At 71.0% G+C, this 55690-nt stretch carries 57 protein-coding genes, 1 tRNA gene and 1 pseudogene (2 of these 59 running past the window's edge); 34 read left to right on the top strand and 25 right to left on the bottom strand.

Annotated features, from left to right (window positions below; translation table 11 throughout):
• On the top strand, window positions 1–141 hold the final stretch of the coding sequence (locus FB391_RS12405; protein WP_141894654.1) for an ABC-F family ATP-binding cassette domain-containing protein. Its footprint begins 1458 nt before the window's first position; 141 of the gene's 1599 nt are visible here — the last part of the coding sequence; its start codon lies beyond the left edge, outside the window; it ends in the stop codon at window positions 139–141.
• 19 nt (window positions 142–160) lie between these two features.
• Here the strand turns inward: FB391_RS12405 and FB391_RS12400 are convergent, their stop codons facing one another.
• From FB391_RS12400 to FB391_RS12385, 4 genes are all read right to left on the bottom strand, one after another.
• Window positions 161–1042, bottom strand: coding sequence for an SURF1 family cytochrome oxidase biogenesis protein (locus FB391_RS12400; RefSeq protein WP_141894754.1), 882 nt, complete (start codon window positions 1040–1042; stop codon window positions 161–163).
• 14 nt (window positions 1043–1056) lie between these two features.
• Window positions 1057–1272, bottom strand: coding sequence for a hypothetical protein (locus tag FB391_RS12395; RefSeq protein ID WP_141894653.1), 216 nt, complete (start codon window positions 1270–1272; stop codon window positions 1057–1059).
• Window positions 1269–1730, bottom strand: a complete 462-nt coding sequence (locus FB391_RS12390; RefSeq protein WP_246093478.1) for a DUF3099 domain-containing protein — start codon at window positions 1728–1730, stop codon at window positions 1269–1271. The genes FB391_RS12395 and FB391_RS12390 overlap by 4 nt, the downstream gene beginning before the upstream one ends.
• 75 nt (window positions 1731–1805) lie before the next feature.
• On the bottom strand, window positions 1806–2375 hold the full coding sequence (locus tag FB391_RS12385; RefSeq protein WP_141894652.1) for a DUF4190 domain-containing protein: 570 nt from the start codon (window positions 2373–2375) through the stop codon (window positions 1806–1808).
• 129 nt (window positions 2376–2504) lie between these two features.
• On the opposite strand from FB391_RS12385, the gene fabG reads away from it, so the two are divergent.
• Window positions 2505–3215 carry a 3-oxoacyl-ACP reductase FabG gene (gene fabG / locus FB391_RS12380; RefSeq protein WP_141894651.1) on the top strand — a complete coding sequence of 237 codons (711 nt, stop codon included), beginning with the start codon at window positions 2505–2507 and terminating at the stop codon, window positions 3213–3215.
• Between the two features lie 12 nt (window positions 3216–3227).
• Here fabG and FB391_RS12375 read toward each other — a convergent pair whose 3' ends face one another.
• From FB391_RS12375 to FB391_RS12365, 3 genes are read right to left on the bottom strand one after another with little or no spacing between them, the layout of a single operon-like run.
• A complete protein-coding gene (locus FB391_RS12375; RefSeq protein ID WP_141894650.1) occupies window positions 3228–3935 on the bottom strand; it encodes an alpha/beta fold hydrolase in 708 nt (235 codons plus the stop codon).
• 42 nt (window positions 3936–3977) lie between these two features.
• Window positions 3978–4619, bottom strand: coding sequence for a phosphoserine phosphatase SerB (gene serB, locus FB391_RS12370; protein ID WP_141894649.1), 642 nt, complete (start codon window positions 4617–4619; stop codon window positions 3978–3980).
• Between the two features lie 51 nt (window positions 4620–4670).
• Entirely contained in the window at window positions 4671–5915 is a 1245-nt protein-coding gene (locus tag FB391_RS12365; RefSeq protein WP_141894648.1) for a glucose-1-phosphate adenylyltransferase, read from the bottom strand.
• A gap of 47 nt (window positions 5916–5962) precedes the next feature.
• Here FB391_RS12365 and glgA point away from each other — a divergent pair, with 47 nt between their 5' ends.
• The 3 genes from glgA to FB391_RS12350 all read left to right on the top strand — a co-directional run bounded on the left by glgA (window position 5963) and on the right by FB391_RS12350 (window position 8309).
• Entirely contained in the window at window positions 5963–7156 is a 1194-nt protein-coding gene (glgA, locus tag FB391_RS12360; protein WP_141894647.1) for a glycogen synthase, read from the top strand.
• A gap of 9 nt (window positions 7157–7165) precedes the next feature.
• Window positions 7166–7951: an ABC transporter ATP-binding protein gene (locus FB391_RS12355; protein ID WP_141894646.1), complete on the top strand. Its 786-nt coding sequence runs from the start codon at window positions 7166–7168 to the stop codon at window positions 7949–7951.
• A 100-nt stretch (window positions 7952–8051) separates the two neighbouring features.
• On the top strand, window positions 8052–8309 hold the full coding sequence (locus tag FB391_RS12350; RefSeq protein ID WP_018170680.1) for a type B 50S ribosomal protein L31: 258 nt from the start codon (window positions 8052–8054) through the stop codon (window positions 8307–8309).
• 65 nt (window positions 8310–8374) lie between these two features.
• Here the strand turns inward: FB391_RS12350 and FB391_RS12345 are convergent, their stop codons facing one another.
• Window positions 8375–9106: a 3'-5' exonuclease gene (locus FB391_RS12345; protein ID WP_246093477.1), complete on the bottom strand. Its 732-nt coding sequence runs from the start codon at window positions 9104–9106 to the stop codon at window positions 8375–8377.
• Window positions 9107–9208: 102 nt separating this feature from the next.
• On the opposite strand from FB391_RS12345, the gene FB391_RS12340 reads away from it, so the two are divergent.
• The gene (locus tag FB391_RS12340; protein ID WP_141894644.1) at window positions 9209–10108 is read left to right on the top strand and encodes an alpha/beta fold hydrolase; all 900 of its coding nucleotides are present in this window, start codon (window positions 9209–9211) and stop codon (window positions 10106–10108) included.
• Here FB391_RS12340 and FB391_RS12335 read toward each other — a convergent pair.
• Complete coding sequence (locus FB391_RS12335) at window positions 10068–10622, bottom strand: CGNR zinc finger domain-containing protein (protein ID WP_141894643.1); 555 nt, start codon at window positions 10620–10622, stop codon at window positions 10068–10070. The genes FB391_RS12340 and FB391_RS12335 overlap by 41 nt on opposite strands.
• Before the next feature lie 74 nt (window positions 10623–10696).
• Between FB391_RS12335 and FB391_RS12330 the strand changes: the two genes are divergently transcribed.
• Window positions 10697–11707 carry an EamA family transporter gene (locus FB391_RS12330; protein ID WP_141894642.1) on the top strand — a complete coding sequence of 337 codons (1011 nt, stop codon included), beginning with the start codon at window positions 10697–10699 and terminating at the stop codon, window positions 11705–11707.
• On the opposite strand, the gene FB391_RS12325 is transcribed toward FB391_RS12330, so the two are convergent.
• Window positions 11679–12152 (bottom strand): Lrp/AsnC family transcriptional regulator, encoded by a 474-nt coding sequence (locus FB391_RS12325; RefSeq protein ID WP_141894641.1) that lies wholly within the window; start codon window positions 12150–12152, stop codon window positions 11679–11681. The genes FB391_RS12330 and FB391_RS12325 overlap by 29 nt on opposite strands.
• A gap of 166 nt (window positions 12153–12318) precedes the next feature.
• Here FB391_RS12325 and pdhA point away from each other — a divergent pair, with 166 nt between their 5' ends.
• From pdhA to FB391_RS12310, 3 genes are read left to right on the top strand one after another with little or no spacing between them, the layout of a single operon-like run.
• Entirely contained in the window at window positions 12319–13446 is a 1128-nt protein-coding gene (gene pdhA, locus FB391_RS12320; protein ID WP_141894640.1) for a pyruvate dehydrogenase (acetyl-transferring) E1 component subunit alpha, read from the top strand.
• 1 nt (window position 13447) lies between these two features.
• A complete protein-coding gene (locus tag FB391_RS12315) occupies window positions 13448–14461 on the top strand; it encodes an alpha-ketoacid dehydrogenase subunit beta (RefSeq protein ID WP_141894639.1) in 1014 nt (337 codons plus the stop codon).
• Entirely contained in the window at window positions 14458–15885 is a 1428-nt protein-coding gene (locus FB391_RS12310) for a dihydrolipoamide acetyltransferase family protein (protein ID WP_141894638.1), read from the top strand. The genes FB391_RS12315 and FB391_RS12310 overlap by 4 nt, the downstream gene beginning before the upstream one ends.
• Window positions 15886–15940: 55 nt before the next feature.
• Here FB391_RS12310 and FB391_RS12305 read toward each other — a convergent pair whose 3' ends face one another.
• The gene (locus FB391_RS12305; RefSeq protein WP_141894637.1) at window positions 15941–17758 is read right to left on the bottom strand and encodes an alkaline phosphatase family protein; all 1818 of its coding nucleotides are present in this window, start codon (window positions 17756–17758) and stop codon (window positions 15941–15943) included.
• A gap of 36 nt (window positions 17759–17794) precedes the next feature.
• The gene (locus FB391_RS12300) at window positions 17795–18391 is read right to left on the bottom strand and encodes an SACE_7040 family transcriptional regulator (RefSeq protein WP_141894636.1); all 597 of its coding nucleotides are present in this window, start codon (window positions 18389–18391) and stop codon (window positions 17795–17797) included.
• 160 nt (window positions 18392–18551) lie between these two features.
• Here FB391_RS12300 and FB391_RS12295 point away from each other — a divergent pair, with 160 nt between their 5' ends.
• Genes FB391_RS12295 through FB391_RS12275 form a run of 5 tightly spaced genes read left to right on the top strand, consistent with a single transcriptional unit; the run spans window position 18552 to window position 24645 of the window.
• Entirely contained in the window at window positions 18552–20156 is a 1605-nt protein-coding gene (locus FB391_RS12295; protein ID WP_141894635.1) for a carboxyl transferase domain-containing protein, read from the top strand.
• 5 nt (window positions 20157–20161) lie between these two features.
• Entirely contained in the window at window positions 20162–22153 is a 1992-nt protein-coding gene (locus FB391_RS12290; RefSeq protein WP_141894634.1) for an acetyl/propionyl/methylcrotonyl-CoA carboxylase subunit alpha, read from the top strand.
• Window positions 22153–23310, top strand: a complete 1158-nt coding sequence (locus tag FB391_RS12285) for an acyl-CoA dehydrogenase family protein (RefSeq protein ID WP_141894633.1) — start codon at window positions 22153–22155, stop codon at window positions 23308–23310. Before FB391_RS12290 ends, FB391_RS12285 begins: the two co-directional genes overlap by 1 nt.
• A gap of 4 nt (window positions 23311–23314) precedes the next feature.
• Complete coding sequence (locus tag FB391_RS12280; protein WP_141894632.1) at window positions 23315–23839, top strand: MaoC family dehydratase; 525 nt, start codon at window positions 23315–23317, stop codon at window positions 23837–23839.
• Window positions 23836–24645, top strand: coding sequence for an HpcH/HpaI aldolase/citrate lyase family protein (locus tag FB391_RS12275; RefSeq protein ID WP_141894631.1), 810 nt, complete (start codon window positions 23836–23838; stop codon window positions 24643–24645). Before FB391_RS12280 ends, FB391_RS12275 begins: the two co-directional genes overlap by 4 nt.
• Window positions 24646–24660: 15 nt before the next feature.
• On the opposite strand, the gene FB391_RS12270 is transcribed toward FB391_RS12275, so the two are convergent.
• The 5 genes and pseudogenes from FB391_RS12270 to FB391_RS12250 all read right to left on the bottom strand — a co-directional run bounded on the left by FB391_RS12270 (window position 24661) and on the right by FB391_RS12250 (window position 29051).
• Window positions 24661–25269, bottom strand: a complete 609-nt coding sequence (locus FB391_RS12270) for a histidine phosphatase family protein (RefSeq protein ID WP_141894630.1) — start codon at window positions 25267–25269, stop codon at window positions 24661–24663.
• Between the two features lie 166 nt (window positions 25270–25435).
• Window positions 25436–25750, bottom strand: coding sequence for a hypothetical protein (locus FB391_RS12265; RefSeq protein WP_141894629.1), 315 nt, complete (start codon window positions 25748–25750; stop codon window positions 25436–25438).
• 14 nt (window positions 25751–25764) lie between these two features.
• Window positions 25765–26277, bottom strand: coding sequence for a hypothetical protein (locus tag FB391_RS12260; protein ID WP_141894628.1), 513 nt, complete (start codon window positions 26275–26277; stop codon window positions 25765–25767).
• Between the two features lie 513 nt (window positions 26278–26790).
• Window positions 26791–27902, bottom strand: a pseudogene (locus FB391_RS12255) (IS110 family RNA-guided transposase).
• Between the two features lie 294 nt (window positions 27903–28196).
• Entirely contained in the window at window positions 28197–29051 is an 855-nt protein-coding gene (locus FB391_RS12250) for a Sir2 family NAD-dependent protein deacetylase (RefSeq protein WP_425462950.1), read from the bottom strand.
• 83 nt (window positions 29052–29134) lie between these two features.
• Between FB391_RS12250 and FB391_RS12245 the strand changes: the two genes are divergently transcribed.
• A complete protein-coding gene (locus FB391_RS12245) occupies window positions 29135–29908 on the top strand; it encodes a class I SAM-dependent methyltransferase (protein WP_246093475.1) in 774 nt (257 codons plus the stop codon).
• 28 nt (window positions 29909–29936) lie between these two features.
• Window positions 29937–30737 carry a TrmH family RNA methyltransferase gene (locus FB391_RS12240; RefSeq protein WP_141894627.1) on the top strand — a complete coding sequence of 267 codons (801 nt, stop codon included), beginning with the start codon at window positions 29937–29939 and terminating at the stop codon, window positions 30735–30737.
• Between the two features lie 15 nt (window positions 30738–30752).
• On the opposite strand, the gene FB391_RS12235 is transcribed toward FB391_RS12240, so the two are convergent.
• Together FB391_RS12235 and FB391_RS12230 are read right to left on the bottom strand one after the other, a co-directional pair.
• The gene (locus tag FB391_RS12235; RefSeq protein WP_141894626.1) at window positions 30753–31442 is read right to left on the bottom strand and encodes an SDR family oxidoreductase; all 690 of its coding nucleotides are present in this window, start codon (window positions 31440–31442) and stop codon (window positions 30753–30755) included.
• 13 nt (window positions 31443–31455) lie between these two features.
• Window positions 31456–32316, bottom strand: a complete 861-nt coding sequence (locus tag FB391_RS12230) for an SGNH/GDSL hydrolase family protein (RefSeq protein WP_141894625.1) — start codon at window positions 32314–32316, stop codon at window positions 31456–31458.
• 219 nt (window positions 32317–32535) lie between these two features.
• Here FB391_RS12230 and FB391_RS12225 point away from each other — a divergent pair, with 219 nt between their 5' ends.
• From FB391_RS12225 to FB391_RS12205, 5 genes are all read left to right on the top strand, one after another.
• Window positions 32536–34374 carry a DEAD/DEAH box helicase gene (locus FB391_RS12225; RefSeq protein WP_141894751.1) on the top strand — a complete coding sequence of 613 codons (1839 nt, stop codon included), beginning with the start codon at window positions 32536–32538 and terminating at the stop codon, window positions 34372–34374.
• A 113-nt stretch (window positions 34375–34487) separates the two neighbouring features.
• Window positions 34488–35576 (top strand): VIT1/CCC1 transporter family protein, encoded by a 1089-nt coding sequence (locus FB391_RS12220; RefSeq protein ID WP_141894624.1) that lies wholly within the window; start codon window positions 34488–34490, stop codon window positions 35574–35576.
• An 81-nt stretch (window positions 35577–35657) separates the two neighbouring features.
• A tRNA-Leu gene (locus FB391_RS12215) sits at window positions 35658–35742 on the top strand.
• 77 nt (window positions 35743–35819) lie between these two features.
• On the top strand, window positions 35820–37115 hold the full coding sequence (locus FB391_RS12210) for a M20/M25/M40 family metallo-hydrolase (RefSeq protein ID WP_141894623.1): 1296 nt from the start codon (window positions 35820–35822) through the stop codon (window positions 37113–37115).
• 68 nt (window positions 37116–37183) lie between these two features.
• Window positions 37184–38005 carry an undecaprenyl-diphosphate phosphatase gene (locus tag FB391_RS12205; RefSeq protein ID WP_141894622.1) on the top strand — a complete coding sequence of 274 codons (822 nt, stop codon included), beginning with the start codon at window positions 37184–37186 and terminating at the stop codon, window positions 38003–38005.
• A 71-nt stretch (window positions 38006–38076) separates the two neighbouring features.
• Here the strand turns inward: FB391_RS12205 and FB391_RS12200 are convergent, their stop codons facing one another.
• On the bottom strand, window positions 38077–38964 hold the full coding sequence (locus FB391_RS12200; RefSeq protein WP_141894621.1) for a PAC2 family protein: 888 nt from the start codon (window positions 38962–38964) through the stop codon (window positions 38077–38079).
• A 93-nt stretch (window positions 38965–39057) separates the two neighbouring features.
• On the opposite strand from FB391_RS12200, the gene FB391_RS12195 reads away from it, so the two are divergent.
• From FB391_RS12195 to lnt, 9 genes are all read left to right on the top strand, one after another.
• A complete protein-coding gene (locus FB391_RS12195) occupies window positions 39058–39771 on the top strand; it encodes an HAD family hydrolase (protein ID WP_141894620.1) in 714 nt (237 codons plus the stop codon).
• Window positions 39768–40820, top strand: a complete 1053-nt coding sequence (locus FB391_RS12190) for a tRNA (adenine-N1)-methyltransferase (protein WP_141894619.1) — start codon at window positions 39768–39770, stop codon at window positions 40818–40820. The genes FB391_RS12195 and FB391_RS12190 overlap by 4 nt, the downstream gene beginning before the upstream one ends.
• Window positions 40821–40829: 9 nt before the next feature.
• Window positions 40830–41813, top strand: a complete 984-nt coding sequence (locus FB391_RS12185) for an FKBP-type peptidyl-prolyl cis-trans isomerase (protein WP_141894618.1) — start codon at window positions 40830–40832, stop codon at window positions 41811–41813.
• A gap of 47 nt (window positions 41814–41860) precedes the next feature.
• Window positions 41861–42856: a helix-turn-helix transcriptional regulator gene (locus FB391_RS12180; protein WP_141894617.1), complete on the top strand. Its 996-nt coding sequence runs from the start codon at window positions 41861–41863 to the stop codon at window positions 42854–42856.
• Window positions 42853–43812: a helix-turn-helix transcriptional regulator gene (locus FB391_RS12175; RefSeq protein WP_141894616.1), complete on the top strand. Its 960-nt coding sequence runs from the start codon at window positions 42853–42855 to the stop codon at window positions 43810–43812. The genes FB391_RS12180 and FB391_RS12175 overlap by 4 nt, the downstream gene beginning before the upstream one ends.
• Before the next feature lie 65 nt (window positions 43813–43877).
• Window positions 43878–44138: a Sec-independent protein translocase subunit TatA gene (tatA, locus tag FB391_RS12170; protein WP_141894615.1), complete on the top strand. Its 261-nt coding sequence runs from the start codon at window positions 43878–43880 to the stop codon at window positions 44136–44138.
• Window positions 44139–44208: 70 nt separating this feature from the next.
• Window positions 44209–44967 (top strand): twin-arginine translocase subunit TatC, encoded by a 759-nt coding sequence (tatC, locus tag FB391_RS12165; RefSeq protein ID WP_141894750.1) that lies wholly within the window; start codon window positions 44209–44211, stop codon window positions 44965–44967.
• Window positions 44964–47462, top strand: coding sequence for a DEAD/DEAH box helicase (locus FB391_RS12160; protein WP_141894614.1), 2499 nt, complete (start codon window positions 44964–44966; stop codon window positions 47460–47462). The genes tatC and FB391_RS12160 overlap by 4 nt, the downstream gene beginning before the upstream one ends.
• 23 nt (window positions 47463–47485) lie before the next feature.
• Complete coding sequence (gene lnt / locus FB391_RS12155; protein WP_141894613.1) at window positions 47486–49066, top strand: apolipoprotein N-acyltransferase; 1581 nt, start codon at window positions 47486–47488, stop codon at window positions 49064–49066.
• A gap of 3 nt (window positions 49067–49069) precedes the next feature.
• On the opposite strand, the gene FB391_RS12150 is transcribed toward lnt, so the two are convergent.
• The 4 genes from FB391_RS12150 to FB391_RS12135 form a co-directional block, all read right to left on the bottom strand.
• Entirely contained in the window at window positions 49070–49444 is a 375-nt protein-coding gene (locus FB391_RS12150) for an RNA polymerase-binding protein RbpA (RefSeq protein ID WP_141894612.1), read from the bottom strand.
• 126 nt (window positions 49445–49570) lie between these two features.
• Window positions 49571–50347: a glycerophosphodiester phosphodiesterase family protein gene (locus tag FB391_RS12145; protein ID WP_141894611.1), complete on the bottom strand. Its 777-nt coding sequence runs from the start codon at window positions 50345–50347 to the stop codon at window positions 49571–49573.
• The gene (locus FB391_RS12140; RefSeq protein ID WP_246093474.1) at window positions 50344–51456 is read right to left on the bottom strand and encodes an SPFH domain-containing protein; all 1113 of its coding nucleotides are present in this window, start codon (window positions 51454–51456) and stop codon (window positions 50344–50346) included. Before FB391_RS12140 ends, FB391_RS12145 begins: the two co-directional genes overlap by 4 nt.
• A complete protein-coding gene (locus FB391_RS12135; protein ID WP_141894610.1) occupies window positions 51453–51944 on the bottom strand; it encodes an NfeD family protein in 492 nt (163 codons plus the stop codon). Before FB391_RS12135 ends, FB391_RS12140 begins: the two co-directional genes overlap by 4 nt.
• 42 nt (window positions 51945–51986) lie before the next feature.
• Between FB391_RS12135 and FB391_RS12130 the strand changes: the two genes are divergently transcribed.
• Complete coding sequence (locus FB391_RS12130; RefSeq protein WP_141894609.1) at window positions 51987–52772, top strand: SDR family oxidoreductase; 786 nt, start codon at window positions 51987–51989, stop codon at window positions 52770–52772.
• A gap of 3 nt (window positions 52773–52775) precedes the next feature.
• Window positions 52776–54755 carry an alpha/beta hydrolase family protein gene (locus FB391_RS12125; protein ID WP_141894608.1) on the top strand — a complete coding sequence of 660 codons (1980 nt, stop codon included), beginning with the start codon at window positions 52776–52778 and terminating at the stop codon, window positions 54753–54755.
• Between the two features lie 65 nt (window positions 54756–54820).
• Here FB391_RS12125 and FB391_RS12120 read toward each other — a convergent pair whose 3' ends face one another.
• Window positions 54821–55378: an HdeD family acid-resistance protein gene (locus FB391_RS12120; protein WP_141894607.1), complete on the bottom strand. Its 558-nt coding sequence runs from the start codon at window positions 55376–55378 to the stop codon at window positions 54821–54823.
• 164 nt (window positions 55379–55542) lie between these two features.
• On the opposite strand from FB391_RS12120, the gene FB391_RS12115 reads away from it, so the two are divergent.
• Window positions 55543–55690, top strand: the beginning of a protein-coding gene (locus FB391_RS12115) for a sulfite oxidase-like oxidoreductase (protein ID WP_141894606.1). 446 nt of this gene lie beyond the right edge of the window; the window shows 148 of its 594 coding nt (coding positions 1–148); the start codon lies at window positions 55543–55545; the stop codon falls past the right edge of the window.

Raw genomic sequence — 55690 nt, 5'->3', positions numbered from 1 at the left:
CACTACGAGGGTGCCGTCGTGCTCGTCTCCCACGACGAGGGCGCCGTCGAGGCGCTCAACCCCGAGCGCGTGCTCATCCTGCCGGACGGCGTCGAAGACATCTGGGGCCGCGACTACGCCGAGCTCATCTCGCTCGCGTAGGCGGCCGGCGGCGCCGGGGTCAGCGACCCGCGGCGTCGATCAGCGCGTCCTCGTCCTCGGCGTCGCGGTCGCGACGGCGACGGGATGCCGGGCGCCCGGCCGGCGCGGCATCCGCGGGCGCCGCGGGACCGAGCTCGTCATCTGCGTCCTCGGCGTCCTCGCGGCGGTGCTTGCGCTCGGTGCGGATGACGTAGCCGATGAAGACGAAGCCCATGATCGCGAACATGATCCACTGGATCGCGTACGACAGATGGGGGCCGGGGTCGTCCGACGGCGATTCCAGCGCGTTCGGCACGGTCGCCGGGGCCGGATCCTCGGTCACCACGACGCCGTACGCGCTGCGTTCCAGGGCAGTGCCCGCATCGGACGAGATCGTGTCGGCGACGAGATCGAGGTTGATCGTCGGGACCTGGCCCTCCGGCGCCGAGCGTCCCGACGAGGGGAGGGCCTCACCCGGGCGCAGCCGCACCACGACGGTCGCCTCGCCCGACGGCGGAGCGGGCACGGCATCCGGTTCCGGCTGGTCGTCGCCGGGCGGCACCCAGCCCCGGTCGACGAGCAGGATCCGCCCGTCGTCAAGGCGGAACGGCACGAGGACCTCGAACGCGGACGTGCCGCCGTGCGGTCGGTTGCGCGCCAGCAGCTGGTCGTCGGCGAGGTACTCGCCCGTCAGCGTGACGGGACGCCACTCGTCCTGGGGGTCGAGTTCACCGCCTGCCGGGATCGCCGCGGCCAGCGGCACGGGGTCGGCGTCGTAGTTCTGCGCGACGAGGGCGAGCTGATGCGAGCGCTCTTCGTTGCGGGTGAACTGCCAGTGCGACAGGAACGCGCACGCGATGGCGAAAACCACGGCAAGCGCGATGTAGATCGCCCAGCGACCTGCGCGCGGCAGGTTCTGCATGCTCACGCCCCGGCTCATCGCGTGATCCCGGCGTCGGTGAGCGGAGCGACCTCGAGAGGGAAGTCGCGCGCCGCGAGGAACTCGCGCAGATAACCGACATGCTCGTCGCACGCCACCCACGTCTTGCGACGCTCCGCGGTGTGGATGCGGGGATTGCGCCAGTCGATACGCCAGCGAGCGCTCTGGCGGCAACCGGCCCGTGAGCAGGTGGCGTCGACCTCGTCGCTCATGCGGTGGCGTCCGGCGCGTCGGGGGCATCCGTGCCGGCGGCAGGTGCCGGACGGGCAGGTGGCGCGTCGCCGGGTCGCGCGTCGCCGGGGGTCGCGTCGCCGGTGCCCGTTGGAGCGGGGCGGCGGGTCTCTTCGATCCGGATCACCCGGCTCTCGGCCGGGGCGCCGGGCAGGGGCGCCGACGGGGCGGCCGGCAGCGACGGCTCGGGGTCCTCACGACGGTTGCTGCGCGCCTCCTGGCCGACGTTCGCCGACACCACGGCGATGTAGGGGAGGAAGATCGCGGCCGCTCCGAACACCCACGTGTACCAGCCGTACGGGGTGATGACCACCATGAGGATGAAGCACGCGATGCGCACGCCCATCATCACGAGATAACGCGTCGAACGCGCGCCGACGTCGTCGCGCGGTGCGCGCGGCAGGGACGTGGCCGAAGGGGCGTGGCTGGAGTTCTTCACGGTGCTTCCAGGGTACGCCGGTTACACGGCGCGGTCGCCCCGGGAACGGGCCCCGGGGCGACCGCGAGCGTCGCGTCAGGACGAGTAGTTCCCCGTCGACGAGTACATCGCGAAGCTGAACATGAAGAACAGGATCATCGCGACGATGCCGAGAACGGTGAGGCCCAGACCGACCCAGCCGACGATCGTTCCGGCCAGCGCCATGCCGCGGCCCTGCTCACCGCTCGTCTTCAGCTGCTTCAGCGACATGTGGCCGGTGATGACGCCGACGATCGAGCCGATGAACGGCAGGATGACGAAGCTCGAGATGGACGCGATGAGCGACACGATCGCGAGCGTGTTCGTCTTGGCGGGCGCGCCGTAGCCGTAGCCGGGCGCGGAGCCGTACGTCGGTGCGGCGCCGTACGCCGGAGCCGAGCCGTACGGCGCGGGCGTCGCGGAGGAGCCGTAGGCCGGCGGAGGGTAAGCGCCGGGCTGCGCCGGAGGCGGGTATGCGGCGGGCTGAGCGGCCGGCGGCGCCTGGGGTGCGGGCTGCGGTGCGGGAGCCGCGGGCGGGTAGGCGCCCGGCTGCGCGGCGGGCGGTGCCGGCGGCACGGGCGGGTACGCACCCGGTTCGGGCGCGGGAGTGGGGGCGGTGTCGCTCACGGCGATGCCTTTCGTCGGTGTCTCGGTCCAGCGTCCCAGCGGCGCGCAGGGGTGTCAAACACGTCGGGGGAGCGGCGCTGCCCGCCGCTAGGCTGGTGCGGTTCCGTCGTAGACCCCCGGGAGAGTGCCATGTCCACCGATCGCGTCGTCCTCGTCACCGGAGGTAACCGCGGCATCGGCCGTGCGATCGCCGAGCGCTTCGTCTCGGCCGGCTACAAGGTCGCCGTGACCGCCCGCTCCGGCGAGGGTCCCGAAGGCACCCTCACCGTTCGCGCGGACGTGACGGATGCCGCAGCCGTCGACGCGGCCTTCACCGAGGTCGAGAACACGCTCGGGCCGGTCGAGATCGTCGTCGCCAACGCAGGCATCACGAAGGACACGCTGCTGCTGCGCATGACCGAGGACGACTTCGACAGCGTCGTGTCGACCAATCTGGGCGGCGCGTTCCGCGTGGTCAAGCGTGCCTCCAAGGGCATGCTGCGCGCGAAGTGGGGGCGCGTGATCCTCATCTCCAGCGTCGTCGGCCTGTACGGATCGCCGGGTCAGATCAACTACGCTGCGTCCAAGAGCGCGCTGGTCGGATTCGCCCGCTCGCTCACGCGCGAGCTCGGCGGGCGCGGCATCACGGCGAACGTCGTGGCGCCCGGCTTCATCGAGACCGACATGACGGCAGAGCTGTCGGACGAGACCCAGGCCGAGTACAAGAAGAGCATTCCTGCCGGCCGCTACGGTTCGGCCGACGAGGTCGCCGGCGTCGTGACGTGGATCGCGTCCGACGACGCGGCCTACATCTCGGGCGCCGTCATCCCCGTCGACGGCGGTCTCGGCATGGGTCACTGACCCCGCACGTCGTCAGCCGATCGCCTGCAGGATCGCCTCGGCCACCGCGCCGGGTCGGGAGAACTGCGGCCAGTGGCCCGTCGGATCGCCGGGAGCCCCGAGCTCGATGACGCCGAGCTGCTCGATGGCGGCGAGCTCGGCGGCCCACTCCGGCGCACTCTGAACGATCTCGCGGATCTGCGCGGCAGGCACGGTGCCGGTGATGATCGTGGCGGGCACCGACCGGCGGCGTTCGTCCGACAGTCGGATGGGGTCGGTCGGCACGCGCTCGGGGACCGGCTTCGCTCGGGCCGCGGCGTCCGCCCTCGTCTGCGGGTCGAGGTCGGCGACATCCGAGTCGTCGAAGAAGTCCCACCCCGGGAACGGCACCACGCCGTCGACGATCGGGAACTCCGAGATCGTGCCTCCTTCGGCAGGCGGCCACGTGTCGAGGAGTACGAGGTGGGCGATGCGGTCGGGCCGGGCATCGACCGCACCGTAGGCGACGTTGCCGCCCCCGGAATGCCCGACGAGCGCGATCTGCCCGTCGAGGGCGTCGATCTCGGCGACCGTGGCGGCTACCCATTCGGCCATCCCGATGCCGGTGGAGTCGGCGGCGGACGCCCCGACCCCGGGCAGCGTGAGCGCGTGCGTGCGGTGGCCGGCTGCCTCGAGGGCGGGGGCGACGTCGCCCCAGGACGACGCGTCGAGCCACAGGCCCGGGACGAGGATGATGTGCATGCTCCCGAGGCTAGCGGCGGGCGCCGACACTCGCGGGTCGGGTCAGGGCAGCAGCGGGATGACCTCGCGCAGGTCGACGGGGCCGACCACGACATCGGCCTGCGCGCGCACGGCGGGCTTGGCGTTGAAGGCGACGCCGAGACCGGCCTCGGCCATCATCAGGAGATCGTTGGCGCCGTCGCCGATGGCGACGGTGCGCGTGAGGCCGACGCCGCGCTCGGACGCCCATTCGCGCAGGGCGACCGCCTTGCCGGCGGCATCCACGATCCCGCCGTCGACGACCCCGGTGAGCACGCCGTCCGCGGTCGCGAGGCGGTTGGCGCGCCACACGTCGATGCCGAGGTCCGGCGCCACGGTGTCGAGGATCTCGTGGAACCCGCCCGACACGACGCCGACCGCACCGCCGCGTGCGTGCACGGCGTCGATCAGCTCCCGCACCCCGGGGGTGGGCTCGATGCGCGCCAGCACCCGGGCGAATGCCGTCACCGGCACTCCCGCTAGCGCCTCCACGCGCGAGCGCAGGCTCGTCGCGAAGTCGACCTCGCCGCGCATCGCCGCCTCGGTCGCTGCGGCCACCTCGGGTCCGCGGCCGGCTTCGTCGGCGATCAGCTCGATCACCTCGTTGCGGATCAGCGTGGAGTCGGCATCGAGCACGACGAGGAAGCGGGCGGGCGCGACGGGCATGCCTCCCACGCTAGCCGCAGGCGCCGGGCGCTCCGGACCGGATGACGGCCGTCAGCGCTCGACGCGGACGCCCTTGCCCACGACGGTGATGCCGGTGTCGGTGACGGTGAAGCCCCGCGCGAGGTCCTTCTCGCGGTCGACGCCGACGGTCGCGCCGTCGTCGAGCACGACGTTCTTGTCGAGGATCGCCCGGTGCACGCGGGCGCCGGCGCCGACGTGGACGTAGTCGAACAGCACCGAGTCGGTGATGGTCGAGCCTCCGCCGGCGAGCGTCCACGGGCCGACGACGCTGCGCTCCAGGTGCGTCCCCGACAGGACCGAGCCGAGCGACACGATCGAGTCGATCGCGTTGCCGATGCGTCCGACCGAATCGCGCACGAACTTGGCCGGCGGCGAGTTGACCGCCTGCGAGTGGATGGGCCAGTCGGTGTTGTACAGGTTGAACACCGGCAGCGTCGAGATGAGGTCGCGGTGCGCGTCGAAGAACGAGTCGATCGTCCCCACGTCGCGCCAGTAGTAGCGGTCGCGGTCCGTCGAGCCGGGGACGTCGTTGCGGTTCATGTCGTATACGCCCGCCTCGCCGCGCGAGACGAAGTACGGCACGATGTCGCCGCCCATGTCGTGGTTCGACGTCGGCACCTCGCCGTCGGACTCGACCGCCTCGATGAGCGCGTCGGTGTCGAAGATGTAGTTGCCCATCGAGGCGAGCACCTGGTCGGGCGCGTCCGCCAGGCCGACCGGGCTCTGCGGCTTCTCGAGGAACTCGCGGATGCGACCCGGGTCCGCAGGGTCCACGTCGATCACGCCGAACTGGTTCGCGAGCGAGATGGGCTGACGGATGCCGGCGACCGTGGCCCGTGCACCGGAATCGATGTGCGCGGCCAGCATCTGGCGGAAGTCCATGCGGTAGACGTGGTCGGCGCCGATCACGACGACGATGTCGGGCTTCTCGTCGGTGATGAGGTTGAGGCTCTGCAGGATGGCGTCCGCCGAACCCGAGAACCACCGCTTGCCCAGCCGCTGCTGGGCGGGGACGGATGCCACGTACGAATCGAGCAGGGCCGACATGCGCCAGGTCTGGGAGATGTGGCGGTCGAGGCTGTGCGACTTGTACTGCGTCAGCACCACGACCTGCCTGAGCCCCGAGTTGATGAGGTTCGAGATCGCGAAGTCGATGAGCCGGTACTGGCCCCCGAAGGGGACGGCGGGCTTCGCTCGATCCGCAGTCAGGGGCATCAACCGCTTGCCCTCGCCGCCGGCGAGGATGATTCCGAAGACCTTGGGCGCTGCTGGCATGGGACCCACACTAGGACGCGTTCCGACCGATGTACTAGCGTTCGAGCATGCGAGTCGACATCGTCACGAAGGAGTACCCGCCGGAGATCTACGGGGGCGCCGGAGTCCATGTCACGGAGCTGGTGAAGGCGCTGCGCACCGAGCTCGACGTGCGTGTCCGGGCGTTCGGCGCGGAGCGCTCCGAAGAGGGCACCTCGTCGTATGCGGTGCCCGTCGAGCTCGCCTCGGCCAATGCCGCCGTGCAGACCCTCGGCACGGACCTCGAGATCGTCTCGGACGTGGCGGGCGCCGACGTGGTGCACAGCCACACCTGGTACGCGAACTTCGCCGGGCACCTGGCATCCCTGCTCCACGGCATCCCGCACATCGTGACCGCCCACAGCCTCGAGCCGCTGCGCCCGTGGAAGGCCGAACAGCTCGGCGGCGGCTACGCGGTGTCGAGCTGGATCGAGAAGACCGCCTACGAGGGCGCGGCCGCCGTCGTCGCCGTCAGCAACGGCATGCGCGACGACATCCTGCGCAGCTACCCGGCGCTGGACCCCGACCGGGTGCGTGTCATCTACAACGGCATCGACGTCGAGGCGTGGCATCCCGTCGAGGACCCCGCCCTCCTCGCCGAGCTCGGGATCGATCCCGCCAAGCCCTCTGTCGTCTTCGTCGGCCGGATCACGCGCCAGAAGGGGCTGCCCTACTTCCTGCGCGCCGCGGAACGGCTCCCGGCCGACGTGCAGGTGATCCTCGCCGCCGGCGCCCCGGACACCCCGCAGATCATGGCGGAGGTCGAAGACCTCGTACGCGGGCTGCAGGCCAGCCGCGACGGCGTCGTGTGGCTCGATCGCATGCTGTCGCGCCACGAGCTCTGCACGATCCTGAGCGCGGCCACCACCTTCGTGTGCCCGTCCGTGTACGAGCCCCTCGGCATCGTGAACCTCGAGGCCATGGCGTGCGGCGCCGCCGTGGTCGGCACCGCGACCGGCGGCATCCCCGAGGTCGTCGTCGACGGCGTCACGGGCCGCATCGTCCCGATCGAGCAGGTGCAGGACGGCACGGGCACGCCCATCGACCCCGAGCGCTTCGTGTCGGATCTCGCCCGCGTCCTCACCGAGGTGGTCAGCGATCCCGAGCGCGCACGGGAGTACGGCAGCGCCGGCAGGCGGCGGGCGACGGACGACTTCAGCTGGCAGCGCATCGCCGAGCAGACCGCAGCGCTGTACGCGGAGGTGGCCGCCGGCGGCCGGTAGGCTGGGAGCATGCCCCAGGTGCTCGAATTCTCCGACGTCGTCGTCCGCCGAAACGCACGCAACATCGTCGACCACCTGGACTGGACCATCAACGACGACGAGCGATGGGTCGTGCTCGGGCCGAACGGCGCCGGCAAGACCACCGTCCTGCAGATGGCCGACACGCTGCTGCACCCGACCTCCGGCGTCGTCACGATCCTGGGCGAGCGCCTGGGCCGCACCGACGTGTTCGAACTGCGTCCCCGCATCGGATTCGCGTCGTCGGCGATGGCGCGCCGCGTGCCGCCCGAAGAGACCGTGCTCAACGTGGTGCTCACCGCCGCGTACTCGGTGCTCGGCCGCTGGCGCGAGGACTACGAAGACATCGACGAGCGCCGCGCGCTGCGCGTGCTGGCCGAGTGGAAGCTCGACCACCTCGCCGACCGGACGTTCGGCACGCTGTCGGACGGCGAGCAGAAGCGCGTCCAGATCGCGCGCGCGGTCATGACGGATCCCGAGCTGCTGCTGCTGGACGAGCCGACCGCGAGCCTGGATCTCGGCGCCCGTGAGGAGCTGCTCGTCCTGCTCGGCGGCTATGCGTCGGCGCCGACGACGCCCGCGATGATCATGGTCACCCACCACGTCGAAGAGATCCCGGTCGGGTTCACCCACGTGCTGCTGCTGCGCGACGGCCGGGCCGTGGCGTCCGGGCCCATCCGCGACACCCTCACCGGCGATGCGCTCACCGAGACCTTCGGGGTGCCGATCCGGCTCACCGAGGACGGCGGCCGGTACGCGGCACGAGCCGCGCACTGATCCCTGGTAGACTGGATCCTTGGTGCGTGCACACGCGTGCGCGCGCTCAAGACTTTGACCGCCCTGGCAAAATCCAGGGCACCATCCTCAAAGGACCATCATGAAGACTGACATCCACCCGGACTACCAGGCCGTCGTGTTCCGTGACCTCGGCTCGGGCGAGACCTTCCTCACCCGCTCGACGGTGACCAGCGACAAGACGATCGAGCTCGACGGCGTCGAGTACCCCGTCATCGACGTCGAGATCTCGTCGGCCTCGCACCCGTTCTACACGGGCAAGCAGCGCATCATGGACTCGGCCGGTCGTGTCGAGAAGTTCAACCAGCGCTTCAAGAACTTCGGCGGCGCTTCCAAGTAAGGCGCTCCCGCTTCGAAGGCCCCGCACATCGTGCGGGGCCTTCTGCGTTTCGGGGACAGCCGGCGTCAGCGGATGGGCCAGCGACCGTCGAGTCGGTCGTCGGGGTCGAGCCGCCCGATCTGGATGAAATAGTCGGTGAGGCTCGCCGCCTGGGCCCGCGCCCACGCGATCTGACGCGTGTGGAGCTCGTCGGCCGTGTCGGGCATCCACGGGGCGAAGCGGTCGGCGAGGGCCTGCGCCACACGCCCGGCCGCGACGGCGTCCGCCGACGCCTCGTGCGCGGCGTCCAGCCGCACTGCGTAGTGCGCGGCGACGACTTCGAGGGTGCGCTTGCCTTTGCGCCAGCGGTCGTAGGCCTTGTCGACCACGAGCGGGTCGATGACCGGCGACGGGTTCTCGATGGGCGCGATGCCGTGTCGCAGCGACTCGTACTTGAGCAGCGAGAAGTCGAACGGCGCGTTGTACGCGACGACGGGGATGCCGGCGTCCAGCAGTCCGCGGACCGCCTCGACCGCCTCGGCCACCACGTCGCGCGCCGGCCGGCCGTTCGCGCGCGCGTGCGCGGTGGTGATGCCATGGATCGCGCTCGCGCCCTCGGGGATCTCGACACCTGGGTCGGCGAGCCAGTCGCGTGCTCGCAGAGCCCGGCCGGAGGCGTCCAGCAGGCCCACGTGTGCCGTCACGATGCGGTCGGTCGTGACGTCGACGCCCGTCGTCTCCAGATCGAACACGCCCACCAGACGCACCCAGTCCGGCACGTCCCACAGCGACAGCTGGTCGGCGCGGGACGTGCTCATGCCGCTCACGGTATGCGCGGGTTCCGACATCTTCGCGGAGGCGCTCCGCGGCGGACGCCGGTGCACCCGGGCCATGCGGCCGCCGGAACGTAGACTCGAGACGTGACCGCGCCCAACCCCTACGCCGCCCTGCTCGACGAGATCCCGGTCGAGCGGCGCGAGGTCGAGGTGCTGGGCGGCGCGACCGCCTATTGGGTGTACGGCCCGGCCGACGCGGAGAGCACGATCATCGCGGTGCACGGATTCCGCGGCGAGCACCACGGCCTCGAGCCGGTCGTCGCCCACCTCCCCGGCGTGCGCGTGATCTCGCCCGACCTGCCGGGGTTCGGCGAGACCGCTCCGGTTCCGGGGCGCACCCACGACCTCGAGCTCTATGCGCAGTGGCTCGCCGCCTTCGCCGCCGCGGTCGCGCCCGGCGCCGTCATCCTCGGGCACTCCTTCGGGTCGATCGTCGTGTCGGCCGCGGTGGCACGTGGACTCCCGACGCCGCGCGTGATCCTCGTGAACCCCATCGGCGCCCCCGCGCTGGAGGGGCCGCGCGGGATCCTCACGCGGCTCGCGGTGTTCTACTACTGGGCGGGCGCGAAGCTCCCGAAGGGGCTCGGCGAGACGCTGCTGCGCAACGGGCTCATCGTGCGGGTGATGAGCATCTCGATGGCCAAGACCAGGGACCCCGGCATCCGTCGGTTCGTCCACGACCAGCACGACACGTACTTCTCACGCTTCGCCGACCGCGACGTGCTGCACGACGCGTTCGTCGCGTCGGTGTCGCACGACGTGAGGGAGGCCGCGCCGCGCATCGCGCAGCCGACGCTGCTGGTGGCCGCGCAGCGCGACGACATCACGCCGATCGAGGCGGAGCGCACACTCGCGACGCTGTTCCCGGACGCGGAGCTCGTCGAGATCCCGGACGTGGGGCATCTCATCCACTACGAGACGCCGGCCGCCGCGGCAGACGCGATCACCCGCTTTCTCGCGCCTTCCGCCGCCGATACGCGTTGACGTTCATGCGGTTGCCGCAGTTGCCCGAGTCGCAGTAGCGCTTCGAGCCGTTCTTCGAATAGTCGACGTACACGCCCTCGCAGTCGTCGGCCGAGCAGATGCGGACGCGGTCGTACTCGTCGGCGCGGATCACGTCGACGAACGCCATGGCGGCCTCGACGAGGATGCGGGTCGCCAGGGGAGCGTCGTCGCTCGTGGCGTGCACGTGCCAGTCGTAGCCGTCGTGGATCACCAGGCGGGGGAGTGCCCTCCCGTCGCGGAGCAGTTCGTTCACGAGGGGCACGGCGCCTTCGCGGTCGACCTCCCACAGCTCGTGCAGTCGCGGGCGGATCGCGCGGATGGCCGCGAGCTCGGTCTCATCGCGCCGGATCACGCCCGTGTACGGGTTCACCTGCAGGTAGTCGTCGAACTGCTCCAGGGTCGTGAGCGTGTCGTCCCCGTCGTAGCCGGGCATCGTGTTGACGAGGTAGGCGGCCGCGCGCAGGCTCTGCTGCGTGTCATGAATGAAAACCACGTTGACTCCTGACAAACCGATCGCTACTGTCACCAGTGTAAGCACCTTTCACCCCTGACAGTCGGATGCCGCCCATGACCGCCTCCACCGCGTCCGTTCCCGTCATCCCGACGAGGCCCGCATCCTCCTCCACGGCGCGCCTGCGCACGACGGGACTGCTCATGGGTGTCGCCTCCGCCCTCGCGTTCTCGTCCAGCGGCCCGTTCGTGAAGCCCCTGCTCGAGGCCGGCTGGTCGCTCGGCGCCGCCCTGCTCGTGCGCATGGGGGTGGCCGGGCTCATCCTCTCGCCGGCGCTCGTGCGTGCCATGGTGCGGCAGCGCGGCTTCCTGCGTCGCCACTACAAGCTCATCGTCGCGTTCGGCCTGATGCCGGTGCTCGGGTGCCAGCTGTTCTTCTTCTCGGCGATGCAGCGGATGCCGGTCGCCGTGGCCCTGCTGATCCAGTACCTCGCACCCGTCATGCTGGTGGCGGCGGTGTGGGTGCGCACCCGTAAGCGGCCGTCGGCACTGGTGCTGTGGGGCTCGGCCGTCGCGATGCTCGGCCTCGTGCTGGTCGTCGACATCTCCGGCGCGTCGTTCGATCTGCTGGGGACGCTGCTCGCCCTGGCGGCCGCCGTGTGCGTGTGCGCGTACTTCGTCATCTCCGAGCGCGCCGGCGACGACCTGCCACCGCTCGCGCTGGCGGCCAGCGGCCTGCTGACGGGAGCGCTCGCGATGGGCGTGCTGTGCCTGACCGGAATCCTCCCGTTCCAGGCGCCGGCCGTGACCGTCGTGCTCGCCGGAACCGCCGTGCCATGGTGGATGCCGCTCCTCTGGGTCGCCGCCGTGGCGACGACCCTCGGCTACGCGCTGGGCGTGATGGCGGTTCCGCGCATCGGCTCGCGCGTCGCGTCGTTCGTCGGTCTCTCGGAGGTGCTGTTCGCGCTCATGTTCGCGTGGATCTTCCTCGCCGAGGTGCCGGCGCCGATCCAGTTCGCGGGCGGCGCGCTCATCCTCGTGGGCGTCGTGCTCGTGCGCGCCGACGCCTCGTCGACGACCGCCCCGAAGGGGACCGCGGCTACGGTTCCCGCCGCGCCAGCTCCATGAGCGGCGTCACGCGGTGGGCGATGACCTCGCCCATCACGAGCGAGGTCTCGGTGCGCTCGACGCCCTCGATCGCGAGGATGCGCGCGTCGGTGTCGAACAGGTGCTGCGTGTCGCGGCAGGCGACGCGCACCAGCAGATCGACCTGACCCGACAGGCCGTGCGCCTGGACGACCTCGGGCACGCGCGCGAGTTCCACGGCGATGCGGGGGAGTTCGGCCTGCCGCACGATGACGCTGATGAACGCCTCGATGGGGAACCCGAGCGAGGCCGACGAGATGGCCCGCTCGTACGACAGGAAGACGCCCGTGCGCTCCAGTCGCGCCATGCGGGCCTGGACGGTGTTGCGCGACAGGCCGAGCCGCTCGGCGAGCGCGACGACGGTCGCGCGGGGGTCTGCCGACAGGGCTGCCAGCAGCTCCAGGTCGACGTGATCGAGGGCACTCATAGTGCGAAACGTTAGCACGGTCATCGGGGTGTGAAGTTGTCAACATGCTCAAGCCGAGCCCGAATGCTTGAGCGAGGTGCGACCTCGACGTAGCCTCGAGCTGTCGGCGAAGAGGCCGGCGCGCACACGAGGCGGCTCCTCACAAGGGGGCCCGCAACGAGGAGTGATGACGATGACGCACACCCTGACCCCCACGGCGGATCTCGGCACCGATATCGAGGATGTCGCCCGCCTGCTCACCCCCGACGGCGAGCGCATCGCCGACCCCGAGCTCGACCGGTGGATCGCCGACGTCGACGCGGCGGCGCTGCGGTCCCTGTACCGCGACATGGTCCTGCTCCGGCGGATCGACGTCGAAGGCGTCGCCCTGCAACGGCAGGGGCAGCTCGGGCTGTGGCCCCCGTGCCAGGGGCAGGAGGCCACGCAGATCGGCACCGCGCGCGCCCTGCGCGCCGACGACTTCGCCTTCCCCAGCTACCGCGAGACGGGCGTCGTGTACGCACGCGGCGGCAAGCCCTCGGACTTCGTGCTCGCCTGGCGCGGCGAGGAGCACTCCACCTACGACCCGTACGAGCTGAACACCGCGACCCAGCAGATCATCATCGGCGCGCAGACGCTGCACGCCGTCGGGTACGCGATGGGCATCCAGCGCGACGGCACGGACCAGGCCTCGGTCGCATACTTCGGCGACGGCGCGTCCAGCCAGGGCGACGTCAACGAGGCGATGGTCTTCGCCTCGTCGTTCAGCGCGCCGGTGGTGTTCGTGTGCACCAACAACCAGTGGGCGATCTCGGAGCCGGTGGCCCTGCAGGCGAAGGCGCCGATCGCCGGTCGCGCGCCGGGGTTCGGCATCCCGAGCATGCGCGTCGACGGCAACGACGTGCTGGCCTGCCTCGCGGCGATGCGCTGGGCGCTGGACCACGCCCGCAGCGGCAAGGGACCCGCGTTCATCGAGGCGGTGACGTACCGCATGGGCCCGCACACGACGTCGGACGACCCCACGCGCTACCGCGACAAGGACGAGGTCGAGACCTGGCGCCGCCGCGACCCGATCGCCCGCGTCGAGGCTCTGCTGCGCTCGCGCGGCGAGTTCGACGAGGCATTCGCCGCGAGCGTCGAGGCGGACGCCGACGCGCTGGCCGCCTCGGTCCGCGAGGCGGCGATGAGCGCCACGACGCGCGCGCCGTTGACGGTCTTCGACGACGTCTACGCCGAGCCGCACTCGGGCATCGACGAGCAGCGCGAGTGGTTCGGCGCGTACCTCGACGGCTTCGCGCCCGCTCAGGAGGCGTGACATGGTGCAGCTCACGATGGCCAAGGCCATCAACGAAGGCCTGCGCCGGGCGATGGCGGACGACGACAAGGTCCTCATCATGGGCGAGGACATCGGCAAGCTCGGCGGCGTGTTCCGCATCACCGACGGCCTGCAGTCGCAGTTCGGCGCGCAGCGTGTGATCGACACCCCGCTGGCCGAGGCGGGGATCATGGGCACCGCCGTCGGCCTCGCGTTCCGCGGCTACCGACCCGTGGTCGAGATCCAGTTCGACGGCTTCGTGTACCCGGCGTTCGACCAGATCGTGTGCCAGGTGGCCAAGCTCCACTACCGCACGCGGGGCAACGTCACGATGCCCATCACGATCCGCATCCCGTGGGCGGGCGGTGTCGGCGCTGCCGAGCACCACTCCGAGTCGCCCGAGGCGTACTTCGTGCACACGTCGGGGCTGCGCGTCGTCGCCGTGTCGAACCCGCAGGACGCCTACGTGATGCTGCGCCAGGCGATCGCCTCGAACGATCCCGTCGTGTACTTCGAGCCCAAGCGGCTCTACCACTCCAAGGGCGAGGTCGACCTCGACCTGCAGCTGGCGGACGCGCCCCCGATGGGCCTCGCGCGTGTGGCGCGCCCCGGTACCGACGTGACGCTGCTCACCTACGGCGCGCAGGTGGGGACCGCGATGGATGCCGCCACCGCCGCCGAGGACGACGGCGTGTCGATCGAGGTCATCGACCTGCGCTCGATCTCGCCCGTCGACTACCGCACCGTCACCGCGTCGGTGCGCAAGACCGGACGCGTCGTGGTGACGCACGAGGCGGCGCGTGAGGCCGGCGTCGGGGCGGAGCTCGTCGCGAGCGTCACCGAGCGCTGCTTCAACTACCTCGAAGCGGCTCCGCAGCGCGTCACCGGTCACGACATCCCGTACCCGCCCGCGAAGCTCGAGAAGCACCATCTGCCCGACCTCGACCGGATCCTCGACGCCGTCGACCGCGTCATGGACAGGCCGAACAGCCTCTCGGGGGTGGCGGACCGATGACACAGGACTTCCGGCTGCCCGACCTCGGCGAAGGCCTTCCCGAGGCGGAGCTCGTGCAGTGGCTCGTCGCCGTCGGCGACACGGTCGCCCTCAATCAGACGATCGCCGAGGTCGAGACCGCCAAGGCCGTCGTCGAGCTGCCGTCGCCGCACGCGGGCACCGTGACGGCGCTCCACGCCGGGGCGGGCGACGTCATCGAGGTGGGCTCGGTGCTGATCACCTTCGACACGGGGGGAGAGGTTGCCGCACCGCCGGCGCCCGCGGCGGAGGCGCCCGCGGCCCCTGCCGAGGCCGAGCGCGCCGAGCCGAACCTCGTCGGCTACGGCGCCGCCCCCCGCGGGGCGGGCCGACCGCAACGGCGCGCACGCGTCGCGGGACCGGCACGTGTGCTGAGCGAGGCACGAGACGAAGCATCCACCCGCTCCGACACCGCCGTGCTCGAGGCGGCGCCGCACGACGCGATCCCCGCCGACGCGATGGACGTCGTCGAGGCGCCCGTGGAGCGCCCGCGGTCGACACCGCCGGTGCGGGCGCTCGCGAAGCAGCTGGGCATCGATCTGGCGCTCGTCGAGGCCACCGGAGCGTCGGGCGTCATCACGCGGGCCGATGTCGAGGCGTACGCCGAGCGCGTCGGAGTCGCCGCCGCCCCGGCGGCAGCGCCGGCCGAGGCCGCCGGCATCCCCGATACCGCCGAGGCGCTCGCGCCCGAGCGTGGGCCGGGGGAGCGCACCACCCGGACGCCCATCCGCGGAGTGCGGCGCATGACCGCGGACGCGATGGTGCGCAGCGCCTTCACGGCGCCGCACGTCACGACGTTCCTCACCGTCGATGTCACCGCCACCAGCGAGCTGATCGCGTCCCTCAAGGCCGACCGCGCGCTGCAGGACCACCGCATCGGGGTGATGGCCGTCGCCGCCAAGGCGGTGTGCCTCGCCCTCGGGCGCCACCCCGCGCTCAATTCGAAGTGGGACGACGAGGCGGGCGAGATCGTCGAGCACCACTACGTCAACCTCGGGATCGCTGCGGCCACCGGGCGCGGGCTGGTGGTGCCCAACATCCGCGACGCGCAGGAGCTGACGCTCGTCGAGCTCGCCGATGCGATCCGGGCGCTCGCCGAGACGGCGCGCGCAGGCAAGACGGCGCCGGCCGACATGATGGGCGGCACGTTCTCGATCACGAACGTCGGGGTGTTCGGCGTGGACGCCGGCACACCGATCATCAACCCGGGGGAGGCGGGCATCCTCGCGCTCGGCGCGGTCCGGCGCCAGCCGTGGGAGCACCGCGGCGAGATCGCGCTGCGCGACGTCATGACGCTCGCGCTGTCGTTCGATCATCGACTGGTGGACGGCGAGCAGGGGGCGCGGTTCATGGTCGAGGTCGCCGACGTGCTGCGCGAGCCGGGGAGGGCGATGCTGCTGCGCTAGCTGTACTGCTCATCGTGCAGCGTCGACGATCGGCCGGTCCTGCGGGGCCGGCCGATCAGCGCTTCTTGGGGTAGAACAGCCCGAGGCCCTTCGCCTGCAGGATGCGGTACGCGTCGGCGTACGTCTGCGGGTCCTCGCCGTCTGCGCTGCCGTACTTCGCGATCAGCAGCCCGAGCAGCCCCTTTCCCGGAGGGCTCAGCGGCATGTCGCGGTGTGGGCCGTTCTTGAGGTCGGTGCGCTCATCCTCCGCGGTGTTCGGCGGCACGTACTGCGGATGCACCAGCGGCCAGGCGGACGGGTCACGCGGGGCGCTCAGGTTGACGACCGAGTACAGGTCGCGCGCTTCGGCGTCGCGCCTCGTGAGCGGCTCGAGCCCGTGGCGCCGGGCGAGGGTCGCCATGAGCGAACCGTGGTGCATCTCGTCGTGGACGATCGTGCCCGCCTTCGTGTACGCCGACACTGCGATCGCCGGCACCCGCACGCCGAGTCGGTCGAACGCGAAGCCCATCTCTCCCGCGGGGGCGTCCTCCTCGGGAGGGGTGGCCGCAGGCGGAGCGACGTGGTCGTACGTGCCGCCGTGCTCGTCGAACGTGATGAGCAGCAGTGTGTTGACTGCGTTCGAGCCGTCCGGCGTGGCGCTCGTGCGGATCGCGTCGTACACCTCGGCCACGAGCTTCTCGCCGGCGCGGACGTCGGAGATCGCAGAGTCGATGACGGGCTCGCCCCCGACATCGCTCTCGCGGAGCACCCCCACCGGCGGGTGGAAATCGTTGTGGTTGTACACCAGCCGCGGTTCGATGAACGCGTACGCGGGCAGGGTCCCGTTCTTCGCGTCCTCGTAGAACTCCGACATGTACACGAAGTGGTCGGTGCGCCAGTACCGCTCCAGGCTCGGCGAGTGCAGGATGCCGGTGAGCGAGACCAGCTGCAGCTCGTCGAAGTACACCTTCCACGACAGTCCCGCCGCCTCGAGACGGTCGAAGACGGTGGGCGAGGCATCCGCGTCGAGCCACTTCCGGTAGCCGCCGCCATCGTGGTTGGTGACGAATCCGTGCGATGTGGAGGCGTGGAAGAACGAGCGGTTGCAGTACGTCTGGGACGGCACCGCGCAGTGCCACGCGTCGAAGACCGCGAACTGCTGCGCCAGCGTCGACAGCACGGGCAGCTGCGCGGGCGAGAAGCCGCCCATGATGCGCGAGACGTCGTCCAGGCTCGGCTCGCTGCCGCGCCGCAGCCGGAGCAGGTTGTTGCGGTAGTCCGTCGCGAACCCGTCCATCGTCGGTGTCGCGGCGGCCCGTGGCGCATTGAACGGCGCCCTCATGTCGGCGATCTCGGCCGTCGCGTTGTCGGGCGGGTCGACCAGACCGAACAGCTGCGTGTTGACGTGCGGGTACTCCTCGCCCGGATCCGGGTCGGGACTGCCCATGATGACGTCGGTGGAGCCCTCGTAGACATGTGCCGGGATGCGCTCGCCGGAGGGCGCGGTGTTGGCGTGATCGCCGAACTCCAGCCCTTCGAACCTCTCGCCGACGGGCAGCGTCTCGGGCGTGTAGAGCCGACCGAGCAGATTGTCGAACGACCGGTTCTCGCCCATCAGCACGACGATGTGATCGAACCCGGGCTCGGATCGCGGCGGGACGGTGGCCAGGTCGGCCGAGCCCTCGCGGACGCCGAGCTCGTGACCGATCGTCGCCCCGGCGGTCGCCCCGATGGCGCCGCCGACCACGGCCCCCGCGGTCGCGATGCCGCCGAGCTTGAGGAAGTCGCGGCGCGACGCATCGTCGAGCTGCGGCGCCGCCTCGGGGCGCACGACGGAGGGCGGCTCGCCGTGCTCCGCCGGCGCCGTGTCGTCTTCGTGGCTCGCCCCCGCCATCGCGTTCAGACTAGGGGGTCACGGCGCCGGGAGCTCTCAGGCGGTCAGCGCGGCGCGGGCCATCGAATGCAGGATGCCGCGCACGTCGGAGTCGGCGGACCGTGACCGCGCGACCCGTACGGTGTGCGGCGTGGAGTTGATGAGGCCGAAGCACGCGTGCGCGCGCACGCGCAGCTCGTCGTCGTCGCGGTGCGGGTGCAGCGCCGACAGGATGCCGATCCACACCTCGACGTACTCGCGCTGCAGGCGTCGCACGGTGTGACGATCCTCGTCGCTGAGGCTCGCCATGTCCCGGTCCTGGACGCGGATGACGTCGGCGTCGCGCAGCGCGAATGCCACGTGGAACGCGATCAGGGCGTCCAGCTGCGCGTCGGCGCCGTCGTGCGTCGAGACCACCGTCCGTCCGCCCGCGAGCAGCCGCTCGCTCACCTCGACGAGGATCGCGCCCAGCAGCGCCTGCTTGCCGGCGAAGTGGCGGTACAGCGCGGGGCCGCTGATGCCGACGGCGCCGCCGATGTCCTCCAGGCTGACGCCGCTGAACCCGCGCTCGGCGAACAGCGCAGCCGCCTGCTGCAGGATCGCGGCGTGGCGGTCGGCCTTCGCGCGGTTGCGGTCGGTGACACCGTTTGTCATCTGTGCTCCGGGTGATGAGGGCTTGCGATTTCAGTTAATGCTCGCTAACCTAAACCTCAGTTAGTGAACACTAACCAATCGAGCCGCGCCCCGACAAGAACCCCGTTGACAGGTGTGACCCGATCGTGACGTCGACGAGGATGACACGGAGCGCAGAGCCATGAGCGTGCTGACCACCCGAGCGGTGCCCGACGACGCCTTCGCCCGCGCCGATCAGGCTCAGCGCGCGCTCGCCGAGGACCTCCGCGAGCGTCTGGCCACGGCGTCGCTCGGCGGCCCGCCCGCGTCGCGCGAGCGCCACCTCGCGCGTGGCAAGCTGCTTCCCAGAGACCGCGTGTCGCGCCTGCTCGACGAGGGGAGCCCGTTCGTCGAGGTCGCCCCGCTCGCGGCCGAGGGACTGTACGGGGGCGAGGCGCCCGCGGCCGGCGTCATCGCGGGCATCGGGCTCGTGCACGGACGCCACGTGATGGTCGTCTGCAACGACGCGACCGTCAAGGGCGGCACGTACTACCCGATGACGGTCAAGAAGCACCTGCGGGCGCAGGAGATCGCGCTGGAGAACCGGCTGCCCTGCATCTACCTCGTCGACTCGGGCGGCGCGTTCCTGCCGATGCAGGACGACGTGTTCCCCGACCGCGACCACTTCGGCCGCATCTTCTTCAACCAGGCCAGGCTCTCGGCCGCCGGCATCCCGCAGATCGCCGCGGTGCTCGGCTCGTGCACCGCCGGCGGCGCCTACGTGCCCGCGATGAGCGACGAGACCGTGATCGTCCGCAACCAGGGCACCATCTTCCTGGGCGGCCCGCCCCTGGTGAAGGCCGCGATCGGCGAGGTCGTGACGGCGGAGGAGCTCGGCGGCGGAGAGCTGCACGCGCGCCGCTCCGGCGTCGTCGACCATCTCGCCGAGGACGACGAGCACGCGCTGGAGATCGTGCGCGACATCGTCGCGACGCTGCCGCCGCCCGCCGCGCCGGCATGGGAGGTCGTGCCGACGGTCGATCCGGTCGCGGATCCGGGGGAGCTGTACGGCATCGTGCCCGTCGATGTGAACCAGCCCTACGACGTCCGCGAGGTCATCGCGCGCCTCGTCGACGGCAGCGAGCTGCACGAGTTCAAGCGCGAGTACGGGACGACGCTCGTCACCGGGTTCGCGCGCATCCACGGGCATCCGGTCGGGATCGTCGCGAACAACGGCGTGCTGTTCGGGGAATCGGCCCTCAAGGGCGCGCACTTCATCGAGCTGTGCGACCAGCGCGGCATCCCGCTGCTGTTCCTGCAGAACATCTCGGGCTTCATGGTCGGCCGCGACGCCGAGGCGGGCGGCATCGCGAAGGACGGCGCCAAGATGGTCACCGCCGTCGCGACGACGCGGGTGCCGAAGCTCACCGTCGTCATCGGCGGCTCGTTCGGCGCCGGCAACTACTCGATGTGCGGAAGGGCGTATTCGCCCCGCTTCCTGTGGACGTGGCCGGCCTCGCGCATCTCGGTGATGGGCGGGCCGCAGGCCGCGTCGGTGCTGTCGACGGTCAAGCGCGACCAGCTCCAGGCGCGCGGCGAGCAGTGGTCCGCCGACGAGCAGTCCGCCTTCGAGGCCCCGATCCGCGCCCAGTACGAAGAACAGGGCAACCCCTACTACGCCACGGCGCGGCTGTGGGACGACGGCATCGTCGACCCGCTCGATACGCGGGACCTCCTGGGCCTGGCCCTGGACGTCGTGTCGCGCACGCCGCTGCCCGAACCCCGCTTCGGCGTCTTCCGGATGTGACAGCCATGACCTCTCCGTTCTCCGAGCCCTCTCCGTTCTCTGAGCCCGCCCCGGTCCCTGAGCCCGTCGAAGGGTTCCAGATCGTCCTCGTCGCCAACCGGGGCGAGATCGCGCGCCGCGTGATCCGCACGCTCCGGCGTCTGGGCATCCGTTCGGTCGCCGTCTACAGCGACGCCGACGCCGCGGCGCCCCACGTGCGCGAGGCGGACGTCGCGGTGCGCATCGGGCCGGCCGCGGCCGCGCAGTCCTACCTCGACATCGACGCGGTGATCGCCGCTGCCGTCCAGACCGGCGCACAGGCCGTGCACCCGGGCTACGGGTTCCTGTCCGAGAACGTGACGTTCGCGCGCGCGTGCGCCGCCGCCGGCATCGTCTTCATCGGGCCGGGGGAGCGCGCGCTGGAGGTCATGGGCGACAAGATCCGGGCGAAGGATCACGTCGCCGCCCACGGTGTGCCGACGGTTCCGGGCTTCAGCGCGGCCGGGATGACGGATGCCGACATCGCGGCGTCGGCCGGCGCCACGGGCTTTCCGCTTCTGGTGAAGCCGTCGGCGGGAGGCGGCGGCAAGGGCATGCAGGTCGTGCGCAGCGCCGCCGACCTGCCCGACGCGCTCGCCACCGCGCGCCGCGTCGCAGCGGCGGCCTTCGGCGACGACACGATGCTGCTCGAGCGGCTCATCGAGCGTCCGCGGCACATCGAGGTGCAGGTGCTCGCCGACGCTCACGGCGGCGTCATCCATCTCGGAGAGCGCGAGTGCACGCTGCAGCGGCGGCACCAGAAGGTCATCGAAGAGGCACCGTCGCCCGTCCTCGACGCCGAGACGCGCGCGCGCCTGGGCGCCGCCGCGTGTGCGGCGGCGGCATCCGTCGACTATCGCGGCGCCGGCACCGTCGAGTTCCTCGTCGCCGCCGACCGACCCGACGAGTTCTTCTTCATCGAGATGAACACGCGCCTGCAGGTCGAGCATCCGGTGACCGAGCTCGTGACCGGTGTGGATCTCGTCGAGCAGCAGCTGCGCATCGCCGCCGGGGAGCCCCTCGCGATCGCGCAGGACGACGTGCACCTGGACGGTCACGCGATCGAGGCGCGCGTCTACGCCGAATCGCCCGAGCGCGGCTTCCTGCCCGCGACAGGCGGCGTGCTGCTCTGGCGGGCGGCGCCCGGCGTCCGCACCGACGGCGCGGTCGAGACCGGGAGCGTCGTCACCGCCGACTACGACCCGATGATCGCCAAGGTCATCGCCCACGCGCCCGACCGCGCGGCGGCGCTGCGCCGGCTCGACGCCGCGCTCGCCGACACCGTGGTGCTGGGCGTCGACACCAACATCGGCTTCCTGCGCACGCTGCTCGCCGATCCCGGCGTGCAGCGCGGTGACATGGACACCGGCCTCATCGAGCGGCTGCCCGCGTACACCGCGCCAGAACCGCCCGCGGCCGCCCTCGCCGCTGCCGCACGCCGGGAGGCGGATCGGGATGCCGCCGCCGCCGCCGCCCGTCCGTCCCACGCGTCGGCCCTGTGGTCCGCGCGCTCGGGGTGGCGTGCCGGTGGGCCGGCGGTCGCCGCCACGGCGTCGTTCGAGACCGGCGACGGGCGCATCCACGCCGCGGCGCCGGGGGAGCACGCGCACGTGCCTGCCGCCGACGTCACGACCGCGAGCTCCGACGACGGGTTGCTCTGGATCCACGCCGACGGCGTCACCACCGCCCTGCGTCCGCTCAGCCGCCGCGTCGCCGCCGAGAAGCGCCGGGCCGCGCGGGAGCGGGAGGCTGCGGCATCCGATCCCGAGCTGCGCGCCCCGATGCCGGGAGCCGTCGTCGCGGTCCACGTGTCCGACGGGGCCGAGGTCGCCGCCGGCGACCGCATCGCGACGATCGAGGCCATGAAGATGGAGCACCCCGTGGCCGCGCCGCACGCGGGGATCGTGCGGATCGACGTCGCCGTGGGCGACCAGGTGCGGCGCGACCAGGTGCTCGCACACGTGAAGGAGAACGACTGATGCCCGACTACGACTACGACGTCACCGACGACGAGCGGGAGCTCGCGGGCCTGGTGCGCCAGTTCGCCGACGAGGTCGTCGCCCCGCGATCGTACGAGGCCGACCGCACCCATACGCTGCCGCTGGACGTCGTGGCGCAGATGGGCGAGCTCGGCCTGTTCGGCCTGCCCTTCCCCGAGGAGTACGGCGGGCAGGGAGGCGACTACTTCGCCCTGTGTCTCGCGATCGAGGCGCTCGGCCGTGTCGACCAGTCCCTGGCGATCACACTGGAGGCCGGAGTGAGCCTGGGCGCCATGCCCGTGTTCCGCTTCGGCACCGAGGAGCAGAAGCAGGAGCTGCTGCCCCCGCTCCTGGCCGGGGAGGCGCTCGCCGGGTTCGGGCTCACCGAGCCCGAGGCCGGCTCCGACGCCGGCGCCACGCGCACGACCGCCCGCCTGGACGCCGGGGAGTGGGTCATCAACGGGTCGAAGCAGTTCATCACCAACTCCGGGACCGACATCACGCGGTTCGTCACCGTGACGGCGGTGACCGGTGAGGCCGATGGGCGCAAAGAGATCTCGACGATCGTCGTGCCCAACGGCACCGCGGGCTTCACCGTGGAGCCGGCGTATGACAAGGTCGGCTGGCACGCGTCCGACACCCACCCGCTGACTTTCCAGGACGTACGCGTTCCGGAGGGGAACCTCCTCGGCGAGCGCGGGCGCGGGTTCGCGAACTTCCTCCACATCCTCGACGAGGGACGCATCGCCATCGCGGCGCTGTCGACCGGCGCGGCGGAGGGATGCCTCGAAGCCGCCGTCGACTACGCGTGCAAGCGCACGGTGTTCGGCGAACCGCTCGCGACCCGGCAGGGCATCCAGTTCCTGCTCGCCCGCATGCAGCAGCGCGTGCACGTCGCGCGCCTCGCCTGGCATCACGCCGCACGCCTGCGTGATGCGGGCAAGCCGTTCAAGACGCAGGCGGCCATCGCGAAGCTCACCGCGAGCGACGCCGCGATGGACAACGCCCGCGACGCGACGCAGGTCTTCGGCGGCAACGGCTTCATGAACGAGTACCCGGTCGCACGACACTACCGCGACTCGAAGATCCTGGAGATCGGCGAGGGCACGAGCGAGGTGCAGCTGCTCGTCATCGCGCGGGCCCTCGGGGTAGCGTGACACCGTGACCGAGCCAGACAGCGCGAGCAGCCCCGACCGCGGCGGAGGCATCGTCCAGCGCGGGCTCTACTACGACGAGCTCGAGGTGGGCGCCCGCTACCTGCATCGTCCCGGCCGCACGGCCACCGAGGCCGACAACGTCCTGTTCTCGTCGCTGACGATGAACACGCAGGCGCTGCATCTGGACGCGGCCTTCGCCGCCGGTCAGCCGTTCGGCCGGCGCCTCATGAACTCGATGTGGACGCTCGCCACGATGGTCGGGGCCTCCGTGTCGCAGATCACGCAGGGCACGCTCGTCGCCCAGCTGGGCCTCACCGACATCTCGTTCCCCGCCCCGCTGTTCCACGGCGACACGCTCTACACCGAGACCCAGGTCACCGACAAGCGGCTGTCGGCCTCGCGACCCGGCCAGGGCATCGTGACGCTGCGCCACACCGGGCGCAACCAGGACGGCGACGTCGTCGCGCTCGCCACTCGCACCGCGCTGATGTGGTGCGCCCCCGCCTCTGCCGAAGGAGAGACCCCATGAGCTTCGACCTCGGACCCGCGCTGCTGTTCTGCCCCGCCGATCGGCCCGAGCGGTACGCGAAGGCGATGGAGAGGGCGGATGCCGTCATACTCGACCTCGAGGATGCCGTGGCGCCCGCGCACAAGTCCGCGGCACGGGGTCACCTCATCGAGTCCGAGCTCGATCCCGATCGCGTCATCGTCCGGGTGAATCCGCCCGAGACCGACGCGTTCGCGGCCGACCTGTCGACGCTGTCGCAGACCGACTACCGGCGCATCATGGTCGCCAAGGCGCAGTCGCCGAAGCGGATCGGGCGTCTCGACGCGCGCTTCGAGGTGGTGGCGCTGTGCGAGACCGCAAAGGGCGTCGCGCAGGCCGACCGCATCGCCGCCCTCGACAACGTGGTCGCGCTCATGTGGGGCGCCGAGGATCTCGTGGCCTCACTCGGCGGCACGTCCAGCCGCAAGCCCAACGGCCGGTACCGCGACATCGCCCGGTACGCGCGGTCGCGCGTGCTCCTAGCCGCGGGCGCCCGTGGCAAGGCCGCGATCGACGCCGTGCATCTCGACATCGACGACACGAAGCGCCTGGCCGTCGAGGCGGCGGATGCCGCGGCATCCGGGTTCCGCGCCACCGCGTGCATCCATCCGTCGCAGGTGCCGGTGATCCGCGCCGCCTACCGGCCGGATGAGAAGTCGGTGTCGTGGGCGCGCGCGGTGCTCGCCGCCGCCGCGGGGGAGCGGGGCGTGTTCTCGTACGACGGCGTGATGGTCGACGAGCCGGTGCTGCGCCACGCGCGGCGCGTGCTGTCCCGCGCGAGCGGCTGAACCCAGCGGCCGCTGCTACGCCGCGATCGGGGTGTACGACAGCAGCCGCAGGCCGTCGCGCTCCACCACGAAACGGTGCGCCGACGCGTTGCCGATCCGCTCGCCGACGAGCGGGAGCGTGTCGCCGCTCGCGTGCCGGATGAGTTCGCCGATGAGACCGCCGTGCGACACGGCGACGACCGGTACGTCCGTCGGGGCGGTGACGCGGCGTGCGTCGCGGGCGATGCGGCGCAGGGCGTCGAGGCCGCGGGCGCGCAGCAGCGCGCGGTCCTCTTCGCCATCGGCCGGCGGCTGACCGGGACCGCCGTGGTGCGCACGGTAGTCGGCCACCAGCATCCCCTCGGCCGCTCCGTAGCGGCGCTCGCGCAGCTCCGGGTACAGGATCGGCGCATCGGCGTCGAGCACGGCGGCGATGATCCGCGCCGTCTCGTGCGCGCGCTGCAGATCGCTGGAGACGACGATCGGCGTCACCCCGCGACGCTCGAACTCGGCCGCGAGCACGTCGGCCGCTGCGCGCGCCTGCGCCCGGCCGGTGTCGTTCAGCGGGATGTCCGTCGCGCCCTGGATGCGTCGCTCGAGGTTCCAGTCGGTCTCGCCGTGGCGGATCAGGGTCAGCGAAGTCACCGTTCGACCCTATCGGCGCCGGATGACGGCAACCCCTGAATCAGCCGAGTGCGGGACGCTTCTATGTCTTGTCAAGGTTGCTTCAATTGCGACCGAGTGGGGAGGAGTCAGTGAAGAGGCGGCCACCCGGACGGGAAAGGTGCGGGTCGGCAATGTCTGGTCGTGCTTAGCCTTCGTCGGAAGCGAACCACGTCTGGGTGCGCGGCGTCGTGCGCAGCCTGATGGAATCGGCGAGTTCCGGCGCGGGCAGATTTCCGGGGACCTCTGGGAGCTGCGAGTGAGAAATGAGAGGGCTCTGCGTCCAGAAGGCGCGACTCGCGTCGCGGTCCTCGGATGCGTAGCTGGCTGCCAGCACCCAGCGCTCGCCGTCGTTCGAAAAAACCTCCTCGATGAGGGTCGACGTTGGCTGATGCACGCTGTGCGTGATCAGCCAACGCCGACCGTCGGCAGTGACGGCCTCAGCTGCGGTGAGTCGTTCCATCACTGCTTCACTGCTTAGAACTCGCTGTAGCCGCAGTTGAACCAGCTGATGCTGGCGACCGAACGATGCCACGACCAGAGGTAGCCGCCCGTCGTCTCACCGCGATGATAGGTCGTATATGCCCGGGTGCGACCGTCCGCCGTATTGCAGTGCGCATAGACGTTGGTCCCGGTGGACATCGCTGACGTCCAGGCGGTGTAATGCCGATCTGAGTACTGCTTCCAACCGGTGATTGACTCGGTGATGGGCGCGTGCCGCTCAAATTGCCACTGCAACCGGTAGGTAGGCATGGGGCCGTTTTCACAAATCGCGCCCACGTAACCCTGAATCTGGCCCCCACTGCGTCGCGGATCCTGAGACACGGGCTCGCAATACCAGTTGGCAAGTGCGCCAACCTCGGAATTCGTTGTTGCGGCCTGAAGCGACTCCGGACCGTCCCACTCTTCCACCACGGGCCCAGGCAGGGCAGCGTCGTCTACGCCGGGGCCAACGAAGAGTCTCAATTCGTGCGTTTCCGCGTCTTCCACGAGCTTCCAGGGAGATTCGACTCGATGACCTCAGTCTTGCCATCGATCGTGACCTCCCTCTTCTCCGGTACCGGGGCACTGGTGGATTCATCGGGCGGGCTGGTGGTGGAATCGTCGGTAGCTGCGAATGCGGGCGAAGGCACCGCGAGTCCCGCGATCATAAGAACCGCGATAGCTGACTTGCGAAGGCGCATAGATATCCCATCTCTAGAGCGAGTCGGGAATAGAGCGCAGTGGTTGCGCTTCACTTGTGGAATGTTTACAGCACGATCCGATAAACACACAAGCAGAACTTCGGACGCTCCCGCCGGGGGACGTGCGTCGTCCCGCCCGAGAGGATGGACACACTTGGCGGTGGAGGTCGAGGTTATTCCCCCTCCGACGGCGAGAGCGTAGCGGGGTGGTGGCGGCTCCGTTCCTGTCGTTCGCTTTTGCAGACTCCGCTCTCCGCTGCGCTCCGAGCTGCGCTTAGCATCGCTCACTCCGGCACTGCGTCGCCCCCGCCCCGCTTGTTCAGCCGATTGTCGGAGCGAGGGTGGAGTCCGAGACGGTCGCCTCGGGTGCGTGGTCGTGGAGGGCGTTGAGGGTTCGGTAGAGGTGGCGAGCGAGGTAGCGCTTGATGCAGCGGCGAACTTCGGATCGGGTGCGGCCTTCGGCCAGGCGCCTCTCCAGGTAGGCCTTGGTGGCGGGATGACGGCTCATCCTGGTGATCGCGATCACGTGGAGCGCCTTGTTGAGTCGTCGGTCTCCGCCGCGGTTGAGGCGGTGCCGGGTGGTGTTGCCGCTGGATGCGGGGATGGGGTTCACGCCGGCGAGGGAGGCGAACGCAGCGTCGTTGCGGACCCTGCCGGGGTGTGACCATGCGGTGAGGATGACCGCGGCGGTATATGCACCGACGCCTATCTCCTCCAGCAGCGGCGCGGCGGGGCTCGCGGTGATGAGCTCGCTGAGCCGGGCATGGTTCGCCGTCAGAGCATGGTGCAGCTCCAGGATCCGGCGCGCCAGGCGGATCGCTTCTTCTCGTGCGATGGCGGTCGCGAGCGGTTCGGTCCGGTGATGCCATCGTGATACCTGCCCGAACTGCTCCATCGTGAGCGGCTTGCGAGCGTCGATGCCGAGGTCGTTGGCGCGCAGGAGCGCGATGAGGGCGTTGATGTTCATCGTCTTCTCACCAGTCATCTGGTCGCGGGCGGCGATCAGCACGCGCAACGCTTGACGTGTCCCGTCGTCGGCGCGCGGACGACGCAACCGGTCCTCCTCCACCGGCAGAACAGCGGTGGCGATCGCGCGTGCGTCCAACGGGTCCGACTTCCCGACACCGTGCCGGGCCTTCGCGTTCATCCGGGGTGCTTCGACCACCTCGTAGCCGCTCGCGGCCGCGGTGCGGGCCAGCCCGGCCCCATAGGTGGCAACGCCTTCGATCGCCCAGAGCGTCGCGGCGTCACCCCCCCCCCCGTCAGTCGGCCGGCCCAGCCGATCGCGCGGGCGATGCCTGGCGGGGTAGTCGGAAACTGCTGGGTGCCCAGCAGTTGCCCGGATGCCGTTTGGATGACGGCATAGGTGTGTGTCTTCGCGTGGGTGTCCACGCCGATGACGAATGGATGGGAGTGCGCGACGATTGTCATGGCGGATCGGTCCTTCCTAGATGGAACACGGGCTCGGCCGCGCGACGGCCGGCGCCGGCTGGGAGGAAGTCACTTCGAGGCATCACTGTGACGGGCCACAACCCCCGGAGGGGTGGAGCAGGCTTCTAATCAGGCCATCGAGGTGGGCCGGGAGGCGCCGGCCGTCCTCGCCAGGACGGACATGTCGAAAGCAAGGCCCTCGAAGGGCCAACGGCATAACGAGTCACGACCAGACGAAGACGGCCAGCACCACCTAGCCAGCCAGTCCCAGACCAGCCACGTCAAGACTCACAGTCAGCCGAGAGGCGGCAGCGCGTCGGCGAACGCCTGCAGCACCTCGCTGGTGCCCGCGTCGATCTTGACCGTGGCGCGGGCGTCGGCGCGCGTGACGCCGCGGTTGACGATCACGACGGGAAGGCGTCGGCGCCGCGCCCGCTCGAGCAGGCGGATGCCGGAGTTCACCACGAGCGACGAGCCCGCGATCACGAGCGCCTGGCTCGTGTGGACGAGCTGCTCGGCCTCGCGGAACTTCGCGGCGGGGATGAACTCGCCGAAGAACACGACGTCGGGTTTGAGCACACCGCCGCAGACGGTGCACTCGGGGATCACGAAGCCCTCGGTGGTCTCGGGCAGCACGTCGCCGTCCGGCCCCAGCGGAACATCGGCCGGGACGCGGATCCACGGGTTGTCGTCCTCGACGCGGCGGGCCAGGTCGCGGCGGTCGAACACCTGGCCGCAATGCGTGCAGAACACGCGGCGCATGGTGCCGTGCAGCTCGACCACGCGGCGGCTGCCTGCGCGCACGTGCAGCCCGTCGACATTCTGGGTGACGACGCCGGTGGCCACGCCGCGGCTCTCCAGCGCGGCGACGGCGCGGTGGCCGGGGTTCGGCTCGGCGGCGGCGAACGCCTTCCAGCCGAGGTGGCTGCCCACCCAGTAGCGGCGGCGGGCCGCCTCGCTCGACATGAACTGCTCCGCGGTCATCGGCGTGCGCACGGGGGCGCCCTCGCCGCGGTAGTCGGGGATGCCCGAGTCGGTCGAGACGCCGGCTCCGGTCAGCACCGCGATGCGCCGGCCCGACAGCTCCGAGACCGCTGCGGCCACGGCATCCGTCGTCCTCGCGTCGAAATCGGTCGCGATCGTCGTCACGGCGCACCCCCTTCGGGTCGAGTGTAGGCCTCGCGGTTTTCGGGCATGTTACGGAGCGGGCCCGCGCGTGCCAGGATGTGCCCGTGGGCGGCTTCGGCGGGGTGAGCGCAGAGGGCTACGCGGCGTTCATGGGACGGTTCTCCACGCCGTTGGCGGTGGAGTTCGCCGATCTCGGCCTCGACGGCGTCCCTGCGGCAGCACGCGTGCTCGACGTCGGGAGCGGACCCGGGATGCTGACGCTCGAGCTCGCCCGTCGACGCGGGGCGGAGTCGCTCGCGGCCGTCGACCCCGAACCGGTGTTCGTCGCGGCGACGGCGCAGGCGTGTCACGGAGTCGATGCGCGCGTCGCCACCGCCGAGGACCTGCCGTTCGCGGACGCCGCGTTCGGCGCCGCCCTCGCGCAGCTCGTCGTTCATTTCATGACCGATCCGGTGCGCGGCGTCGCCGAGATGGCGCGGGTCACGACGTCGGGCGGCCGGGTGGGCGCGTGCGTGTGGGACCACGGCGGGGGCAGCGGACCGCTGTCGGCATTCTGGCGCGTCGCGACCGTGCTCGACCCCGACGTGCGCACCGAGTCGGCATTGAACGGCGCCTCGGAGGGGCAGCTCGTCGACATCTTCGAGCGGGCGGGGCTCCACGACGTGACGCAGTCGGTCGTGGAGTGCACGGTCTCGTTCCGTGACTTCGACGACTGGTGGACGCCGTTCCTGGGCGGTGTCGGACCCGCCGGCCGATACGTCGCGACGCTCGACGCCGCGGCGGTCGCACGCCTGGAAGGCGCCCTGCGCGACGACATCGGCGACGGGCCGTTCGCGATCACCGCGCGCGCCTGGGCGGCGGTCGGTCTCGCCGGCTGAGCGCTGCGCCGTGGGACGATGGACGGCGATGCCTGCGCTCCACATCACCGACGCCTCCGACGACCGCCTCGCCGACTACCGCGACCTCACCGACGTCGCCCTGCGGCGCGTCCTGGAGCCCGACGGCGGCCTGTACATCGCCGAGTCCGCGAAGGTCATCGCCCGCGCCCTCGCCGCGGGGCACCGTCCCCGCTCGGTCCTCGTGCAGGAGAAGTGGCTGGCCGACATCGAGGACCTGGTGGATGCCGTCACGCCGGTGTACGTCGTGAGCCCCGAGATCGCCGAGTCGCTGACCGGTTACGCGGTGCACCGCGGAGCCCTGGCGGCGATGCACCGGCCGCCCCTGCCCTCCGTCGCCGACGTCGTCGCCGACGCCCGGCTCGTCGTCGTGCTCGAAGACATCGTCGACCACACGAACGTGGGCGCCATCTTCCGTGCCGCCGCCGGGCTCGGCGCGGACGCCGTGCTGGTCGGCCCGCGCTGCGCCGACCCCCTCTACCGGCGCAGCGTGCGCGTCAGCATGGGCACGGTGTTCCAGGTGCCGTGGACGCGACTGCCGGAGTGGTCCGAGGCGCGCGGCGTGCTGCACGAGGCCGGTTTCGAGCTGGCTGCCCTCGCGCTCGCCGACGATGCGGTTTCGCTCGACGCGTTCAGCGCGCACCGGCCGGACCGGGTCGCGCTGATGCTCGGCGCCGAGGGCGACGGGCTCTCGCGCCGCGCCCTCGAAGCCGCGGACACGGTGGTCACGATCCCGATGGCGGGCGGCGTGGACTCGCTCAACGTGGCCGCGGCGAGCGCCGTCGCGCTGTGGGAGCTGCGCTCGCGCTGACTCCGGCCTGTGGGCTCAGGCGCCGGGACGGACCGTCAGCTCGGTGAGCTCGGCGTCGCGCGGCAGGTCCAGCGCGGCGAGGATCGTCGCCGCGACCGAGGCCGGGTCGATCCAGCGGGCGGCGTCGTACGCCGCTCCCTCCTGCTGGTGCACCTTCTCTTGCATCGGGGTCGCCGTGCGCCCGGGGTAGACGGTCGTCACGCGCACGCCGTTGCCGCGCTCCTCTTCGCGCAGGGCGTCGGCGATGGCCCGCACGGCGAACTTGCTGGCGGCGTACGAGCCCCATTCGGGGCTCACCCGCAGGCCGGCGCCGGAGTTCACGAACACGACGTGTCCTCGCGCGGTGCGCAGCGCGGGCAGCATGAGCCGCGTGAGCTCCGCCGGCGCGACGGCGTTGACGTTGAGCTGCTGCTGCCACGTCGCGACGGGCGTCTCGCCGACGGGACCGAGCTCGACGATGCCGGCGACGTGGATCAGCGCGTCCAGCTGCGGCGGCACGCTCTGGTGGCTGAACGCCCATGACAGGCGAGCGGGGTCGCCGAGGTCGCCGACGAGGGTCTGCGCACCGGGGAACCGCTCGCGCAGCTGCGTGGCGCGCCCGGCGTCACGCGCGAGCAGCCACAGGTCGTCGCCGCGTGCGGCGAGCCTGTCGGCCAGGGCTGCGCCGATGCCCGAGCCGGCGCCGGTGACCAGGTGTGTCGCCATGCGTGCCCGCCTCTCAGGCCTTCTCGCCGCGGTGGGCAGCGGCATCCCGCCCCGGCGCAAGTGTCGTGACCGGCAGCGGATCCGGCCGCTTGGCCGAGATCGTGTCTCCTGACGACTGGTGGCGCAGACGCCGCAGCACCCACGGCACGAGGTACTCGCGGGCCCACACCAGGTCGACCGCACGGGCCTCGCGCCACGTGCGCACCGGCAGCGGGTCGGGCTGCATCGGCTGCAGATCGTTCGGGACGTTCAGCGCGCGCAGCACCATCCTGGCGACCTCGTGGTGTCCGAGCGCGTTGTAGTGCAGGCGGTCGTCGTCGAAGAAGCGCATGTCCTGCACCTCTTTGAGCGCCCACTGGTCGGCGACGATGCAGTCGTACTTGTCGGCGATCGCGCGGATGTTCTCGTTGTAGATGGCCACCTTGCCGCGGATGCCGCGGAACACCGGCGTGAACGCGGTGTCGATGCCCGTGAACACGACGACCGTCGCCCCGCCCTGCGAGAGGCGCACGACGGCGTCCTCGAACAGCTGGGCGACGTGGTCGGGATCGCCGTTGGGGCGGATCACGTCGTTGCCGCCGGCCGAGAACGTGACGAGGTCGGGTTTGAGTGCGATCGCCGGCTCGACCTGCTCCTGCACGATCTGGCCGATGAGGCGCCCGCGGATCGCCAGGTTCGCGTACGCGAAGTCGTCCACCTGCTCCGACAGCACCTCCGCGACGCGGTCCGCCCAGCCGCGCAGCCCGTTCGGCGAAGCGGGCTCGGGGTCGCCGACGCCCTCGGTGAAGGAATCGCCCAGTGCGACGTACCGGCGCCAGGGGTGCGGCTCGACGTTCGGGACGTAGGGACTCCGGTGATCCTCGCGTGCAGGCATGTGGTTCGCGTCCTCCTCGGCTTGTGACCGACAGTCAGGCTATCGCGGCCCGCGGACGGCGCGATCGGATGCCGCCATCCCGCGGCGCCGTGACCCGCGATGTCGTCCGGGTCGTTTATCGTGGTGACTCGTTGTCAACGGGGGAAGGGGTGTTCGGTGACCGACGAATCAGCCGCCTCGCCCCTGCTCGAAGAGCGCCCCGACGTGACGGCACCTGCGCTGAGCGAGGTACGCGAAGACGCGTCCGACCCCCACATCGGATCGTTCGCCGCGGAGCACCTGAGTCCCACGTACCCCCAGCGCGCGCCGTGGGGCACCGCGCAGCGCCTGCGCGCGTGGCAGGCCGAGGCGCTCGACCTGTACTTCTCGCTCGACGGGCCCGACGGCGCGGGCGGGGGTCCGCGCGACTTCCTCGCCGCGGCGACGCCCGGCGCCGGCAAGACGACGTTCGCCCTGCGGCTCGCGAGCGAGCTGCTGCGGCGCCGCATCGTCAACCGCATCGTCGTCGTGGCCCCCACCGAGCACCTCAAGACCCAGTGGGCCGATGCGGCCGCGCGTGTCGGCATCCGGCTCGATCCCGCCTTCAGCAACCGGCACTACGCACCCGCGCGGCAGTACCACGGTGTCGCCGTGACGTACGCGCAGGTCGCCGTGAAGGCGTCGGTGCACCAGCGGCTCACGATGGACGCCAAGACGCTCGTGATCCTCGACGAGGTGCACCACGGCGGCGACGCGCTCAGCTGGGGCGATGCGCTGCGCGAGGCGTACGCCCGGGCGACGCGTCGCCTGCTCCTGAGCGGCACGCCGTTCCGCAGCGACACCGCGCCGATCCCCTTCGTGGAGTACCACCCCGATGCCAAGGGCATCCGCGTCTCGCGCACCGACTACGCCTACGGCTATCGGCGCGCGCTCGAAGACGGCGTCGTGCGCCCCGTGCTGTTCATGGTCTACGCGGGCCACATGCGCTGGCGCACCAAGACCGGCGACGAGATGGAGGCGCAGCTCGGGCAGGACAACACGAAGGACATCACCTCGCAGGCCTGGCGCACCGCGCTCGACCCGGAAGGCGACTGGATCCCCGCGGTACTGCGCTCGGCGGACCGGCGGCTCACCGAGGTTCGCGAGCACGTGCCGGATGCCGGCGGCCTGGTGATCGCGACCGATCAGACCGCCGCGCGCGCCTACGCCGCGATCCTGCACGGGGTCACGGGGGAGCAGCCGACGGTCGTGCTGTCGGACGAGGCCGAGGCTTCGGGGCGGATCGAGGAGTTCTCGAAGTCCACCGCGCGCTGGATGGTGGCGGTGCGCATGGTGTCGGAAGGCGTGGACGTGCCACGGCTCGCCGTCGGCGTGTACGCCACCAGCGCCTCGACGCCGCTGTTCTTCGCACAGGCGATCGGCCGCTTCGTGCGAGCCCGACGCCGTGGCGAGACCGCGAGCGTGTTCCTGCCGAACGTGCCGCAGCTGCTCGCGCTCGCGAACGAGATGGAGGTGCAGCGCGATCACGCGCTGGACCGCGACTCAGACGGCGAGGACGAGTGGAACGCCGAAGAAGACATGATGGACGCGGCCGAGCGCGAGGACAAGGCGTCCGACGCGCTCGAGCAGGAGTTCACGTATCAGGCGCTCGGCTCGCTCGCCCACTTCGACCGCGTGCTGTTCGACGGCAAGGAGTTCGGCCAGCTCGCCGTGCCGGGCACGCCCGAAGAGGAGGAGTTCCTCGGCATCCCCGGTCTGCTCGAGCCCGACCAGGTGCACGAGGTGCTGATGTCGCGCGTGTCGCGCCAGTCCCGGCACCGCTCGGCGCGGGAGGCGCAGGAGCGCGCCGCCGCACCCGAAGAGGAGCCGGCGCTGCCGCAGGCGCTGCACCGCACGCTCAAGGAGCAGCGGCAGCTGCTCAACAGCCTCGTCGGCCTCTATGCCCGTCAGTCCGGCGAGGCGCACGGCCTCGTCCATGCCGAGCTGCGCCGCATCTGCGGCGGCCCCGCGGTGTCGCACGCGACGGTCGCGCAGCTGCAGGCGCGCATCGAAGTGCTCCGCAAGCGCGTCCACTCCTGAGCCGCACGCGGTTCGGAACCCCGAAATGCTGGCAATGTTCGGTTCCGGGTCGGTCCGGCCGCGGGCAGTGACTACCGTTGACGGGTCCCCGATACCCCGACCTGGAGGCCCGAGTGAGCGCGCCCGCCGCACCGACCGACCGTGATCGCCGCCGCTGGGCGCAGTACCTCGTGAACGAGCGCGCCGAGGCGCGCGTCTACCGCGAGCTCGCCGGCCGCCGCGAGGGCGAGGAGCGCGGGATCCTGCTCTCGCTGGCCGAGGCCGAGGGACGCCACGAGGCGCACTGGCTGAGCCTCCTCGGCGGTGAGCCCGCGAAGCTGCCCCGTCCCGACGTCCGCACGAGCCTTCTCGGCACGATGGCGAAGAGCTTCGGCTCGATCTTCGTGCTCGCGCTCGCCCAGAACGCCGAGGCCCGGTCGCCGTACGACGACGAGCCCTTCGCCACGCCGACGATGGCCGCCGACGAGAAGGTCCACCACGAGGTCGTACGCGGCCTGGCCGCGCGTGGCCGGCGACGGCTGTCCGGCACCTTCCGCGCCGCCGTGTTCGGCGCCAACGACGGACTGGTGTCGAACCTCGCACTCGTGATGGGCATCGGCGCGACGGGCGCGAGCAGCCAGTTCGTGCTCTTCAGCGGCGTCGCAGGGCTCCTCGCCGGCGCTCTCTCGATGGGCGCGGGCGAGTTCGTGTCGGTCCGCTCGCAGCGCGAGCTGCTCGCGGCGACCGAGCCCAGCGACTTCGCCGACATCGCGCTGCCTCACCTCGACATCGACGCCAACGAGCTCGCGCTCGTGTACCGGACACGGGGGATGCCCGAGGCCGAGGCGGCCGCGCGCGCCCGGCGCGTCGTCGAGCAGGCGCAGGCCCTCGGGCGCGGCCGCGCCGACAGCGGCCCCATCGACCTCGTGGATCACGGCGAGGTCGTGGGCAGCGCGTGGGGAGCGGCGCTGTCGAGCTTCCTGTTCTTCGCGTCGGGCGCGATCATCGCGGTGCTGCCGTGGATCTTCGGCCTCTCGGGCCTCACCGCCGTCGTGCTGGCGCTCGTGCTCGTCGGCATCGCCCTGATGTCGACCGGCGCCGCCGTGGGCCTCCTGTCGGGCGCCCCACCGCTCAAGCGCGCACTGCGCCAGCTCGCGATCGGCTTCGGCGCCGCCGCCGTCACGTACGTGCTCGGCCTGCTGTTCGGCGTGTCGATGGGGTGACGCGCCCGGGGCGCGCTCGATTCGTTGAACGTGTGGTGACGTGGTAATGTCATTCCTCGGTTGCGAAACCAGAAACCACCTGCGCGGGTGGCGGAATAGGTAGACGCGCTAGCTTGAGGTGCTAGTGCCCGTATAGGGCGTGGGGGTTCAAGTCCCCCCTCGCGCACAGTGAAGAAGGCCCCCGAAAGGGGGCCTTCTTTCGTCCACAAGACCTTCTCTCGTCCACCAGATAGGTTTGCAGGCATGCCCGAAGCCGAACTGCCCGAAGTCGCCGCGGTCGCGAGGGACCTCATCCGCTTCGACACGACCAACCACGGCGGCGGCCGGTCCGCCGGCGAGCGCGAGGCCGCCGAGTACGTCGGCGCCTATCTCGAAGGCCTGGGTCTGACGCCGGAGTTCTACGAGCCGATCCCGCGTCGCACGAACGTGATGGCGCGCGTGCCGGGTCGCAACGGCGACAAGCCGGCACTCGTGCTGCACGGTCACCTCGACGTGGTGCCCGCGATCGCGGAGGACTGGAGCGTCGACCCGTTCGAGGGCGTCGTCAAGGACGGCCTGCTGTGGGGCCGCGGCGCCGTCGACATGAAGGACATGGACGCCATGATCCTCACGTCGGTCGCCGACCTGCTGCGCGCCGGCGAACAGCCCGAGCGCGATCTCGTGCTCGCGTTCTTCGCCGACGAGGAGAACGGCGGCGTCGAGGGGTCGGCTCTCGTCGTCGAGAACCGCCCGGAGTGGTTCGCCGGCGCCACCGAGGCGATCAGCGAGGTCGGCGGCTACTCGATCCCGATCGGCGACCACCACGCGTACCTGCTGCAGGTGGGTGAGAAGGCGCTCATCTGGATCCGCCTCGTCGCACGCGGCCGTGCCGCGCACGGCTCCAGCTTCCACGCGCACAACGCCGTGACGCGCCTCGCCGAGGCCGTGGCGGCCCTCGGCCGCACGGCGTGGCCGGTGACCCTCACCGACGCCACCCGCGAGATGACCGAGCGCCTCGCCGAGCTCACCGGGCAGGGCTCGGACGACCCCGATGCGATCGCCGCGGCGACGGGTGCGGCATCCGGATTCCTCCGCTCGACGCTGCGCACCACGACCAACCCCACGGGCCTCGTCGCCGGCTACAAGCACAACGTGATCCCCGACCGTGCCGAGGCGCTCGTGGACGTCCGGGTGCTGCCGGGCACCGAAGAGGCGGCCCTCGCCGACATCCGCCGCATCGTGGGAGACGGCGTCGACGTCGAGATCGTCCACCAGGACATCGGCCTCGAAGTCCCGTTCTCGGGCGATCTCGTCGACGCGATGGTCGGCGCGCTGGGCCGCCACGATCCGGGTGCTCCGGTGATCCCGTACCTCATGGGCGGCGGCACCGACAACAAGGCCCTCGCGGCTCTCGGCATCTCGGGCTACGGCTTCGCGCCGCTGCGCCTGCCGTCCGATCTCGACTTCACCGGCATGTTCCACGGCGTCGACGAGCGCGTGCCGATCGACGCGCTCGTGTTCGGGCAGGCCGTGCTGACGGACATGCTGCGCACGTACTGATACCGAGTGGATGCCGCCGGCCGCGGCATCCCTCCGCCCCACTGTCACCGCACGGCTGAAAGGCGCCCATGCTTCTCGAGGCGATCATCCTGGGACTGGTCCAGGGTCTGACCGAGTTCCTCCCGATCTCATCGAGCGCGCATCTGCGCATCCTGGGGGAGTTCCTGCCCGGCGCGCAGGACCCCGGCGCCGCCTTCACCGCGATCACCCAGATCGGCACCGAGGCCGCCGTCGTCGTGTTCTTCTGGCGCGACATCGTCCGCATCATCGGGCACTGGTTCCGTGCGCTGTTCGGCAGGATCCCTCGCAACGATCCCGACGCCAAGCTGGGCTGGCTGATCATCATCGGCTCCATCCCGATCGTCGTGCTCGGCATCCTGTTCCAGGACCAGATCGAGACCGTGCTGCGGTCGCTGTGGATCACCGCGGGGATGCTGATCTTCTTCGGCGTGCTGCTGGGGATCGCCGACCACTACGGCGCCAAGAAGCGCAAGCTCGAGGACATCACGGTCGGCCACGGCGTGATCTACGGGTTCGCGCAGGCGCTGGCGCTCATCCCGGGCGTGTCACGCTCGGGCGGCACCATCACTGCGGGTCTGTTCATGGGCTACGAGCGGGCGGCCGCCGCACGCTACGCCTTCCTGCTGGCGATCCCCGCCGTGTTCGGCAGCGGGTTCTTCCAGCTGTTCAAGAGCCTCGACGAGCCGGGCGTGTTCACGCTGGGCGAGACCGCCGTCGCCACCGGTGTCGCCTTCGTGGTGGCCCTCGGCGTGATCGCGTTCTTCATGAACTGGATCTCGAAGCACAGCTTCCTGCCGTTCGTGGTCTACCGCGTCGCGGTGGGCTCGACGCTGCTCGTGCTCCTGAGCCTGGGCGTCATCAGCGCCTGAGCCGGCACCCGGTCCCTGAGCCGGCGTCCGGTCCCTGAGCCCGCATCCGGTCCCTGAGCCTGTCGAAGGGCTCAGCGGCCGGGGGAGCGCGGGTCGTCGCGGCCGGGCTTCTGCGGCCCGTCGCCGGGGCGGCCGTCGGTGCGGCGGAGGTAGCGCTCGAACTCCTGCGCGATGGCGTCGCCGGACGCCTCGGGGGAGTCCCACGTGTCGCGGGTGCGCTCGAGCTGGCGGATGTACTCCGTCATCTCTTCGTCGTCGGCGGCGGCCGCGTCGATGGTCGCCTCCCACGTCGCCGCCTCGGTCGCGAGGTCGCCGCGCGGCACCGAAGCGCCCGTGAGGTCTTCGAGCTTGTCGAGGAGAGCGAGCGTCGCCTTCGGAGACGGCGTGTGGCCGGCGACGTAATGCGGCACGCTGGCCCACAGGCTCGCGGTGGGGATGCCGGCGCGCTCTGCGGCGTCGCCCAGCACGCTGAGGATGCCGACCGGGCCCTCGTACGTGCTGCGCTCGAGCTCCAGTGAGCTGCGCAGCAGTTCGTTGTCGCTGCCTGCGAACACCGAGATCGGGCGGGTGTGCGGCACGTCCGACATCATCGACCCGATCGCGACCATGCCCGTGATGTCTTCGCGCAGCGCCACGTCGATGAGTTCGGACGAGAAGGCCTGCCACGCGCGGGCCGGCTCGACGCCGGTGAGGAGCCACAGCTGGGTGCCGCCGCGCGTGGTGCGGGCGGGGCGCAGGAGCGTGGCCTCGGGCCAGCGCAGCGACCGGCGGCCCTCGCCGTCGGTCTCGACGCTCGGGCGCGTGTACTGGTAGTCGAAGTACAGCTCGGGATCGACCGAGAACACCGGCTCGTACGAGCCCGCTTCCCGCAGGTGCGCGATGGCGGACGACGCGGCTTCGCCCGCGTCGTTCCACCCGTCGAACGCGGCGACGAGCACCCGGCGACCCAGTCCGTCCACGAGACCCCTTCCACCCGCAGCGGCTGCGGGGTTCCCTCCAGGATAGGCCTCCCGTCCCCCAGGGGGTCGGAGGCCCTGTGGGAGGATTGTGCGGTGAATGCACCTCGTCTCGCCGCCGTCCTGTGGGACATGGACGGAACCCTCGTCGACACCGAGCCGTACTGGATGGCCGCCGAGACCCCGCTCATCGAGAGCTACGGCGGATCGTGGTCGCACGAGCAGGCACTGGGCCTCGTCGGTCTCGGACTCGAGGACTCCGCGCGCATCCTCCAGGGCGCGGGGGTGCGCATGAGCACCGATGCGATCATCGACCACCTGACAAGTGAGGTGATGCGCCAACTCGCCGAGACCGGCATCCCGTTCCGTCCGGGCGCGCGCGAGCTGCTCGCGGACCTGCGCGCCGCGGGGGTCAAGACCGGTCTCGTCACGATGTCGATGCGCCGGATGGCCGACACCGTCGTCGACCTCATCGACTTCGAGGCGTTCGACGTGATCGTCGCCGGCGACGACGCGACGCGTCCGAAGCCGTTCCCCGACCCGTACCTGCAGGCGTGCGAAGCGCTCGGAGTGGCGCCGGACCAGGTCGTCGCCATCGAGGATTCGCCCAACGGGCTGCGCTCGGCCGTAGCCTCCGGCGCGGCGGTGATCGGAGTGCCGCTCATGGTGTCGCTCGCCGGCGCGGGCGCCCACACGATCTGGGAGACGCTCGACGGCCGTACGGCCGACGACGTCGCCGCCTTCCATCAGTCCCACCGCGCACGTGCGCGCGTGAGCGAGACCGCCACCGCCGAGGAGAACGCGCGATGACCGACGAGAACACCCGACCCAGCGGCCCGTTCCGCTTCGGGGACCGCGTGCAGCTGACCGGGCCCAAGGCCCGCCTGCACACGATCACGCTGCGCGCGGGCGGTGAGCTCCACACCCACCACGGCGTGCTCAAGCACGAGCAGCTCGTCGGCCAGCCGGACGGCTCCGTCGTCGCCAACAGCGGCGGTCACGAATACCTCGCGCTCCGCCCGCTGCTGCGCGACTTCGTCATGTCGATGCCGCGGGGCGCGGCGATCGTGTACCCGAAGGATGCAGCGCAGATCCTCGCTGAGGCCGACATCTTCCCGGGGGCCACCGTCGTCGAGGCCGGCGTCGGGTCTGGCGCGCTTTCGCTCTGGCTGCTGCGCGCGATCGGGGCCGAGGGGCGCCTGGTGTCCTTCGAGCGCCGCGACGACTTCGCGGCCGTCGCGAAGGCCAACGTCGAGACGTTCACCGGCGCCGCCCCCGCGAACTGGGACGTCGTCGTGGGCGATCTCGCCACCGAGCTGCCGCAGACGGTGGCGGCGGCATCCGTCGACCGCGTCGTGCTCGACATGCTGGCGCCGTGGGAGTGCATCGACGTCGTCGCCGATGCGCTCACGCCCGGCGGGGTCGTGGTCTGCTACGTCGCGACCGCGACGCAGCTGAGCCGCGTCGCCGAGTACATCCGCGCCACGGGACTGTTCACCGAGCCCGACGCGAACGAGACGATGGTGCGCGGCTGGCACGTCGAGGGCCTGGCCGTCCGGCCCGACCACCGCATGGTCGCGCACACCGGCTTCCTGGTGTGGGCGCGCCGGCTCGCCCCCGGCGCCGTGCCGCCCGAGGTGAAGCGCCGCGCGTCGAAGTCGAGCTACGGCGACGAGGACGTGGAGCTCTGGACTCCCGGCGCAGTCGGGGACCGCCAGATCACCGACAAGAACCTGCGCAAGCGTGTGCGCGAGGCCGAGCGCGCCGCCGAGGGCGCGCGTCTGGCCGCCGCCGACGCCCAGGGCGAGGCGGCCCGGCATGACGACGGTGGAACGGAAGAGGCTGGGCGCACCGCCTAGACTGTTCCGGTGCGCAAGATCCCCGTTGCCCTCGTCGTCCTGGGCCTGGTGACCGTCGGCCTCACCGGTTGCTCGTTGCAGACCGTGTCGGCCCCGGACTGCTCCCGGGCATCGGTGTCGAATCCCGACGTTATGAAGCTCATCGAGGTGACGGGCGACACCGACAGCGAGCCGAAGGTCGACGTGTACACGCCGCTGCACGCCTCGCACCTCGGCTACGAGGACGTAGTGACCGGCGACGGCACCGCCATCACCTCGAACGACCAGCTCATGGTGATGGACGTGTCGCTCTTCGACGGCACGACGGGCGATCCCATCGTCGCCACCGCGTACGACGGGGACCTCTCGCGCGTCACGTCGCCGTCCCAGTGGGCGACCAATTTCCCCGGCTTCGAGACCGCGCTGCACTGCGCGACCGAGGGTTCGCGGGTCGCGGTCGCGCTGTCGCCCGACGACCTGGCCGAGGGCATCGCGGCGAGCTTCAAGATCGACGAGGACGACTCGGTCGTGGCGGTGCTCGACATCCACAAGGTCTACCTGCCGTCGGCCACGGGGCAGCTGCAGTTCAACAGCGGCTTCGGCCTGCCCAGCGTCGTTCGCGCCCCCGACGGGCGCCCCGGCATCACGATCCCGACCGGCACCCCCGCGCCGACCGACCTCGTGGTCCAGACGCTCATCAAGGGCGACGGCGAGAAGGTCACCGGCGACCAGCCGGTGCGCGTGCACTACACGGGCGTCGTGTGGGGAGCCGACGAGTCCTTCGACAGCACCTGGGACGGATCGGCCGCCTCCGTCACGCTCGACGGCGTCGTGCCCGGGTTCGCCAAGGCGCTCGAAGGACAGACCGTCGGATCGCAGGTGATGGTCGTGATCCCGCCCGACCAGGGCTACGGCGACAAGGAGCAGGCGTCGATCCCGGCGAACTCGACGCTCGTGTTCGTGATCGACATCCTCGGCCTGGACGCCGAGGCGCCCACGACCGACGAAGGCTGACCGCGCGCGTCCGAGACCAGGCTCCGGCACGGCCATAGGATAGGCGGGTGCCTGCCACCGCCGCCGCGAAGATCCCGCCCGAGGAGCGTCTGCTCAACCTCGTGGTGGCCCTCATCGCGACCGATCAGGGCCTGACCAAGGACACGATCCTCACCTCGGTGGCGGGCTACCGCGAGCAGAGCGAGGCGGGCGCGTCGAAGGATGCGCTCGAGAAGATGTTCGAGCGCGACAAGGAGTCGCTGCGAGGCCTGGGCGTCCCGATCGAGACGATCGGCGACTGGGCCGACCCCGACGATCTGCGCGAGGCGCGCTATCGCGTGCCGAGCGCGGAGTACGAGCTGCCCGAGGACATCGATTTCACCCCGGCCGAGCTCGCCCTGCTGACGCTCGCCGGGGGAGTGTGGAGCGAGAGCTCGATGTCGGACGACGCGCGCAGCGGGCTGCGCAAGATCCGCGCGCTCGGCGATCTCGTCGACGAGCCCATCATCGGCTTCTCCCCGCAGCTGAACCCGCGGGACCCCGCGTTCCCGGCGCTGCATCAGGCGATCGACGCCAGCCGCGTGGTGACCTTCCCGTACCTCAAACCCGGCGAGAGCGCACCGCGCACCCGTCGCATCCAGCCGCTGGCGCTCGTCGAGTACGAGGCGCGCTGGCACGTCTTCGGCATCGACCTCGACGCGCAGGCGGACCGCACGTTCCTGCTCTCACGCATCGTCGGACCGGTGGTGACCGGGCGCGGCTCGTTCGACCCCGCCCTGCGCGAGGGCGCCGGTGAGCGCGCACTCGCGGGCCTCGAGGCCGTCGCGGCCCGCAACAGCGCCCTGCTCGAGGTCAATCCCGGTACCGAGGCGGCGCTCCGGCTCGCCCGACGGGCGACCCCGGCCGAGCAGGGCATCCGCGTCGCGTACGTGGACGTGCACATCTTCGCCGACGAGCTCGCCTCGTACGGGCCAGAGGTGCGCGTCGTCGAGCCGGCCGATCTGCGTGATCGCGTGATCGATCGGCTCGCCGCCACCCGTGACGCCCACGGGGGTGTCGCATGAGTCCCCGTCCGCTGGTGGCGACCGACCGCGCCGCCCTCATGCTCCAGCTCGTGCCATACCTCATCGGCAAGGGCGAGGTGTCGCTGGAAGAGGCCGCGGCCGAGTTCGACGTCACTCCCGCCCAGATGCGTTCGATGGTCGAGAAGCTGACGGTCATCGGCCTGCCCGGCGATCGCGGCTACTGGCAGATGGCGAACGACCTGTTCGACATCGACTGGGACCTCCTCGACGAGCGGGATCTCATCGTCATCACCAACGCCGTCGGGCTGGAGCGCGCTCCGAAGCTCACCGCCCGCGAAGCGGCGGCGCTCCTGGCCGGCCTGCAGCTGGCGCGCTCGATCCCGGGGGTCGGAGACACCGAGCTGTACGCCGGCCTGCTGGCCAAGCTCGCGCGCGGTGCGTCCGCCACTCCCGCGGAGGTCATCCTCGCCCCCGAGCCCGTCGACACGGTGCGCGACCTCGTCGCCGACGCCCTGCGGCGGCACGTGGCCGTCTCGTTCACCTACAAGGCTCCGGATGCCGGTCCCACGACCCGCACCGTCGACCCGGTGAAGGTGCACATCGCCAGTGGCCAGTGGTACCTGCAGGGATGGTGCCATCTGCGCGAGGCGATGCGCACGTTCCACCTCGACCGCGTGAGCGACCTCGAGCTGACCGGGATCCGCAGCACCCATTCCGAGGAGCCCGCCCCGGCCTGGTTCGACACCGACGCGGGCGAGCTCGTCGCCCGCGTGCGGTTCCCCGAGGCCGCGGCGCCCCTGCTCGGCGACTACCTCGATCGCGCGGTGCTCGACACGACCGACGGCGTGACGATCGCCACGATGCGCGTCGCCGACGAGCTGAGCCTGCGCCGGCTGGCGGCACGCCGTAGCGGCGTCGTCGAGGTGCTCGAACCGGCGGCGGCGCGCCGCGCGGTCGCCGAGTGGGCCGAAGCCGGACTCGCGCAGTACCGCTGATACAGTCCCCAGGGGCACACACAGGGGGTTACACTGAATGCGACCCCGCCGAAAGGAATCCGATCATGCTGCAGGGCCTCACAGGATGGCACTTCCTGATCATCCTCGCGGTGATCCTCCTCCTGTTCGGCGCGGCGAAGCTGCCGGCGCTGGCGAAGAGCATGGGACAGTCCGCTCGCGTGTTCAAGGGCGAGATGAAGGCGATGAAGGACGACGACACGACCCGCACGGGTGCCGCAACGCCCACGGACGCCACCGTGACGTCTGCGGAGTCGCCGGTGAGCGACGCCCGCACCGACACGGGCACGTCAGAGTCCAAGTCCTGAACTCCTCGTGGTAACGGCGGGAACGCCGCGCGTGTTCGACGAACCCAACGCGCCCAAGCGTGACAAGCGGATGTCGCTCGCGCAGCATCTCGTCGAGCTGCGCAAGCGGCTGATGTACGCGGCGCTGGCCCTTGTCGTCGGCATGATCGTCGCCTATTTCCTGACCGACCCGATCATCCACCTCATCACGGAGCCGATCCGCATCGTCGCGGCCTCCGAGGGGAATGAAGACAAGGTCGAACTGATGTACGCGACCATCACCGGTCCGTTCGACATGCGACTGCGCATCTCGTTCGCGATCGGCATCCTGATCTCGGCGCCCATCTGGATCTGGCAGATCTGGGCGTTCATCATGCCCGGACTGACGCGCAAAGAGATCAGGTACACCGTCGGGTTCATGGCCTCGGCGATCCCGCTCTTCTTCGCAGGCTGCTACGTGGGACTGCTCATCATGCCTCACGTCGTGGAGCTGATGGCGCAGTTCACCCCGGAAGGCGCCGCCCAGTTCTACGACGCGCTGCTGTACTACGACTTCGTCTTCAAGCTGCTGGTGGTCGTCGGCGTCTCGTTCGTGCTGCCCGTCTTCCTCGTGGCGCTGAACCTCGCGGGTGTCATCTCCGGTCGAGGGATCCTGAAGGGGTGGCGCGTCGCCGTCCTGATCGCCACGGCGTTCGCCGCGCTGGCGACCCCGGCAGCGGACGTCGTCAGCATGCTCATGCTGGCGGGCATCCTCGTGGTGCTCTTCTTCGCAGCCGCGGGTCTGTCGATGCTGTTCGACCGCCGCAAGGCGAAGCGCACGTCGACGCTGCTGCCGCCCGAGGTGTCGTGAGCGATCCCGGCCCCGCCGAGCGCTATGCGCGCGCGAGCGACTCGGCGCGCCACAGCCGCAGCCATCCGCTCACGGCCGCGTTCGCGGCATCCCAGCCGTTCGAGCTCGACCCGTTCCAGCTGGAGGGATGCCGCGCCCTCGAAGAGGGCCGGAGCGTCCTGGTCGCCGCGCCCACGGGGGCGGGCAAGACGATCGTCGGCGAGTTCGCCGTGCATCTGGCGATGCGCGAGCCGGATGACAAGGCGTTCTACACGACGCCGATGAAGGCGCTGTCCAACCAGAAGTTCCGCGAGCTGCAGGAGGTGTATGGCCCCGACGAGGTCGGGCTGCTCACCGGCGACACGAACATCAACGGCAATGCGCGGGTGGTGGTCATGACGACCGAGGTCCTGCGCAACATGCTGTACGCCGATTCGCCGGCGCTGCGCGGCCTGCGGTACGTCGTCATGGACGAGGTGCACTACCTCGCCGACCGGTTCCGCGGCGCGGTCTGGGAAGAGGTCATCATCCACCTCGCGCCGAGTGTCAAGCTCGTCTCGCTGTCGGCGACCGTGTCCAACGCCGAGGAGTTCGGGGACTGGCTCGACACCGTCCGCGGGGACACCGAGGTGATCGTGTCCGAGACGCGGCCGGTGCCGCTGGAGCAGCACGTGCTCGTGCGCGGCGACCTGCTGCCCCTCTTCGACGACCGCGCCGGCGTCGCCACCGCGCAGGTGAACCAGGAGCTGATGCGGATCCGCTCGGTCAAGGGCTCCAACTTCGACAACAACCGCCGCGTGCAGGCATCCAACAGCGCCCGCCACGCCGGGTACGAGGCATCCCGTCGTCGTCCGAACCGCGGCATGAAGCGCCCGGTGCGCTCCGCGAACGTGCAGCGCATCGAACGCCTCGACCGGCCGGACGTCGTGGAGCTGCTGCGGCGCGCCAACCTGCTGCCCGCGATCTTCTTCATCTTCAGCCGCGTCGGATGCGACGCCGCCGTGCAGCAGGTGCGCCGGTCCGGCGTGCGGCTGACGACGCCCGACGAGCGGCGCGAGATCCGCGAGGTGATCGAGGAGCGCACGCGCACGCTGCAGGAGGAGGACCTCGCCGTCCTGGGCTTCTGGGAGTGGCGCGAGAACCTCGAGCGCGGGGTCGCATCGCACCACGCCGGACTGCTGCCGGCGTTCAAGGAAGTGGTCGAGGAGCTTTTTCAGCGCAAGCTCGTGAAGGTCGTGTTCGCCACCGAGACGCTCGCTCTCGGCATCAACATGCCCGCGCGCACCGTCGTGCTGGAGAAGCTCGAGAAGTTCAACGGCGAGGCCCGCGTCGCCATCACGTCGGGGGAGTATACGCAGCTCACCGGACGCGCGGGGCGCCGCGGCATCGACGTCGAGGGGCACGCGGTCATCCAGTGGACCGAGGGGCTCGACCCGCAGGCGGTCGCGGCACTGGCGTCGCGCCGCACGTATCCGCTCAACTCCAGCTTCCGGCCGACGTACAACATGGCCGTGAACCTGATCGACCAGTTCGGCCGGGCGAAGGCCCGCGAGATCCTGGAATCGTCGTTCGCCCAGTTCCAGGCTGACCGGGCGGTCGTCGGGATCGCGCGGCAGGTGCGCGAGCTGGAGGAGTCGCTCGCCGGCTATGCCAAGGCCATGACGTGCGACCGCGGCGACTTCCCCGAGTACTCCCGCATCCGCCGTGAGCTCAGCGACCTCGAGAAGACCAACCGCAAGGACGCCAACGCGTCGCGCCGCACGCGCGATGAGCGTCAGCGCCAGATCGCGAGCCTGCGCAAGCAGATGCAGCGGCATCCGTGCCACTCGTGCCCGGACCGTGAGCACCACGCCCGCTGGGCCGAGCGCTACTGGCGCATGAAGCGCGACGTCGACAAGCTGCGCCGCCAGATCGAGACGCGCACCGGCACGGTCGCGCGCATCTTCGACCGCGTCGTCGATGTGCTCGGCGCCCTGGAGTACGTGACGGTCTCGGACGACGGGGTGACGACGCTCACCCCGTCCGGTCGCACGATGCGCCGGATCTACGGCGAGCGCGACCTGCTCGTCGCGGAATCGCTGCGTCGCGGCATCTGGAAGGATCTGGATGCCGCCTCGCTGGCCGCTCTCGCCTGTGCCCTGGTCTACGAGCCGCGGCGGGACGACGGCGGTCCGGGGGAGCGCGGTCTGCCGCGGGGCGCGTTCCGGGCGGCCTTCGACGCGACGCTGACGCTGTGGCAGGAGCTCGACGACCTGGAGCAGGCGCATCGGCTGCCCGGATCGGAGCCGGTCGCCGCGGGTCTGTCCGCCGCCATGCACACGTGGGCACGGGGTGGCTCACTCGACCGCGTGCTCATCGAGGCCGACATGGCCGCGGGGGACTTCGTGCGATGGGCGAAGCAGACGATCGATCTGCTCGACCAGCTGTCGATCGTCGCCGATCAGCCCATCGCCGGCACGGCGCGCAAGGCGCTGGATGCCGTGCGGCGCGGCATCGTCGCGTACTCCGGCGTGTAGGCGGCTCGCTTAGGCTGGGAGCCGTGCCCGACGCGCGACCCCGCCCCGTCCTTCCGCGCCCGCTGCTTCCCCTCTGGGCCGCGCTCATCGCGGCGGCCGCCGGCGGTCTGGCCCTGACGACGGCGTTCCCCGCGCTGGCGTGGTGGCCCATGGTGTTCGTCGCGATCCCGCTGACCCTCGTGAGCCTCATCGGGCGCCGCGCGTGGAGCGCGGTGCTCGTCGGATTCGTCTTCGGACTCGCGTTCTTCCTCGTGAACGTGTCGTTCACCGCCCGCTACCTCGGACCCGTGCCGTGGCTCGCGCTGTCGATCCTGGAGGCGGCGCTCACGGCCGCAGCGGCGGTGCCCATCGCCCTCGCCTACCGGTGGCTGCCCCGGGTGCGCAACGGTGCATGGGCGCGTCTGGTGGCGTTGCCGGCCCTCGTGGCGGCGCTGTGGGTGCTGCGCGAGCAGCTGCTGGGCACCTGGCCGTACGGCGGGTTCCCCTGGGGCCGCGTAGGCATCACCCAGGCCGACAGCCCGCTGGCGCCCGTCGCCTCGTGGGTGGGAGTCGCGGGGCTCTCGTTCCTCATCGTGATGGCCTGCGCGTCCGCGGTCGAATGGGCACGCCTGGGCCGCTTCCGCGACTGGCGAACGCCGCTGCCGGCGCTCCTCCTCGTCGTGCTGCTGGTCGCCCTGCCGCAGTTCCCGACGACGGATGCCGGAACCATGCGCGTCGCCGCGGTCCAGGGCAACGGTCCCGCCGGATACTTCGACGAGCGCGGACGCAACGATGTGCTGAACGCCCAGCTGCAGGCGACGGCACCGCTGTTCGGCGAGGACGTCGACGTGCTCCTGTGGCCCGAGGGCGGCGTCGACTCCGACCCGACGATGAACGAGAGCACGGCGCGCACGCTCGACAGCCTGGCCGCTCGCATGGACGCGCCGCTCATCGTGGCAGCCGTGACGCAGCGCGGGGACGAGTACTTCAACTCGTCGCTGCTGTGGGAGCAGGATGCCGACAACCCGGTCGACGTGTACGACAAGCGGCATCCCGTCCCGTTCGGGGAGTGGGTGCCCGATCGTGCGTTCTACCGGATGTTCGCGCCCGATCTCATCGACCTGATCCAGCGCGAGTACACGCCGGGCGGAGCGCGGCCCTACTTCGACGTCGACGGGGTGGGCGTCGGCCTCGCGATCTGCTTCGACGTCATCTACGACGACGTGATCTGGGACGGCGCGCAGGACGGCGCCGAGGTGTTCATGTTCCAGACGAACAACGCAGACTTCCGCGGCACGGACGAGAACCTCCAGCAGCTCGCGTTCGCGCGCATGCGCGCTGTCGAGACCGGACGCGCCGTGGTCAACATCTCGACCGTCGGGACGAGCCAGATCATCGCGCCCGACGGTTCCGAGATCGCCGGCATCCCCGCGGACACCGCCGGGCACATGCTCGAAGACGTGCCGCTGCGCACTGGCCTCACGCCTGCGGTGTTCGCCGGCGGCGCCATCCAGCTGCTGCTGGTGTGGGGCGGCATCATCGGGCTGCTGTACGTCGGGGTGGCGGGTCGCCGCAACGCGAAAGCGCCGGCCCCCGAGGGGACCGGCGTCGCTGATGTCGACTGAGCGTCAGGCCGTGAGCTTCGCGGCGTCTTCGCCGCCGCGGCGGGCCCGCAGGTAGGCGAGGCGCTCTTCGAGGAGCTCTTCGAGTTCGGGGATGGTGCGGCGCTCCAGGAGCATGTCCCAGTGGCTGCGGGGGGTCTTGTCGCCCGAGTGGTCGACGGTGGCCGTGCCTTCGCCGACGCGAAGCAGCGCCTCGGCTCCACAGGTGCGGCACTCCCACGCCGGGGGAACCTCGGCGTCGGCCGCGAAAGTCAGGGTCGTGTCACGTCCACAGGTCGAACACGTGTAGATGTGCTGTGCACGCTCATGGAACACGACGCCCTCTTCGCTCTGTAGGCTCTGGGCGCCGAGTCGGATGCCGCGCAGGCTGCGGTCTGCCATTTTGTGGTCCTCTCGTCGCTGTACAGGTATAACGAAGCGACCTGTGCGGATCATCCGAAGCAGCCGGGTTCAACGACCTTTCACAGTGGATGCACAGCGGGGCTGGCCACCGGTCACTCGTGTGTGCTAACGCAGCACATCGAGTGCGATGTCGGCGCGATCCGTGACGATGCCGTCGACGCCCAGCTGGACGAGCCGGCGCATGTCGTCCGGGTCGTTCACGGTCCAGACATGGACCTCCACGCCATGGCGATGGGCGGCCGCAAGCAGGCGCGGCGAGACGATGCGCAGGCGCCCGCGACGCTCGGGGACCTGCAGGGCGTCGATGCCGCGGAGTGCGCGCGCGATGAGTCGGTCGGAGCGCGCCGCGACGGCCGCGAGGAGACGGGCGATCGTGGCGGTCCCCGCGGACGTGGCGGGTCGGATGTCGGCGCCCGCTGTCGCGGCCGCGTCCAGGGCGGTGCGCCGCCGGTCGTCCGAGAAGCTCGTGACGAGCACCCGATCCGCGAACGGAGCCACTGCAGTGCCGACGGGGACAGCTGCCGCCTCCGCCTTCACGTCGAGATTGAATCGGACCAGCGGGAACGAGTCCAGGGCCTGTTCGAGGGTGATCAGCCCGCCGCGGTCGGCCATCAGCGCCTCGAGCTCGGCGACCCGGATCTCGGCGATGCGGCGGGGGTCGCCCGTCACGCGCGACAGATCCTCGTCGTGGAACAGCACGACCACGCCGTCCGCCGTCAGATGGCAGTCCGATTCGACGTAGGGCGCGCCGGCGGAGTGGGCGGCGGCGACCGCGGCGAACGAGTTCTCGGCGACGCCGCCGGCAGCCGCGTCAGGGGTCACCAGCCCGCGGTGGGCCAGCACGCGCGGCGTCGCGACCCCCTGGAACCACGGATGGGTCACGAAGACGGGGTGGTTCCGGCGCCGGATTCGTCCGGGGGCTGCGGTGCCGGAGGCGCCCCGAGATCGGTCACTGCGGTCTGCTGCGCCGCCGTCGCGATGTCATCGGCCGCGGTGGCGGCTTCCCGGGCGGCGGCGACAGCCTCGTCGGCCGTCGTCCCTGTCGTCGCCGACGGCGTACCCAGCGAGGACGCCGTCGCCGTGCTGTGCGGACCGGCCGGCACACGACCTCCGAATGCCGCGCCGATGCCCTTGAGCGCCTCGGTGAGCTCGCTCGGGATGATCCACAGCTTGCTCGACGGGCTCTCCGAGATCTTGGGGAGCGTCTGCAGGTACTGGTACGCCAGCAGCTTCTCGTCGGGATCGCCGACGTGGATCGCGTTGAAGACCATCTCGATGGCCTGCGCCTCACCCTGCGCGCGGAGCACCGCAGCCTGCTTGTCGCCCTCGGCGCGGAGGATCTCAGCCTGCCGGCGGCCCTCCGCCTCGAGGATCTGCGACTGCTTCGAGCCCTCGGCGGTCAGGATCGCGGCGCGCCGGTCGCGCTCGGCGCGCATCTGCTTCTCCATCGAGTCCTGGATCGAGATGGGCGGGTCGATCGCCTTGAGCTCGACCCGCGAGACGCGGATGCCCCACTTGCCGGTGGCCTCGTCGAGCACGACGCGCAGCTGCCCGTTGATCTCGTCGCGACTGGTGAGCGCCTCTTCGAGGTTGAGACCGCCGACGACGTTGCGGAGCGTCGTGGTCGTGAGCTGCTCCACGGCACCGAGATAGTTGGCGATCTCGTACGTCGCGGCGCGGGCGTCGGTCACCTGGAAGTACACGACGGTGTCTATCGAGACGACGAGGTTGTCTTCGGTGATCACCGGCTGGGGCGGGAACGACACGACCTGCTCGCGCATGTCGAGCAGCGGGCGCAGCCGGTCGATGAAGGGGACGAGCAGGTTCAGTCCCGGGCTGAGCGTCTTGTGGTACCGCCCGAGTCGCTCGACGATGCCGGCGCTGGCCTGCGGGATGATGCGGATCGATCGGAAGATCACGACCAGCACGAAGATGAAGACCGCGATCGCGAGGACCCACCCGATCGTGGTGGGGATGACGGAGTCGTTCACAGTCGGGGCTCCTCGGGGTTGGGGGGAGTGATCGCTTCGGCGCCGCGCACGACGGCGGTCGCCCCGTCGATGCGGCTGACCAGCACGCGCGTGCCGGGTTCGAGCTCGCCGCCCTCGGCGCGGGCGGTCCAGATATCGCCGTTGGCGAGCTTGACCTGCCCGGCGTGGGCGCCGACGGTGGAGACGACGAGCCCGCCGATCCCGATCAGCGCGTCGACGTTCGACGGGGTGGGATCCTCGCCGCGTCGGAGGCGCCGCAGGAGCGGAGGACGCAGGAACAGGATCAGCACGGCGCCGGCGGCCGCGGCGATGATCACCTGCAGCCAGATCGGCGCTCCGAGCAGGTCCGAGACCAGGCCGGCGAGACCGCCGATGGACAGCATCAGGAACGTGAAATCGAGCGTGAGCATCTCGATGACGAGGAAGACGAGGATCAGGACGAGCCAGCCGATCCACGCCCACTGCTCGATGGTCTGGATGAGCTCCACGGTGCGCCTCCTTGCGTCGAACCTACCAGGTAGGGTCGTTCCGTGACCGAGTCAAACAACCCGACTTCCACCCCGATTCCTGCTGGTTCGCTGAGCGGCAAGACCGCACTCGTCACCGGCTCGTCACGAGGCATCGGCGCCGACACCGCCCGTTTCCTCGCCGAGGCCGGCGCGAACGTCGTCATCAACTTCCGCAACAAGGCGCCGCGCGCCGAGAAGCTCGCCGGCGAGCTGCGCGAGCTCGGGGTGCAGACGCTCGTCGTGGGCGCGGACCTCACCGACGAGGCATCCGTCCAGGCGATGTTCGACGAGGTCCAGCGCGCGTTCGGCGGGCTCGACATCCTGGTGCTGAACGCCTCGGGCGGCATGGAGTCCGGCATGGCCGAGGACTACGCGCTGAAGCTCAACCGGGACGCGCAGGTGAACGTGCTCGAGACCGCGCTGCCGCTGCTGGGCGAGGGTTCGCGCGTCGTGTTCGTCACGAGCCACCAGGCCCACTTCATCCGCACCACGCCGACGATGCCCGAGTACGAGCCCGTCGCGCTGTCGAAGCGGGCCGGCGAGGACGCGCTGCGCGAGCGCATCCCCGCGCTCACCGAGCGCGGCGTGGACTTCGTCGTCGTGTCGGGCGACATGATCGAGGGCACGATCACCGCCACGCTGCTGGAGCGCGCCAACCCGGGAGCCATCGCCGCGCGCCGCGAAGACGCCGGCAAGCTCTACAACGTGTCGGAGTTCGCCGCGGAGGTCGCGGCCGCCGCGTACGAGCCGGTGCCGGACGACAACACCCGGCTCATCGGCGACGTCTCGTCGTTCGGGGCGGCGTGAGCGATGCGCGCCACTGACATCGAGACGCTCATCGCGGTCACGCGGCCCGACATCGCTCCCGACGGGTCGTTCGCCGTCTTCGCCACGTCCCGCCCCGACATCGCCGCCAACCGCGGCGTGGGACAGGTCTGGCGCGTGGACCTTCCCGACGGCGCCCCTCGCCGCCTGACCCGCGGTACCGCCGACGGCGCGCCGCGTCTGTCGCCCGACGGCACGCGGCTCGCGTTCGTCCGCGGCGACGCGAAGGGCAAGCCGCAGGTGCACGTGATCCCGGCCGCGGGCGGCGAACCCGTGCAGGCGACCGAGGCGGTGCTCGGTGTCGAGGAGTACGCGTGGTCGCCCGACGGCACCTCCATCGCGTACCTGGCGCGCGTTCCCGAGAAGGGCCGCTACGGCAGCGTGGAGGGACTGGATGCCGCCGCCGAATCGCCGCGGCACATCACGGGCATCCGCTGGCACGCCAACGGGCTCGGGTACATCGGCGATCGTCCGTCGCACATCTTCGTGATCGCGGCGCCCGAGGCCGACGCCGAGCCGTTCTACGAGCCCGCTGCCGCGGTCCGTGACGATGACGCTCCGGCGCCCCAGAAGACCGTGGTCGCCGCGGAGGCGCGCCAGCTCACCGAGGGCACGACGTCGCACGCCGGACTGGTGTTCTCGGCGGACGGCGCGGAGCTGCTCACCGCGACCGACGAGATCGAGTCCGCGGTACGGGATCTGCGCACGCGGGTGATCGCGGTCGCGGTCGACGGGTCCGGCGAGCGGGAGGTGCTCGGCGTCGGAGCCGGGCTGTCGCTCTTCGACATCGCGGTCGCCGACGACGGCGCCGTCGCGGTGCTCGGACACGAGGTCGGAGACGGCCGGGACTTCGTCGCACCGGGGGTCGGGCTCTTCCTCCTCGAACCGGCGGGGCCCCGTCGCCTCACGCACGTCGACGAGGTGTACCTCGGAGAGGGGCACATCACCGCCGACGGCGACGACTTCCTCGCCCACGACGCCACGCGCGGCCGCGTCCGCCTCCTGCGCGTGTCGCGGGACGGCGAGGTCGCGGAGGTGCTCTGCGGAGACCTCGAAGTCGGCGGGCACGCCGCAGCCGGCGGGCGTGTCGTCGCCGCCGTGGCACGGCCGGACTCGTTCGGAGAGCTCGTGCTCGTCGAAGGCGGGGTGGCGCGCACCCTCACCGACTTCGGAGCCGGGGCTGCGGCATCCGGGATCTCTCTCCCGCGCGAACTCACCGTCACGGGGCGCGACGGCTACCCCGTCCACGGCTGGGTCGCCGCCCCCGAGGGCGAGGGGCCGTTCCCTGTGATCCTGCAGATCCACGGCGGACCGTTCGCCTCGTACGGCGTGCACCTGTTCGACGAGACGCAGGTCCTCGTCGACGCCGGGTACGCCGTCGTCTACTCGAACCCGCGTGGATCCGCGGGGTACGGCCCGGCGCACGGCCGCAGCATCCGCCAGCAGATGGGGACCGTCGACTTCGCCGACGTCATCGACTTCTTCGAGGGCGCGATCGCGTCCGACGAGCGGCTCGACGGCGAGCGCGTGGGCGTCCAGGGCGGCTCGTACGGCGGCTACCTCACGGCCTGGGTCATCGCGCACGACCACCGCTTCGCCGGCGCGATCGTGGAGCGCGGCTTCCTCGAGCCCGTGTCGTTCCAGGGCACGAGCGACATCGGGTCGTTCTTCGGCGACGAGTACGTCGGCGTCTCGGCGGAGGACATCGCCCGCCAGAGCCCGATGTCGGTCGTCGGCCAGGTCAAGACGCCGACGCTCGTGATGCACTCCGAACTGGACTTCCGCTGCCCGCTGGAGCAGGCCACGCGCTACTACACGGCTCTCAAGCGTCAGGGCACCGAGGCCGAGATGCTCGTGTTCCCGGGTGAGAACCACGAACTGACCCGCTCCGGGCAGCCGCGGCACCGCGTCGAGCGCTTCGACGCCGTGCTCGACTGGTGGGCGCGTCGCCTGCCCGTCGGCTGACGCCGAGCACGAGAGAGGCCCCGGGAGCAGCTGCTCCCGGGGCCTCTCCGGCGTTCAGGCACGGATCAGAGGTCGCCCTTGAAGGTGAAGGCGCGGACCACGTTGATGATGCCGAGGACGATGAGCGAGATGCCCAGCAGCCACCACAGCACAGCGACGCCCCACACCGGCGAGAACAGCACGATGACACCGGCGATGATGCTCAGGATGGCGAAGAAGATCGACCAGCCCTTCGAGGACGCGTCGCCGAGCGTCGACAGCGCGACGATGCCCTCGACGATCCACATGATGCCGACGAGGATGCCGATGAACAGCGCGAGCCACGCGGTCGACGCGGCGAGGTTGAACAGCGCCACGACGCCCGCGATAATGAACAGGATTCCCAGGACGATGTGGCCGACGCGCGCCCACCCGCCCTTGGTCTTGGAGAAGATGCCGAGTCCGGCATAGACGAGACCTGCGGCGATGGCGTAGATCGCGATGATCGCGGTGACGACCGCGGCGGTCTTGCCCGGCCACACCAGGATCAGGACGCCGACGATGACTGCGAGGACGCCGCCGATGCCGAGCGCGGTGCGGATTCCGTTGACGGCCGACTTCTCGGCCTCGGATGCGGTGGACATGAGAGGTCCCTTTCTGAGATTTTCCTGAATGGAATGCGGCTAAAGCTTAGACCCCATGTCGAACATCGGCGTGGCGACCGGCCGTACGGCGTAAACCGGACAGCACTCGAACGGACGGCAGGGACGCGCTAGCGTGATCGTGCAGCAGCCGCAGGGAGGAATGCATGGCCGTCATCTCCAGGGGATTCGGCGCACGGCGCCGGGACAGTGACCCGCACCTGCCTCCGGGGCAGTACCTGACCGAGGACTTCCCGGTCCTGTCGGCCGGTCCCACGCCGCGGATCGACACCGCCGACTGGCGGTTCGGGATCC

It is taken from the genome of Microbacterium kyungheense (genome assembly GCF_006783905.1).
In the GTDB taxonomy this organism is placed as follows: Bacteria; Actinomycetota; Actinomycetes; order Actinomycetales; family Microbacteriaceae; genus Microbacterium; species Microbacterium kyungheense.
The sequence above is the reverse complement of the archived record's forward strand: the minus strand, read 5'-3'. Positions and strand labels throughout refer to the sequence as shown.

What these genes read in the sequence shown, in the direction of transcription:
- FB391_RS12315 (WP_141894639.1), top strand. Translation starts at nt 13,448, where the DNA reads ATGGTGCAGCTCACGATGGCCAAGGCCATCAACGAAGGCCTGCGCCGG.
- FB391_RS12330 (WP_141894642.1), top strand. Translation starts at nt 10,697, where the DNA reads ATGACCGCCTCCACCGCGTCCGTTCCCGTCATCCCGACGAGGCCCGCA.
- FB391_RS12300 (WP_141894636.1), bottom strand. Translation starts at nt 18,391, where the DNA reads ATGACAAACGGTGTCACCGACCGCAACCGCGCGAAGGCCGACCGCCAC.
- FB391_RS12235 (WP_141894626.1), bottom strand. Translation starts at nt 31,442, where the DNA reads ATGGCGACACACCTGGTCACCGGCGCCGGCTCGGGCATCGGCGCAGCC.
- FB391_RS12395 (WP_141894653.1), bottom strand. Translation starts at nt 1,272, where the DNA reads ATGAGCGACGAGGTCGACGCCACCTGCTCACGGGCCGGTTGCCGCCAG.
- FB391_RS12190 (WP_141894619.1), top strand. Translation starts at nt 39,768, where the DNA reads ATGACCGACGAGAACACCCGACCCAGCGGCCCGTTCCGCTTCGGGGAC.
- FB391_RS12240 (WP_141894627.1), top strand. Translation starts at nt 29,937, where the DNA reads ATGCCTGCGCTCCACATCACCGACGCCTCCGACGACCGCCTCGCCGAC.
- FB391_RS12365 (WP_141894648.1), bottom strand. Translation starts at nt 5,915, where the DNA reads ATGCCAGCAGCGCCCAAGGTCTTCGGAATCATCCTCGCCGGCGGCGAG.
- FB391_RS12355 (WP_141894646.1), top strand. Translation starts at nt 7,166, where the DNA reads ATGCCCCAGGTGCTCGAATTCTCCGACGTCGTCGTCCGCCGAAACGCA.
- glgA (WP_141894647.1), top strand. Translation starts at nt 5,963, where the DNA reads ATGCGAGTCGACATCGTCACGAAGGAGTACCCGCCGGAGATCTACGGG.
- FB391_RS12295 (WP_141894635.1), top strand. Translation starts at nt 18,552, where the DNA reads ATGAGCGTGCTGACCACCCGAGCGGTGCCCGACGACGCCTTCGCCCGC.
- FB391_RS12290 (WP_141894634.1), top strand. Translation starts at nt 20,162, where the DNA reads ATGACCTCTCCGTTCTCCGAGCCCTCTCCGTTCTCTGAGCCCGCCCCG.
- tatA (WP_141894615.1), top strand. Translation starts at nt 43,878, where the DNA reads ATGCTGCAGGGCCTCACAGGATGGCACTTCCTGATCATCCTCGCGGTG.
- FB391_RS12285 (WP_141894633.1), top strand. Translation starts at nt 22,153, where the DNA reads ATGCCCGACTACGACTACGACGTCACCGACGACGAGCGGGAGCTCGCG.
- tatC (WP_141894750.1), top strand. Translation starts at nt 44,209, where the DNA reads ATGTCGCTCGCGCAGCATCTCGTCGAGCTGCGCAAGCGGCTGATGTAC.
- serB (WP_141894649.1), bottom strand. Translation starts at nt 4,619, where the DNA reads ATGCCCGTCGCGCCCGCCCGCTTCCTCGTCGTGCTCGATGCCGACTCC.
- FB391_RS12375 (WP_141894650.1), bottom strand. Translation starts at nt 3,935, where the DNA reads ATGCACATCATCCTCGTCCCGGGCCTGTGGCTCGACGCGTCGTCCTGG.
- FB391_RS12275 (WP_141894631.1), top strand. Translation starts at nt 23,836, where the DNA reads ATGAGCTTCGACCTCGGACCCGCGCTGCTGTTCTGCCCCGCCGATCGG.
- FB391_RS12230 (WP_141894625.1), bottom strand. Translation starts at nt 32,316, where the DNA reads ATGCCTGCACGCGAGGATCACCGGAGTCCCTACGTCCCGAACGTCGAG.
- FB391_RS12325 (WP_141894641.1), bottom strand. Translation starts at nt 12,152, where the DNA reads ATGAGTGCCCTCGATCACGTCGACCTGGAGCTGCTGGCAGCCCTGTCG.
- FB391_RS12175 (WP_141894616.1), top strand. Translation starts at nt 42,853, where the DNA reads ATGAGTCCCCGTCCGCTGGTGGCGACCGACCGCGCCGCCCTCATGCTC.
- FB391_RS12120 (WP_141894607.1), bottom strand. Translation starts at nt 55,378, where the DNA reads ATGTCCACCGCATCCGAGGCCGAGAAGTCGGCCGTCAACGGAATCCGC.
- FB391_RS12265 (WP_141894629.1), bottom strand. Translation starts at nt 25,750, where the DNA reads ATGGAACGACTCACCGCAGCTGAGGCCGTCACTGCCGACGGTCGGCGT.
- FB391_RS12350 (WP_018170680.1), top strand. Translation starts at nt 8,052, where the DNA reads ATGAAGACTGACATCCACCCGGACTACCAGGCCGTCGTGTTCCGTGAC.
- FB391_RS12150 (WP_141894612.1), bottom strand. Translation starts at nt 49,444, where the DNA reads ATGGCAGACCGCAGCCTGCGCGGCATCCGACTCGGCGCCCAGAGCCTA.
- FB391_RS12205 (WP_141894622.1), top strand. Translation starts at nt 37,184, where the DNA reads ATGCTTCTCGAGGCGATCATCCTGGGACTGGTCCAGGGTCTGACCGAG.
- pdhA (WP_141894640.1), top strand. Translation starts at nt 12,319, where the DNA reads ATGACGATGACGCACACCCTGACCCCCACGGCGGATCTCGGCACCGAT.
- FB391_RS12305 (WP_141894637.1), bottom strand. Translation starts at nt 17,758, where the DNA reads ATGGCGGGGGCGAGCCACGAAGACGACACGGCGCCGGCGGAGCACGGC.
- FB391_RS12400 (WP_141894754.1), bottom strand. Translation starts at nt 1,042, where the DNA reads ATGCAGAACCTGCCGCGCGCAGGTCGCTGGGCGATCTACATCGCGCTT.
- FB391_RS12125 (WP_141894608.1), top strand. Translation starts at nt 52,776, where the DNA reads ATGCGCGCCACTGACATCGAGACGCTCATCGCGGTCACGCGGCCCGAC.
- FB391_RS12310 (WP_141894638.1), top strand. Translation starts at nt 14,458, where the DNA reads ATGACACAGGACTTCCGGCTGCCCGACCTCGGCGAAGGCCTTCCCGAG.
- FB391_RS12210 (WP_141894623.1), top strand. Translation starts at nt 35,820, where the DNA reads ATGCCCGAAGCCGAACTGCCCGAAGTCGCCGCGGTCGCGAGGGACCTC.
- FB391_RS12345 (WP_246093477.1), bottom strand. Translation starts at nt 9,106, where the DNA reads ATGAGCACGTCCCGCGCCGACCAGCTGTCGCTGTGGGACGTGCCGGAC.
- fabG (WP_141894651.1), top strand. Translation starts at nt 2,505, where the DNA reads ATGTCCACCGATCGCGTCGTCCTCGTCACCGGAGGTAACCGCGGCATC.